The 55,639-nt window shown below is 68.3% G+C and carries 56 protein-coding genes (1 of these 56 only partly in view); 14 read left to right on the top strand and 42 right to left on the bottom strand.

Annotation, left to right across the window (positions count from 1 at the left end; all coding sequences use genetic code 11):
* The 3 genes in view from VHC04_RS08040 to VHC04_RS08030 are tightly spaced (at most 24 nt apart) and all read left to right on the top strand, a layout consistent with a single transcriptional unit that may run on beyond the window.
* Positions 1–97, top strand: partial view of a class I SAM-dependent methyltransferase gene (locus VHC04_RS08040; RefSeq protein ID WP_325679849.1) — the 3' end only. It extends 629 nt beyond the left edge of the window; only the last 97 of its 726 coding nucleotides appear in the window; the start codon falls outside the window, past its left edge; it ends in the stop codon at positions 95–97.
* Positions 94–1,089: a glycosyltransferase family 2 protein gene (locus VHC04_RS08035; RefSeq protein ID WP_325679847.1), complete on the top strand. Its 996-nt coding sequence runs from the start codon at positions 94–96 to the stop codon at positions 1,087–1,089. Before VHC04_RS08040 ends, VHC04_RS08035 begins: the two co-directional genes overlap by 4 nt.
* Before the next feature lie 24 nt (positions 1,090–1,113).
* Positions 1,114–1,446: a DMT family transporter gene (locus VHC04_RS08030; protein WP_325679845.1), complete on the top strand. Its 333-nt coding sequence runs from the start codon at positions 1,114–1,116 to the stop codon at positions 1,444–1,446.
* A 131-nt stretch (positions 1,447–1,577) separates the two neighbouring features.
* Here the strand turns inward: VHC04_RS08030 and VHC04_RS08025 are convergent, their stop codons facing one another.
* Complete coding sequence (locus tag VHC04_RS08025; RefSeq protein WP_325679844.1) at positions 1,578–2,366, bottom strand: lytic transglycosylase domain-containing protein; 789 nt, start codon at positions 2,364–2,366, stop codon at positions 1,578–1,580.
* Between the two features lie 314 nt (positions 2,367–2,680).
* On the opposite strand from VHC04_RS08025, the gene VHC04_RS08020 reads away from it, so the two are divergent.
* The gene (locus VHC04_RS08020; protein ID WP_325679842.1) at positions 2,681–3,196 is read left to right on the top strand and encodes a sigma-70 family RNA polymerase sigma factor; all 516 of its coding nucleotides are present in this window, start codon (positions 2,681–2,683) and stop codon (positions 3,194–3,196) included.
* A gap of 181 nt (positions 3,197–3,377) precedes the next feature.
* Here the strand turns inward: VHC04_RS08020 and egtD are convergent, their stop codons facing one another.
* From egtD to bamA, 9 genes are all read right to left on the bottom strand, one after another.
* On the bottom strand, positions 3,378–4,385 hold the full coding sequence (egtD, locus tag VHC04_RS08015; protein WP_325679840.1) for an L-histidine N(alpha)-methyltransferase: 1,008 nt from the start codon (positions 4,383–4,385) through the stop codon (positions 3,378–3,380).
* 56 nt (positions 4,386–4,441) lie between these two features.
* Positions 4,442–5,635, bottom strand: a complete 1,194-nt coding sequence (gene egtB, locus VHC04_RS08010) for an ergothioneine biosynthesis protein EgtB (RefSeq protein WP_325679838.1) — start codon at positions 5,633–5,635, stop codon at positions 4,442–4,444.
* Positions 5,636–6,046: 411 nt separating this feature from the next.
* The gene (locus VHC04_RS08005; RefSeq protein ID WP_325679836.1) at positions 6,047–6,901 is read right to left on the bottom strand and encodes an FAS1-like dehydratase domain-containing protein; all 855 of its coding nucleotides are present in this window, start codon (positions 6,899–6,901) and stop codon (positions 6,047–6,049) included.
* Positions 6,898–8,271, bottom strand: a complete 1,374-nt coding sequence (locus VHC04_RS08000) for a class-II fumarase/aspartase family protein (RefSeq protein ID WP_325679834.1) — start codon at positions 8,269–8,271, stop codon at positions 6,898–6,900. The genes VHC04_RS08005 and VHC04_RS08000 overlap by 4 nt, the downstream gene beginning before the upstream one ends.
* Before the next feature lie 94 nt (positions 8,272–8,365).
* Positions 8,366–9,190: an acyl-ACP--UDP-N-acetylglucosamine O-acyltransferase gene (lpxA, locus tag VHC04_RS07995; RefSeq protein ID WP_325679832.1), complete on the bottom strand. Its 825-nt coding sequence runs from the start codon at positions 9,188–9,190 to the stop codon at positions 8,366–8,368.
* Positions 9,191–9,524: 334 nt separating this feature from the next.
* Positions 9,525–10,016, bottom strand: coding sequence for a 3-hydroxyacyl-ACP dehydratase FabZ (fabZ, locus tag VHC04_RS07990; RefSeq protein ID WP_325679830.1), 492 nt, complete (start codon positions 10,014–10,016; stop codon positions 9,525–9,527).
* 5 nt (positions 10,017–10,021) lie between these two features.
* Entirely contained in the window at positions 10,022–11,176 is a 1,155-nt protein-coding gene (gene lpxD / locus VHC04_RS07985; RefSeq protein WP_325679828.1) for a UDP-3-O-(3-hydroxymyristoyl)glucosamine N-acyltransferase, read from the bottom strand.
* A 2-nt stretch (positions 11,177–11,178) separates the two neighbouring features.
* On the bottom strand, positions 11,179–12,111 hold the full coding sequence (locus VHC04_RS07980) for an OmpH family outer membrane protein (RefSeq protein ID WP_325679825.1): 933 nt from the start codon (positions 12,109–12,111) through the stop codon (positions 11,179–11,181).
* A complete protein-coding gene (gene bamA, locus VHC04_RS07975; protein WP_325679823.1) occupies positions 12,111–14,483 on the bottom strand; it encodes an outer membrane protein assembly factor BamA in 2,373 nt (790 codons plus the stop codon). Before bamA ends, VHC04_RS07980 begins: the two co-directional genes overlap by 1 nt.
* Before the next feature lie 356 nt (positions 14,484–14,839).
* Between bamA and VHC04_RS07970 the strand changes: the two genes are divergently transcribed.
* Entirely contained in the window at positions 14,840–15,877 is a 1,038-nt protein-coding gene (locus VHC04_RS07970; RefSeq protein ID WP_325679821.1) for an acyl-CoA dehydrogenase family protein, read from the top strand.
* Between the two features lie 20 nt (positions 15,878–15,897).
* On the opposite strand, the gene rseP is transcribed toward VHC04_RS07970, so the two are convergent.
* The 8 genes from rseP to rpsB form a co-directional block, all read right to left on the bottom strand.
* Positions 15,898–17,007 (bottom strand): RIP metalloprotease RseP, encoded by a 1,110-nt coding sequence (gene rseP / locus VHC04_RS07965; RefSeq protein WP_325679906.1) that lies wholly within the window; start codon positions 17,005–17,007, stop codon positions 15,898–15,900.
* A 29-nt stretch (positions 17,008–17,036) separates the two neighbouring features.
* Complete coding sequence (dxr, locus tag VHC04_RS07960; RefSeq protein WP_325679819.1) at positions 17,037–18,233, bottom strand: 1-deoxy-D-xylulose-5-phosphate reductoisomerase; 1,197 nt, start codon at positions 18,231–18,233, stop codon at positions 17,037–17,039.
* Positions 18,233–19,018, bottom strand: a complete 786-nt coding sequence (locus tag VHC04_RS07955) for a phosphatidate cytidylyltransferase (protein WP_325679817.1) — start codon at positions 19,016–19,018, stop codon at positions 18,233–18,235. The genes dxr and VHC04_RS07955 overlap by 1 nt, the downstream gene beginning before the upstream one ends.
* Before the next feature lie 72 nt (positions 19,019–19,090).
* Positions 19,091–19,873 carry a polyprenyl diphosphate synthase gene (uppS, locus tag VHC04_RS07950; protein ID WP_325679815.1) on the bottom strand — a complete coding sequence of 261 codons (783 nt, stop codon included), beginning with the start codon at positions 19,871–19,873 and terminating at the stop codon, positions 19,091–19,093.
* Between the two features lie 22 nt (positions 19,874–19,895).
* The gene (frr, locus tag VHC04_RS07945; RefSeq protein ID WP_325679813.1) at positions 19,896–20,468 is read right to left on the bottom strand and encodes a ribosome recycling factor; all 573 of its coding nucleotides are present in this window, start codon (positions 20,466–20,468) and stop codon (positions 19,896–19,898) included.
* Positions 20,469–20,479: 11 nt separating this feature from the next.
* Positions 20,480–21,208: a UMP kinase gene (pyrH, locus tag VHC04_RS07940; RefSeq protein ID WP_325679811.1), complete on the bottom strand. Its 729-nt coding sequence runs from the start codon at positions 21,206–21,208 to the stop codon at positions 20,480–20,482.
* Between the two features lie 205 nt (positions 21,209–21,413).
* Positions 21,414–22,322 (bottom strand): translation elongation factor Ts, encoded by a 909-nt coding sequence (tsf, locus tag VHC04_RS07935; RefSeq protein WP_325679809.1) that lies wholly within the window; start codon positions 22,320–22,322, stop codon positions 21,414–21,416.
* A 30-nt stretch (positions 22,323–22,352) separates the two neighbouring features.
* Positions 22,353–23,129 carry a 30S ribosomal protein S2 gene (gene rpsB, locus VHC04_RS07930; RefSeq protein ID WP_325679807.1) on the bottom strand — a complete coding sequence of 259 codons (777 nt, stop codon included), beginning with the start codon at positions 23,127–23,129 and terminating at the stop codon, positions 22,353–22,355.
* A gap of 325 nt (positions 23,130–23,454) precedes the next feature.
* Here rpsB and VHC04_RS07925 point away from each other — a divergent pair, with 325 nt between their 5' ends.
* From VHC04_RS07925 to VHC04_RS07900, 6 genes are all read left to right on the top strand, one after another.
* Complete coding sequence (locus VHC04_RS07925) at positions 23,455–23,922, top strand: GFA family protein (protein WP_325679805.1); 468 nt, start codon at positions 23,455–23,457, stop codon at positions 23,920–23,922.
* Between the two features lie 32 nt (positions 23,923–23,954).
* Complete coding sequence (locus VHC04_RS07920) at positions 23,955–24,257, top strand: 4a-hydroxytetrahydrobiopterin dehydratase (RefSeq protein WP_325679803.1); 303 nt, start codon at positions 23,955–23,957, stop codon at positions 24,255–24,257.
* Positions 24,257–24,751 carry an MmcB family DNA repair protein gene (locus VHC04_RS07915; RefSeq protein WP_325679801.1) on the top strand — a complete coding sequence of 165 codons (495 nt, stop codon included), beginning with the start codon at positions 24,257–24,259 and terminating at the stop codon, positions 24,749–24,751. Before VHC04_RS07920 ends, VHC04_RS07915 begins: the two co-directional genes overlap by 1 nt.
* A gap of 200 nt (positions 24,752–24,951) precedes the next feature.
* Complete coding sequence (locus tag VHC04_RS07910; RefSeq protein WP_325679799.1) at positions 24,952–25,785, top strand: tetratricopeptide repeat protein; 834 nt, start codon at positions 24,952–24,954, stop codon at positions 25,783–25,785.
* Between the two features lie 95 nt (positions 25,786–25,880).
* Positions 25,881–27,026, top strand: coding sequence for an acyl-CoA dehydrogenase family protein (locus VHC04_RS07905; RefSeq protein WP_325679797.1), 1,146 nt, complete (start codon positions 25,881–25,883; stop codon positions 27,024–27,026).
* Between the two features lie 43 nt (positions 27,027–27,069).
* On the top strand, positions 27,070–27,870 hold the full coding sequence (locus VHC04_RS07900) for a crotonase/enoyl-CoA hydratase family protein (protein ID WP_325679795.1): 801 nt from the start codon (positions 27,070–27,072) through the stop codon (positions 27,868–27,870).
* A 90-nt stretch (positions 27,871–27,960) separates the two neighbouring features.
* Here the strand turns inward: VHC04_RS07900 and VHC04_RS07895 are convergent, their stop codons facing one another.
* Genes VHC04_RS07895 through VHC04_RS07885 form a run of 3 tightly spaced genes read right to left on the bottom strand, consistent with a single transcriptional unit; the run spans position 27,961 to position 30,959 of the window.
* Positions 27,961–28,974 (bottom strand): ABC transporter substrate-binding protein, encoded by a 1,014-nt coding sequence (locus tag VHC04_RS07895; protein ID WP_325679793.1) that lies wholly within the window; start codon positions 28,972–28,974, stop codon positions 27,961–27,963.
* Positions 28,971–29,969, bottom strand: a complete 999-nt coding sequence (locus VHC04_RS07890; protein WP_325679791.1) for an aldo/keto reductase — start codon at positions 29,967–29,969, stop codon at positions 28,971–28,973. Before VHC04_RS07890 ends, VHC04_RS07895 begins: the two co-directional genes overlap by 4 nt.
* A 12-nt stretch (positions 29,970–29,981) precedes the next feature.
* Positions 29,982–30,959 (bottom strand): ketopantoate reductase family protein, encoded by a 978-nt coding sequence (locus VHC04_RS07885; RefSeq protein WP_325679789.1) that lies wholly within the window; start codon positions 30,957–30,959, stop codon positions 29,982–29,984.
* A 139-nt stretch (positions 30,960–31,098) separates the two neighbouring features.
* Here VHC04_RS07885 and VHC04_RS07880 point away from each other — a divergent pair, with 139 nt between their 5' ends.
* Positions 31,099–31,449 carry a RidA family protein gene (locus tag VHC04_RS07880; RefSeq protein ID WP_325679787.1) on the top strand — a complete coding sequence of 117 codons (351 nt, stop codon included), beginning with the start codon at positions 31,099–31,101 and terminating at the stop codon, positions 31,447–31,449.
* A 196-nt stretch (positions 31,450–31,645) separates the two neighbouring features.
* On the opposite strand, the gene VHC04_RS07875 is transcribed toward VHC04_RS07880, so the two are convergent.
* The 18 genes from VHC04_RS07875 to VHC04_RS07790 all read right to left on the bottom strand — a co-directional run bounded on the left by VHC04_RS07875 (position 31,646) and on the right by VHC04_RS07790 (position 49,743).
* Positions 31,646–31,960 carry a hypothetical protein gene (locus VHC04_RS07875; RefSeq protein WP_325679785.1) on the bottom strand — a complete coding sequence of 105 codons (315 nt, stop codon included), beginning with the start codon at positions 31,958–31,960 and terminating at the stop codon, positions 31,646–31,648.
* Complete coding sequence (locus VHC04_RS07870; RefSeq protein ID WP_325679783.1) at positions 31,957–33,147, bottom strand: PepSY-associated TM helix domain-containing protein; 1,191 nt, start codon at positions 33,145–33,147, stop codon at positions 31,957–31,959. The genes VHC04_RS07875 and VHC04_RS07870 overlap by 4 nt, the downstream gene beginning before the upstream one ends.
* A gap of 11 nt (positions 33,148–33,158) precedes the next feature.
* A complete protein-coding gene (locus VHC04_RS07865; protein ID WP_325679781.1) occupies positions 33,159–35,474 on the bottom strand; it encodes a TonB-dependent receptor in 2,316 nt (771 codons plus the stop codon).
* Positions 35,475–35,783: 309 nt separating this feature from the next.
* Complete coding sequence (locus tag VHC04_RS07860) at positions 35,784–36,752, bottom strand: FecR family protein (RefSeq protein WP_325679779.1); 969 nt, start codon at positions 36,750–36,752, stop codon at positions 35,784–35,786.
* Positions 36,753–36,866: 114 nt separating this feature from the next.
* The gene (locus VHC04_RS07855) at positions 36,867–37,382 is read right to left on the bottom strand and encodes an RNA polymerase sigma factor (protein ID WP_325679777.1); all 516 of its coding nucleotides are present in this window, start codon (positions 37,380–37,382) and stop codon (positions 36,867–36,869) included.
* 159 nt (positions 37,383–37,541) lie between these two features.
* The gene (locus VHC04_RS07850) at positions 37,542–38,321 is read right to left on the bottom strand and encodes an SDR family NAD(P)-dependent oxidoreductase (RefSeq protein WP_325679775.1); all 780 of its coding nucleotides are present in this window, start codon (positions 38,319–38,321) and stop codon (positions 37,542–37,544) included.
* Between the two features lie 32 nt (positions 38,322–38,353).
* A complete protein-coding gene (locus VHC04_RS07845; protein ID WP_325679773.1) occupies positions 38,354–39,226 on the bottom strand; it encodes a sulfurtransferase in 873 nt (290 codons plus the stop codon).
* 31 nt (positions 39,227–39,257) lie between these two features.
* A complete protein-coding gene (locus VHC04_RS07840) occupies positions 39,258–39,665 on the bottom strand; it encodes a VOC family protein (RefSeq protein ID WP_325679771.1) in 408 nt (135 codons plus the stop codon).
* A 14-nt stretch (positions 39,666–39,679) separates the two neighbouring features.
* The gene (locus VHC04_RS07835) at positions 39,680–40,432 is read right to left on the bottom strand and encodes an SDR family NAD(P)-dependent oxidoreductase (protein WP_325679769.1); all 753 of its coding nucleotides are present in this window, start codon (positions 40,430–40,432) and stop codon (positions 39,680–39,682) included.
* A 226-nt stretch (positions 40,433–40,658) separates the two neighbouring features.
* Positions 40,659–42,314 carry an isocitrate lyase gene (locus tag VHC04_RS07830; protein ID WP_325679767.1) on the bottom strand — a complete coding sequence of 552 codons (1,656 nt, stop codon included), beginning with the start codon at positions 42,312–42,314 and terminating at the stop codon, positions 40,659–40,661.
* 159 nt (positions 42,315–42,473) lie between these two features.
* On the bottom strand, positions 42,474–43,109 hold the full coding sequence (locus VHC04_RS07825) for a LysE family translocator (RefSeq protein WP_325679765.1): 636 nt from the start codon (positions 43,107–43,109) through the stop codon (positions 42,474–42,476).
* A complete protein-coding gene (locus VHC04_RS07820) occupies positions 43,106–43,993 on the bottom strand; it encodes an MBL fold metallo-hydrolase (RefSeq protein ID WP_325679763.1) in 888 nt (295 codons plus the stop codon). Before VHC04_RS07820 ends, VHC04_RS07825 begins: the two co-directional genes overlap by 4 nt.
* Positions 43,994–44,010: 17 nt before the next feature.
* On the bottom strand, positions 44,011–44,754 hold the full coding sequence (locus tag VHC04_RS07815; protein ID WP_325679761.1) for an SDR family NAD(P)-dependent oxidoreductase: 744 nt from the start codon (positions 44,752–44,754) through the stop codon (positions 44,011–44,013).
* Positions 44,755–45,018: 264 nt separating this feature from the next.
* Positions 45,019–46,404 carry an MmgE/PrpD family protein gene (locus VHC04_RS07810; RefSeq protein ID WP_325679758.1) on the bottom strand — a complete coding sequence of 462 codons (1,386 nt, stop codon included), beginning with the start codon at positions 46,402–46,404 and terminating at the stop codon, positions 45,019–45,021.
* Positions 46,405–46,420: 16 nt separating this feature from the next.
* Entirely contained in the window at positions 46,421–47,209 is a 789-nt protein-coding gene (locus VHC04_RS07805; protein ID WP_325679757.1) for an enoyl-CoA hydratase/isomerase family protein, read from the bottom strand.
* Positions 47,206–48,321 (bottom strand): serine hydrolase domain-containing protein, encoded by a 1,116-nt coding sequence (locus VHC04_RS07800; RefSeq protein ID WP_325679755.1) that lies wholly within the window; start codon positions 48,319–48,321, stop codon positions 47,206–47,208. The genes VHC04_RS07805 and VHC04_RS07800 overlap by 4 nt, the downstream gene beginning before the upstream one ends.
* Before the next feature lie 126 nt (positions 48,322–48,447).
* Positions 48,448–49,008 (bottom strand): Uma2 family endonuclease, encoded by a 561-nt coding sequence (locus VHC04_RS07795; RefSeq protein ID WP_325679753.1) that lies wholly within the window; start codon positions 49,006–49,008, stop codon positions 48,448–48,450.
* A 261-nt stretch (positions 49,009–49,269) separates the two neighbouring features.
* Positions 49,270–49,743, bottom strand: a complete 474-nt coding sequence (locus tag VHC04_RS07790; protein ID WP_325679751.1) for a thioesterase family protein — start codon at positions 49,741–49,743, stop codon at positions 49,270–49,272.
* A gap of 48 nt (positions 49,744–49,791) precedes the next feature.
* Between VHC04_RS07790 and VHC04_RS07785 the strand changes: the two genes are divergently transcribed.
* Entirely contained in the window at positions 49,792–51,180 is a 1,389-nt protein-coding gene (locus VHC04_RS07785) for an MFS transporter (RefSeq protein WP_325679749.1), read from the top strand.
* A 44-nt stretch (positions 51,181–51,224) separates the two neighbouring features.
* On the opposite strand, the gene VHC04_RS07780 is transcribed toward VHC04_RS07785, so the two are convergent.
* Positions 51,225–52,025 carry a hypothetical protein gene (locus VHC04_RS07780; protein ID WP_325679747.1) on the bottom strand — a complete coding sequence of 267 codons (801 nt, stop codon included), beginning with the start codon at positions 52,023–52,025 and terminating at the stop codon, positions 51,225–51,227.
* A gap of 32 nt (positions 52,026–52,057) precedes the next feature.
* The gene (locus tag VHC04_RS07775; RefSeq protein ID WP_325679745.1) at positions 52,058–52,978 is read right to left on the bottom strand and encodes a VOC family protein; all 921 of its coding nucleotides are present in this window, start codon (positions 52,976–52,978) and stop codon (positions 52,058–52,060) included.
* 182 nt (positions 52,979–53,160) lie between these two features.
* On the opposite strand from VHC04_RS07775, the gene VHC04_RS07770 reads away from it, so the two are divergent.
* On the top strand, positions 53,161–54,411 hold the full coding sequence (locus tag VHC04_RS07770; RefSeq protein ID WP_325679743.1) for an MFS transporter: 1,251 nt from the start codon (positions 53,161–53,163) through the stop codon (positions 54,409–54,411).
* 40 nt (positions 54,412–54,451) lie between these two features.
* On the opposite strand, the gene VHC04_RS07765 is transcribed toward VHC04_RS07770, so the two are convergent.
* Positions 54,452–55,501, bottom strand: coding sequence for a methyltransferase domain-containing protein (locus VHC04_RS07765; RefSeq protein WP_325679741.1), 1,050 nt, complete (start codon positions 55,499–55,501; stop codon positions 54,452–54,454).
* Positions 55,502–55,639 lie beyond the last annotated feature (138 nt).

Below are 55,639 nucleotides of genomic sequence, written 5' to 3'. Positions count from 1 at the left end.
GCACGGCATGACGGAGCTGGAACGACGCCTGCAACGACGCCTGCCCTGGTCCCTGCCGGCGGGCGGGTCGGTGCTGGCCGTCGCGGAGAAACCATGAACGACACCGTTTCGCTCGCCTATGAGCATCCCGTCCGCCTCGGCAACGGCAAGGTCGGACTGTCGATCGTCGTGCCGGTCTACCGGGGCGCCGCCACGGTCGGCCGCCTGGTCGACGCGCTGTCCGAGCTGCGCCCGGAAGGCGGGCTGGAAATCGTCCTGGTCAATGACGGCAGCCCCGACAACTCGGCCGAGGTGATCCAGGCCCTGCTCCCCACCGCCCGCGTCCCGATCACCTATATCGAGCACGCTCGGAATTACGGGGAGCACAACGCGGTCATGACCGGGCTGCGGCACGCGCGCGGCGACTACGTCATCACCATGGATGACGACCTGCAGAACCCGCCCGAGGAGGTTGTGCGCCTGTACGACCATGCGCGGCTGGGCGGCTGGGACGCGGTCTATACCCGCTATGCGCTGAAGCAGCACGCCGGCTGGCGCAACCTGGGCAGCCGCTTCGCCAACGCGGTCGCCGACCGGCTGCTGGACAAGCCGCCCGGGCTCTATCTGTCGTCCTTCCGCTGCATGTCGGCCTTCGTGGTCCAGGCGGTCACCCGCTATGGCGGTCCCTACCCCTATGTGGACGGCCTGATCATGCAGGTCACCCAGCGCATCGACAGCATCGCGGTGCTGCACCTGCCGCGCATGGAAGGCCGGTCCAACTACACGCTGACCCGGCTGGTCCGGCTATGGCTCAACCTGGCCACCAGCTTCTCCCTGGCGCCGCTGCGGGTGGCGATCTTCGCCGGCCTGGCCATGTCGATCGCCGGCGCCATCGGCGCGGCGGCGACGATCGCCGAGGCGCTGTTCACCCATGGCACCCCGTCCGGCTGGGCCTCCACCATGACGGTGCTGCTGCTGGTCTCCGGCGTGCAGTCGATGATCCTGGGCGTGCTGGGCGAATATGTCGGCCGCACCTTCCTGTCGGCCAATGGCAAGCCGCAGGGCACGGTGCGCCTGACGCGCCGCGGCGGCCCGCCGGAGCAGGCATGACGGTGGCAGCATGAGGGTCGCGGCATGAGCCTGTACTGGAGCGCGCTGGCCGCCGCGATCGTCACCAGCATGGGCGGCCAGGCCCTGCTGAAGGCGGGTGCCGGGGCGTCGAGCTTCCTGGGCCAGCTGTTCGACCCGAGGACGCTGGTCGGGCTGGTGCTGTATGGCGGGGCGGCGCTGCTGTACATCGTCGCGCTACGGCGCATCCCGATGTCGGTGGCGCTGCCGTTCACCGCAGTATCCTACGTCGCCGCGCTGCTGATCGGCCATTACGCGTTCAATGAGGCGCTGGGCGCGATGCGGGTCGGCGCGGTGGGCCTGATCTGCGCCGGGGTGGTGGTGCTGGCCCTGTCCTGAAGCAGGATGGGGTCAGGCCGGCCTTATCATGCTTCGTCAACTCTTTGATTCAAGGGCGCGAGTCATGCCCTCTCACCGCCGGCTCCAGGCGCTCGCGCTTCAGGGCCGTCGCCGGGAACGGCGCCGCAAGGTCAGCGGTAGCCGCTGCCCGTGGTGAAGGCGCCATAGACGCGCTTGCTCTGTGAAAAAGCGCCATAGACATCGACGAAGGCCACGAAATCGCGATACTGCACCGCCGGTGGCGTCCGGTTCTTCAAGGTCGGGTTCTGCCAGCGCGCCAATACCTGCTGGCGATAGGGCTCCGCCAGCGACGGCGTCTCGGAATGGTAGGCTCCGGCGGCCTGGACCCAGTCCTTATAGGTGCCATACAGCGCGTTCAGGTACCGGGCCGCGTACAGCGCGTTCCGGCGCGGATCGAACGCTTCCTCCAGCGAGGCGAAGGCACGCGGGTGATACATCAGGTTCACCTGCATGCAGCCGACATCGATCGACTGCACGCCGCGCGCCTGCAGATCCTTCACCGCGGCGATCGCATCCTGGGCCGAGGCGAAGAACTGACCCTGCCCTTCGGCGTTGATGCTCCAGGGCCAGGGGCGGAACGTGCCGGTCTTCGGGTCCTTGCGGCCGGTTTCGGTCAATGCGATCGCGCCCAGCAGGCGGGGCGGCAGGCGGCCGGCGTCCTCGGCCGCGGCGACGGCGGACTCGCATTGCCCGGCCGGATCCAGGACCGGCGAGCGCGGCCCGCGGGAGCTGGCCGGACGCGGCTGGATCGGCCGGTCGGCCACCGGCCGGATCGTCGCCGGCCTCATCGTCGCCGGCCGGACCGGCGACGGGAACTGCATTGCCACCTGTTCCGGAAAGTCCTGCCCGGCCAAGGCCAATCCCGGCGCCAGAAGGAAAAAACACAGCAATGCGCGCATGCGGACGGTCTTACAGCAGCCGCAAACGGAAATGCGACAAGAAATGACCGCGCAGTCACGCCCCTACGTCGAGGTTCACGAAAGAAATACTATCTTTGGTAGTATGACTTCTCGCTCCTGCCCGTCGCCGCACGGTTCGCGAAACCTTGGCCCCCGCCAAGCCCCGCGGTTGCATCGATCCGCCGCGTTTTCGATCACCTGTGCGAGAGCCGTCGGACGGAGGCCGATCACCAACCCGTCAGGCCGGTTGCCCGTGCTCGTCTCGCGCCACAGGTGATGGGGGCACGCGACGCCTCGCTCATCAGGAGATTGCGATGACGGACGAATTCCACGAACAGCTCATTATCTTCATGCCGAAAATGCGGGTCTGGGCCCTGGCCCTGACGCGGGACCGGGCCGCAGCCGATGATTTGACCCAGGACGTCGCCACCAAGGCACTGGCCGCCCGCCACTGCTTCATCCCCGGCACCAATTTCGCCGCCTGGGTGCGGCGCATCATGATCAATCACTTCATCAGCTCTGTTCGCCGGAGGAAGATCTTCGCCGATATCGAAACCATTCCGGAACAGCCGGTCGCCGCGACGCATGAGGACCGGACGGCCCTGCGCGAGCTGGGCCACGCGCTGCAGGACCTGCCAAACGAGCAGCGCGAGGCGCTGTTCATGGTGGTGCTGCAGGAAAAATCCTACGAGGACGCGGCCGAGGAAACCGGCTGCGCCGTCGGCACGCTCAAGAGCCGGGTCCACCGAGCCCGCCTGCACCTGCGCGGCCTGCTGGTCGGCGAGTGCGAGGCCCCGTCCAGCCATCTGGCGGCCGCCACGCCCGTATAAGGGCGCCGGACGGCTTTCCCCTCCAGATTCCGGCGGCGAGCATCCCTCTCAGGCCAGGCCGCCCGGGTGCCGGCGGGGCCGCTTCGTCGTGGCGGGTACCCCCATGACGGCAGCCCCACGACGGGCAACCCGACATGAGGCGGGTGCGTGACCGGTTAAGCGCCGCGCCGGATGGTGCGGCTCAGGACCGGAACAGGAATACGCCGAACCAGCCGGCCGCGTCGGTCCAGCTGCGTTCCGCCTGCCATCCGGCGGAGCGCGCCAATGCCCGCAGCGCGGCGGGGGGATGCTTGTAGCTGTTCTCCGTGTGGATCGTTTCACCCTCGTGAAACCGGATCGTCCGGCCGGCAACCGGCACGGACTGCTCGGTCCTCGACACCAGGTGCATCTCGATCCGGCTGTCCCGGTCATTCCACACGGCTCGGTGCGCAAACGCCGCCAGGTCGAACCGGCCGTCCGCCTCCCGGTTCAAGCGGGTCAGCAGGTTCAGGTTGAAGGCCGCCGTCACGCCCGCCGCGTCGTCATAGGCCGGCAGCACGATCGCCGGGTCCTTGCGCAGATCCGCTCCCAGCAGCAGCCACGCCCCCTCACCCAGCGCCGCGCGAACCCGAACCAGGAAATCGGCCGCGTCCACCGGATTCAGGTTGCCGATCGTCGAGCCCGGGAAGTAGCCCATGACCGGTCCCGTCAGCCCGGGCAGCGCCAGCGGCCGCATGAAGTCGGCCACCACCGGCTTGACGCGCAGCGCCGGATGCGACCGCGCCAGCCGGGCACGCATCGCCATCAGTTCCGCCTGGGCAACATCGACCGGCACGAACGTATCGAACACCGGCGTGCCCGCCGCGTCGCGCAGGTCCAGCAGGCGGCGTGCCTTGTGTTCGGTGCTGGCGCCGAATTCCACCAGGGTGGCATGCCGCATCGTGTCCGGCACCATCTCCGCGACATGGGCGGCCAGGACGGAGTCCTCGGTGCGGGTCAGGTAATATTCCGGCAGCCGCGTGATCTCGTAGAACAGGCGGCAGCCTTCCGGGTCGTAGAACAGCCAGGGCGGCAAGGTCTTCGGCGTCGCCGTCAGCCCCGCCAGCGCCGCCCGCGCAACGTCGTCGCGCGGCGGGCCGCCCGTCTGCCCGTTCCGCTCTGCGTCGCCGTCCTTCCGGGCGGGCGGCCAAAGTCCGGTATCGTTCGGCACGTTTCGCTCCTGCTGCAGGTCGCCCTTGTTACAGATCCCCGGTCACAGATCTCTGGTCACAGATCCCTGGCCAGGCGCAGCCCACTGAACTGCCAGCGCTTATCGGGATGGAAGAAGTTCCGGTACGTCGGCCTGGTGTGTCCCTCCGGCGTCGCGGCCGACCCGCCGCGCAGCACCATCTGGTTGACCATGAACTTGCCGTTGTATTCACCGATCGCGCCCGGTGCCGGGCGGTATCCGGGATAGGGCCGATAGGCGCTTTCCGTCCATTGCCAGACATGGCCGGTCTGCTCCGCCATCTCCGGCAGCGTGGCGGCGGCTTCCCATTCCGCTTCGGTCGGCAGCCGAGCACCCGCCCAGCGAGCGAAGGCGTCGGCTTCATACCAGCTGACATGGCGCACCGGCGCGTCGGGCATCAGTGGCTGCAATCCCCCGGGCCCGAACTGGAACCAGGCACCATCATCCTGCCGCCAGTGCAGCGGCGCCTGCCAGTCCTCCGCCCGGGCCGCCGCCCAGCCGTCGGACATCCACAGCGACACGGTCCGGTAGCCCCCGTCCGCGATGAAGTCCGCCCAGTCACTGTTGCGCACCAGCCTCGACGCAATGGCGAACCCCGGCAGCCACACGCGGTGCAGCGGCGTTTCGTTGTCGAAGCAGAACCCGTCGCCGGAAAATCCGATCTCGTAATGGCCCTCGCCCGCCGTCAGGAAGGTCGTCGGCTCGGCATCGCCCTCCGGTTCGGGCCACCACGGCATCGCCGCCGGCGTCAGCGGGTTCATCGAGAACAAATGCAGGATATCCGTCACCAGCAGCTCCTGGTGCTGCTGCTCGTGCTGCAGCCCCAGCTCCACGATCGGCAGCGCCGCGTCCGGCAGCGCCGCCCGTTGCATCGCCGCATCGACATGGCGGCGATAGGCGCTGATCTGCTCCGCCGGCGGACGGGTCAGCAGGCCGCGCGCCGGCCGCGGGTGCCGGGCCCCCACCGCCTCGTAGTAGGAGTTGAACAGGTAGCCGAAGCCCGGATCGAACACGCGGTAGCCCGGCTGGAACGGCACCAGCACGAACTGCTCGAAGAACCAGGTCGTGTGGGCGCGATGCCATTTCACCGGGCTGGCATCCGGCATCGACTGGACGCACTGGTCCTCGGCGCTCAGCCCGCGGGCCAGCATGTCGGTGTGGTCCCGCACGCCGCGGTACCGGTCCAGCAGCCGCGTCCATGGCGACGCCCGATGCGCCAGAATGTCGTCCATAGCCTCTCCTGTGCGCATCCCTCGTTACGTCCCCTCCGGGCGCCCCCTTTGGACGCCGCCCAGGGGTGCCTGTCGGGTGCATGCTGGTGGCGCGGCTTCGCCCGGCCGCCGGCCCGCTGCAAGAGCCGGCACTTAAGAGCACTCGCTGCAGAACCACAAACCCTCGGCGCGGCACAGAGTTCCGCCCACGGCCGGGCTCACCGGCACCCGCCATCGGGCGGGGCGGCCTTGGAGACCGCCTGTCATCCGGCCAGATGGTGACATATCGGATCCTTGCAACCGACGCCGGATACCGGCCGCTCTCGACATTTTGACCGGCGTCGCCGAAGCGGTCGCCGCGACAGCCGGTGACCGCCGCGCGGCGCCACGCCCGCGGCGCTGCCCGCGGACCGTCCGGGCCGTTCCGGCCACTCAGGCGGCAAAGCGGGCCTCGGCGTCCATCGCCAGATGGCCTTGCGCATTGCACGCCCACAGCGCGGCCCCGCCGTCGCCGTCACGCGCCCCATGCACCGAGAACGGCGCGATATCGAACAACGGGCTGACGGCCCTGAACCGGAACGATGCCGCCGGCACCTCGCTGTTCCGGCGCAGCAGGTCCATCAGCAGGGTCGCGATCAGCGGGCCATGCACGATCAGGCCGGGATAACCTTCCGTCTCCGTCACATAGCGGCGGTCGTAATGGATGCGATGGCTGTTGAAGGTCAGCGCCGAATACCGGAACAGCATCGTATCGTCCGGCCGGATGTCCCGCCGCCACACGCCATCGGCGCGCGCCGCCTTCGGTGCCGGCGGCGGTTCGTTCGGCGCGGGCATGCCGCGATAGACAATATCGTGCTCCTCGGTCACCGCCTTGCCGTTCTCGCCGCTGATCTCATGCCGGACCAGCACGAAGCACAGCGCGCCGGCGCGGCCCTGCTTCACCGTGACATCCGCGACGGTGGAGGTGCGGGTGATCGCCTCCTCCACCCGCAATGGCTGGTGGAAGTTCAGCCGCCCGCCGGCCCACATGCGCCGTGGCAGCGGCACCGGCGGCAGGAAGCCGCCGCGCGCCGGATGCCCGTCCGGCCCCAGGGCGGACTGCCGAGCGGTGGGGAGGAAATAGAGCCAGTGCCAGAGCGGCGGGAGCGGGTCGCCAGGTCTCGGCGCCGGGTCGTCGCGATCCAGCGTGGCCGACAGCGCGGCGATCGGGAACCGCGTGACCCGGTCCTCCAGCGTCTCCTGCCTGCCGATCCAGGACCGCAGGTGCTCGACGTCCAGTTCGCTCACGCTTCCACCTCCCTTGCCCCCAGCGCGATCGCCATGGCGCGTGCCTTGGCGGCGCCCTCCCGCGCCATGGTGGCACATAGGCCGGTATACGCGGTCGGGTCCAGCAGCGCGCGGATCTGTTCCGGCCTCATATGGGCCGTCACGCGGGGATCGGCCGCCAGCAGGTCACCGAACGCCTTGCCTTCCACGAAGGCCGCCTGCGCCGCGTCGTACACGGCGTCATGCGCGTGCTGCCGGCCGATCGCCGCGCCCAGGTCCAGCATCACCGCCTCCGCCATGATCAGCCCGTTGCCCAGATCCAGGTTCGCCCGCATCCGCGCCGGGTCCAGCCGCAGGCCGCGGATCACCTCCAGCAGCCGGCTCAGCATGTCGCCGGTGGCGATGCAGGCGCGCTGCTCCGCCGTATCCATCATCAGGCTGGTGGTGCGGTCGGCCTCGTGCTCCGTCATCATCGCCTCCAGCGCCAGGGGCACCTGCACGCGGATCTCCGCCGCGGCGGCAATGATGTCCTGGCACAGCTTCGGATTGCGCTTCTGCGGCATGGTGGAGGACCCGACGGTGCCCGGCGGCACCGGCTCCTCCACCTCGCCGAACTCGGTCTTCATCAGCGTGTAGATTTCCCGCCCGATCTTGCCGCAGGTGGCGGCCAGCAGGCCCAGCAGGCAGACATTCTCGGCCAGGTGGTCGCCCAGCGCGCGGGATGGCACGGCCATGGTGCCGAAGCCAAGCTGCTTGCCGATGCCGGCCTGCACCGGCGGTCCGTTCCGGCCCAGGGAGGCGAAGGTGCCGGCGCCGCCACCCAGCATGGCGACGAACAGGCGCGGCGCGGCCTGGCGCAGCCGCTCGACATGGCGGGTGAGTTCGTCGATCCAGACGGCAACCTTGTAGCCGAAGGTGGCCGGCACGGCGTGCTGGCCATGCGTGCGGCCGGGGATGGCCATGTCGGCCGACCGCTCCGCCAGGTCCGCCATCGCGGCCAGGATGTCGCCGATCAGGCGCAGGAAGATGCGATGCGCCTGCCGCAGCACCAGCAGATCGCCGGTCTGGGTGATGTTCTGCGTGGTGGCGCCCCAGTGCACCCAGCCGCCGTGCGGGTCGCCGACGACGCGCCCCAGCTCCCACACCAGAGGCACGATGGTGTGGCCGGTGCGGGCGAAGCCCTCATCGATGCGGGCGCGGTCCAGCTTCTCCAGCCTGGCGGCGGCGGCGATCGCCTCGGCGGCCGCGGCGGGGATGATGCCCAGCTCCGCCTGCGCGCGGGCCAGCGCCACCTCGACGTCCAGCCAGGCCTGCCAGCGGTTTTCCAGCCGGTACAGGGCGCGGATGCCGGGGTCGGCGACGCGGGTGGCGGTGGGCAGTGTGTCGCTCATGACGGAATTCTCCTGGCCGGTTTCCCGGCGGGAGGATCGCAGTCAGGGCACCGGCGGGCAAGCTGGGGCCGAGCCGGCGTTCCGCCGCCGCCGGTTATTCCGCCCGGATCAGCCCACGGTGGCTGTGGCCGTCGATGAAGGCCAGGACCTCCTCGGCCAGTTCGTCGCCGGCATATTTCAGCCGCGCGGCGGCCAGGCGGTTGGCGAACACGCCCTCATGGCGGAACAGGTCGCGGAAGAAGCTGTGCAGCCGGTTGATCTGCTGCTTGTTGAAACCGCGCCGCTTCAGCCCGATCACATTCAAACCGGCCAGCCGCGCGCGGTTGCCGATGACGCTGCCGAACGGGATCACATCGCCCTCGACGCCGGAGACACCGCCGATCATCGCCGCCCGCCCGATGCGCACGAACTGGTGGATCGCCGCGCTGCCGCCGATCACCGCGTGGTCGGCGATGCTGACATGCCCGCCCATGACCGCGTTGTTGGCGATGATCACGTGATCGCCGACCTGGCAGTCATGCGCCACGTGCACCACCGCCATCAGCATGCAGTCGGTGCCGACCCGGGTGGTGCCGGTGCCGGTGGCGGTGCCGCGATGGATCGTGCAGTGCTCGCGGATCTGGGTGCGGGCGCCGATCTCGCAGCGGGTGGGCTCACCCTTGTATTTCAGGTCCTGCGGCGGCAGGCCGACCGTGCAGAACGGATACAGCTCGGCCTTTTCGCCGATGCGGGTATGGCCTTCCACCACGACATGCGACACCAGCCTGGCGCCGGCCTCGATGACCACGTCGGGTCCCACCGTGCAGAACGGGCCGATCTGCACACCCGGCCCCAGCTCCGCCCCGTGGGCGACGATGGCGCTTGGATGAATCGTCACACGGTCAGGCACGTTCACCCGCACACCTGTCATTGTATCCATCAATCATGGTCCCCGACGCGCGGCCCGCTCGCCGCATTGCAACCGTATGGGGGCGCCCCGCATCGACCAACTCAATCATTGTTGCCCGATGTTTCGAGCACGCGCCCGTAAAGTTCTGTTTCACATAAGATTTTGGCGTGAGTAGGGCAACCGGATGCCATAACGGAGCGGAAACGGCCTCGGCGCGATCAATTCCGGCACCCGGACGGCGTCCGACATGCCGTTTATGTCCCGCCGACGGTCACCACCCCCGATCCGGTCGCGCGGGCATGCCGGCCGTCCCCCCGACCCGCGGGAGGCGGTCGGAGCCGGGGGCGGTCGGAGCCAGGGGCGGTCAGATCGGTGCCGCGCGGTCCATGATCATCGCGGCATAGGTCGCCTCGGCCACCGACACGCCGTCGACCCGCGCCACCGCGCTGAACTTCCAGACATTGCCGCGATTGCGGTCCTTGGTGACGTGTATCCGCAACTGGTCGCCGGGCGTCACCGGGCGGCGGAACTTCGCGCCCTCGATCGACATGAAGTAGACCACCTTGCCGGCGGCCTCCGGCCCCAGCGTCTCCACCACCAGCACGGCGGCGGTCTGCGCCATGCTTTCGATGATCAGCACGCCGGGCATGACGGGATGGTTGGGAAAATGGCCGGCAAAGAACGGTTCGTTTACCGAAACGTTCTTGATCCCGACCGCGGACTGGTTCCGCACCAGATCGACCACGCGATCCAGCAGCAGGAATGGATAGCGGTGCGGGATGTCGCGCATGATCTGCTGAATCGCGACGACATCCAGCGTCTTGCCGGGCGCGGCCTGGCTAACAGCCTCATCCATTGTGATCAGTCCACGTCTTCACTGGTTTTCCCGTTGTCTGCGTGCCGGGCGGCGGCAGGATCATCGCCGTGCCTCTTGGCGGCATCATGGTCTCGCCGCTCCGCGGTGGGGTCCGGCCTGGCGCCGGCGCGTACCCATTTGCGGATCATCGCCACCTCCCGGAAGAATGCCTTCACCGGCTGTGCCGGCGCGCCCAGATAGTCGCCGCGCCGGGTGATATCCGTCATCACGCCGGCCTTGGCGCCGATCCGGGCACCCTTGGCGATCCTGACATGGCCGGCGATCCCGGCCTGCCCCCCCAGCACGACGTAATCCTCCAGAATCACCGATCCGGCCAGTCCCACCTGGCCGGTCAGCACGCAGCCACGCCCTATGCGGCAATTATGGGCGATTTGCACGAGGTTATCGATGCGCGTGCCTGCACCGATCACCGTATCCTCCAGCGTGCCCCGGTCGACCGTGGTATTGGAGCCGATCTCCACATCATCCTCGATGATCACCCGCCCGACCTGCGGCACGCTCAGGAAGCCGTTGGCGGTGAAGGCGAAGCCGAAGCCGTCCTGGCCGATCCGCGCGCCGGGATACAGGAAGACCCGCTGGCCCAGCAGCGCGTGCGACACCGAGACATGGGCGCCGATGCGGGTATCCGCGCCGATCGCCACCCCGTCCCCAATCACCGCCTGCGCGCCGACCCGGACCCCGGGTCCGATCACGGCGTGTTCGCCGACGATCACCATCGGCCCCAGCTCGGCCGACGGATCGATCCGCGCGCTTGCCGCGACGATGGCCGACGGATGGATGCCCGGCGTCACCGGCGGCGGTGGATGGAACAGCGCGGCCACCCTGGCCCAGGCGGCGGTGGGATCGTCGGCGACGATCGCCACGGCCGTATCGGGAACCATGCCGGCCATGTCGGGATGCACGATGACGGCGGCGGCGCCGGTGGCCCTCAGCGCCGCCTCGTGCTTCCGGTTGAGGACGCAGAACGTCACGTCGCGGCCGGTCGCCGCGCCCAGCGGCGCCAGGCCGTGCAGCATCAGCCGGCGCGGGGGCGCCTCGGCCTCGGCCGCGTCGACGACCGCCGCCAGGGTGTGGGGACCGGTGCGCCTGAAGAATCGGGCATCACCCGGCAGCGGCGCCATCCCCGCACCCGCGGCCATGACTACGGCTTCTTCGCCGGCTTGGCTGACTCCTTGGTCGCCGGGTGAGCCGCCTGGGACGGCGCCGCCGTGGTTCCCGACGTGGTCGCCGCACCCGGGGCGGCGGCCGGCGTCGCGGCCGGCTTCTCCTCGGGCTTCGGCGGCGTCATCGACATCACCGATACCCCGTCCGGCGGCACGACGACCGACGGCAGCACCTTGTTCAGCACTTCGGCGACCGCCGGGGTCAGGTCGAAATCGGCGGTCGTCCCCAGGATCTGCGCGCGGTTCAGCACCAGGTTCACGCCGCGGGACAGCGCTACCTGCTGGGCCACCTGCTCCATGGTCCGGTTGATCTGCGCCATCACGTACTGACCGGCTTCCTGGATGATCCGGTTCCGCTCCCCGAACTTGCGTTGTGCCTCGGTCGCCCGGTCCTGGATCTCGCGTTCCTTGGCCCGGATCTGCTCCGGGCTCAGCTTGGCGCGTTCGTTGGCGAAGGCCTGGCCCATGTCGCGCAGCGTGGCCTGTTCCTTCTGCGCGTCCTCATTCAGCTTCTGGGCGCGGCTGTTCAGCTCCTTGTAGGCATTCTGATAGGCGGTGGAGACGCGCAGCACGTCCGGTACCGACAGGATGCCGACGATGGCCGCCGGGGTCGGCGAGCCCTTGGCCATCGGCGGCACGTCCGGCGCCGGCGGCAGTTGCATCTGCAGTTGCTGCGGTGTCAGTCCCTGCTCGCCGCCCTCGCCGGCCAGGGGCAGCGTTCCCTGGGCCTGCGCCGGGGCGACGTGCTGGGCCGGCCGCGGCGTGGCCTGCTGGCGCGGAGCCGCCGCCGGCGGCTTGGGCTGGTTCGGGACGAACCAGCCGCCACCCTGCTGTGCCAGAGCGGCGGGGGATTGCGCCAGAAGCGCGACCACCGCGGCCGCGCCCACGCCATGAACGAATTTGGAAATCACTAGAACCTCGTACCGAAACCAAAGCGGAAGACCTGGGTCTGATCGCCCGGTTGCTTATAGACAAACGGCGTCAGGTCAACGTTGATCAGACCGAACGCGGTCTTCCAGGAGATGCCGAAACCGGCACCGACGCGGGGCGTGCCGGATTGCAGGATCACGCAATTCTGCGTGCTGCTGACCACGCACCCGCCATTGTTGCGGAAACCCGCCTGGGTCAGCCCGCCGACATCGACGAAGACCCGGCCGGTCAACCCCAGATCCGGCGACACCGGCAGCGGATAGCGCAACTCGGTCGACTGCGTCCAGATGAAGCGGCCGCCTACCGGATCGCCGGAAATCTCGTCATGCGGGCCGGCGCCGCCGGTCTGGAAGCCGCGCAGATTGTCACCGCCCAGGAAGAAGCGGTCGATGATCATCTCACGCCCGCCGGGCAGCAGGTCCAGATAGCCGACGCTGCCGCTGACCTTCAGCACCCAGTCCGGATTGCCGAGGTATTTTTCCAGCGGAAAGTAATAGGCACCGTTCATGTTGCCGCGCAGGAAGTTCACGTCGCCGCCCAGGCCGGCGAAATCCGCGCCCGCCTCGACGATGTAGCCCTTGTGCGGGTCGACGCGGCTGTCGCGGTAATCCAGCGTCAGCACCTGGCTGAGCTGCGACAGCAACGTGGTCCCGGCCTCATTGGTGATGAACGGGCTGGCATAGTCCGACACGTCGAACACGGTTCGATTGACCAGCGAATAGCTCCAGACCTGGCGCAGATGGTCGTTGAACGCATAGCCGATGCGCGGTGAGAAGCCCTGCCGCCGCTCGTCATACGGTTCGGTGCCCAGATAGTTCGTCTGGATGAAGAAGACGTCCAGGCCGGCGACCAGGTTGCGATCCAGGAAATACGGGTCGGTGATCGACCCCTGGATGGAGCTGCGCTTCTGCGCCAGCGTGCCGTTGATGCTGGCGGCGATGCCGGTGCCGACGATGTTGCGTTCCGACAGGCCGATATCCAGCAGCGCGCCGGCGTCGGTCGAGTAGCCGCCGCCGAAGGTCAGCTCGCCGGTCGACTTCTCGGCCACCGTGGTGGTCACGATCGCCTTGTCGGGCGCCGATCCCGGGCTGGTCTGGATGTCGACGTTCTGGAAGTAGCCCAGGTCTGTCAGCCGGGTCTTGGTGCGGCGGATCGCGTCGGCGTTATAGGCGTCGCCTTCCGCCAGCTGGAACTCGCGCCGGATCACCTTGTCCTTGGTGCGGGTGTTGCCGACGATGTCGATGCGCTCGACATAGACGCGCGGGCCTTCGCCGACGTCGAAGGTCAGGTTGATGATATGGTTCTTGGTGTCGCGCTCGACCCGCGGCTGTACTTCCACGAAGGCATAGCCGCGATTGTGCACTTCCTGCTCGATCAGGTCGGCGGTGCGGCCGACGGCGTCGCCGTCATACCAATCCCCTTCCTGCATCTGCAGGACATCCCGAAGCTGGTCGCCCGCCAGGTTGCGCAGCTGCGAGTTGATGGTGACCTTGCCGATCCGGTAGCGCTCACCCTCATTGATCGTGAACGACAGGAAGAAGCTCTTGCGGTCCGGCGACAGCTCGGCCGTCGCCGAGGTGATCTGCACGTCCGCATAGCCCTGCTTCAGGTAGAAGCGGCGCAGCAGCTCCTTGTCGTAGGCCAGCTTTTCCGGCGCGTATTCGTCCGAGCTGGACAGGAAACGCCACCAGCGCTGCTCGCGGCTGTTGATGACCTCGCTCAACCGGCTTTCGCTGAAAGCCTTGTTGCCGGTGAAGACGATCTTGGAGATCAGGGTGGCGGAGCCGTCGGTGATCTGGAAGACCACGTTCACACGGTTGTCCGGCAGGCGGATGATCTTCGGCTCGACCGTGGCGTCGTAGTATCCGGCCTTGGCATACAGGTCCAGGATGTGCTGCCGGTCGGCCTCGGCCCGGGCCGGGGTGAACACCGCGCGCGAACGCAGCTGCAGGTCGGGCCTCAGCTGTTCGTCGGTCAGCTTGTGGTTCCCCTCGAACGCGATCTGGTTGACGATCGGGTTCTCGACCACCTTCACCAGCAGCGTATTGCCGCTGCGGTTCAGCTGGACGTCCTGGAACAGGCCGGTGGCGTACAGGGTCTTCAGGCTGCGGTCCAGCCGGTCGCGGTCGAACGCGTCGCCGGGCTGCACCAGCAGGTAGGACAGGATGGTGCCCGTCTCGATCCGCTGATTGCCTTCCACCCGGATGTCCTGGATCGTTCCCGATGGCGGCGCCGGCCGGGCAGCCTGCCGCGGAACGTCGGTCCGGCGCGGCGGCGAGGTCTGTGCGGTGGCGGCATTATGAACCAGCATCGGCAGCAGGCACGCGGCCACCAGCCGCGCGGCACGTGTCATCAACAAGAGGCTGGTCCCCCCAACAGGCAGGTATGCGCCGAGAAATCCAAACGTCCGAATCGAGCGGCCGAGCTGATATGCACCATAACCAAGCCGCGCGGGAGTGCTAGTACCAGGGTTCCCGCGCGATCGTATAGGGGGTGCGTGTAACGTGATGAGGGAAAAGCGGAAACACCGCCGGTACCATATGCCCGCCTGCGCCGCGGCGGGGGCGCGGGGGTGCCGACTCCGTATGCCGGGCGACGCGGTGCATTGCCGGACCGGCCGAACCGGAGCAGACCATGCGGCGGCCCCCGCCGCGCGATGACCAACGGACCGGCGCGGCCGATTGACCGTAACCAGGAAGGCGCCAAGGCATGAATCCGTCCCCGCCGGACATCGCGGCTCGCGTCGACGCCTGGTTCGCCGCCTGCCCGGACCCCGCCACGGATCCGCTGCCGGGCATGGCGGAAGCCGGGCTGCTGGACCCGCCGCCCAGCTACGCCGCCATCGCGCGGATCAAGGCCGCGCTGGTCGAGCGGACCGGTCTGCCGGGCGTGTCCAGCGTCTGGGGCGGCCGGCACCTGGTGTACCGGCATTTCCTGGCGGCCGGGACCGAGGCGCAGCGCGCCGCGTGGCGCGGCAAGGCGCTGGCCGTGGCGATCTCGGAACCCAAGGTCGGTGCCCACCCGAAACTGCTGACGACGCGGGCGGAGCCGGTTGCCGCCGGCATCCGCATCACCGGCCAGAAGGCCTGGGTGACCAACGGGCCGTCGGCCGAGGCGATCATCGTGGTCGCCATCACCGCCGAGGAAGCCGGGCGCAAGCGCTATGGCGCCTTCATCGTCCCGCGCGGCACTCCCGGCCTGTCCACCCGGGACATGCCGGGGTTCCATGCCCTGCGCCCGTCACGCCATTGCCTGCTGACCCTGGATGGCTGCGTCGTCCCGGCCGATGCCGCGGTGGGCGATCCCGGTTCGGCGTATGAGCGCCTGGCCCTGCCGTTCCGCGACGTGGAAGACGCGGTGGGCACCTTCGCCACGCTGGGCGCGCTGCGCTACGCCGTCGCCCAGCTGCGGGGGACGCCGCTGGCGGAACAGGCCGAGGCGCTGGGGGGCATTGCCGGCCTGACGCATGTCTTCGCGGCGGGGGCCGAGGCGCTGGTCGCGCGCCTGGACGCCGGCACGCTGCGCACCGGCGATGCCACGCTGGTGGGGCTGCGGGTGCTGGCGGCGGACCTGCTGGACCGGCTGCGGACGCTGGCCGCCCTGCTGGCCCCGGAAACCCCGGCGGCGATCCGGCTGGGCGCGATCCTGGCGGACCTGGACGCCACGCTGTCGATCGCCCGCGGCCCGCGGCAGCAACGCCAGGTCGCGCTGGGCGAGGCTGCGCTGCGGCTGCAGGTGGCGTCGTAAAGGCGGGGGCCGCCAGCCTTCTATCCCATCAGGCCCGCCACCCAGCGGAACAGGCCGATATGCGACAGGTCGTTCCAGGTGGCGAACACGAACAGCCCGGCCAGCACCGCGAGGCCGGAGCGGAACGCGTATTCTTGCGCGCGCGGCGACAGCGGGCGGCCCAGGACGGCCTCCACCGCGTAGAACACCAGATGGCCGCCATCCAGCACCGGGATCGGGAACAGGTTGATCAGCCCCAGGTTCACCGACAGCACGGCGATGAAGGAGATCAGGCTGGCGATGCCCAGCTGCGCCACCTCGCCCGACATCTGCGCGATGCGCAGCGGGCCGCCCAGCTCCTCGGTGCCGCGCGAGCCGCTCAACATCTGCGCCACGCCCGCCAGGGTATCCCGCGTGATCATCCAGGTCTGGGTCACGCCGCCCCACAGGGAGGCCCCGACGCCGATCTTCTCGAAGGTCACGGCGCCGCCCTTGATGCCCAGCAGGCCGACCTTGTGGCCGTCCGCCTCATGCGAGCCGATCGTCACCGGCAGCACGCGGTCGGTGTCGCCGCGGACGATGGTCATCCGCAGCGTATCGCCGGGATGGGTGGAGACGATCTTCTGCAGATCCCCGAATGTCTGGATCGGCTTGCCGTCGATCGCCATGATCCGGTCGTTCGGCAGCATCCCGGCCTGGGCGGCGGCGCTGGCGGGCAGCACCTCGGCCACCACCGGCAAGGTCACCGGCCGGCCGGCGAACAGGAACAGGCCGGCGAACACCACCACCGCCAGCAGGAAATTCGCGAACGGACCAGCCGCCACCACGATGGCGCGCGACGCCACCGACTTGCCCTGGAACGTCTCGCCCGCGATCCAGCTGTCCCGCACCTCCTGTGGCACATCCTCGGGCCGCTCCTGCCCGTGCATCTTCACGTAGCCGCCGAGCGGCAGCCAGGCGAGCTTCCAGACCGTGCCGTGCCGGTCGGTCCAGGAGGTGAGCGCCTGGCCGAAGCCGATCGAAAACACCTCCACCCGGATGCCGCGCCAGCGCGCCGCCAGGTAGTGCCCCAGCTCATGCACGAAGACCAGGACGCCGAGGACGACGACGAAAGCGAGGATGCTGCGGACAACATCCGGGATAGCGGTCAACACGGTCCGGCCTTTCCGGTCACAAGAGGTTACGCGGCGGCAGCCCCCACATACTGCAGCGCCGCCTGCCGGCCCGCGGTATCGAGGTCCATCACATCCTCCAGCGACGCCGCGGGAGGCGTGCCGAGCCGTTGCAGGACCCGGTCCACCGTGGCGACAATATCGAGAAAGCCGATCCGGCGCTTCAGAAAAGCATCGACCGCGACCTCGTTCGCCGCGTTCAGAATGGTGGGTGTTCCACCGCCCGCCTGCAATGCCTCGCGCGCCAGACGCAGGGCGGGAAAGCGGACCGTGTCGGGGGCGAAGAACTCCAGCCGTGCGACCTGGGCGAGGTCCAGCCTGGGTGAGGCGGTGGCGATGCGCCGCGGCCAGGCCAGGCAATGCGCGATCGGCACCCGCATGTCGGGCGAGCCGAGCTGCGCGAGGACGGAGCCGTCCTGGTAGTGCACCATGCCGTGGATGACCGATTGCGGGTGCACCAGGACCTCGATGGCGGCGTCGGACAGGCTGAACAGCCGCGCCGCCTCGATCACCTCCAGGCCCTTGTTCATCATCGTCGCGGAATCGATGCTGATCTTGGCGCCCATCGACCAGATCGGGTGGCGCAGCGCCATCTCCACCGTGGCGGCGGCCATCTCCTCCAGGCTGGCGGTGCGGAACGGGCCGCCGGACGCGGTCAGCACGATCTTCTCCACCGCGCCGCGGTTGCCGTCGGCCAGCGATTGGAAGATCGCATTGTGCTCGGAATCGACCGGCAGCAGGGTCGCGCCAGCATCCCGGACCGCGCGCAGCATGACGTCGCCGGCGCAGACCAGGGCTTCCTTGTTGGCCAGGCCGATATAGGCACCGCGCTGGATCGCCGCGAGGGTGGAGGCCAGGCCGGCGGCGCCGGTGATCGCCGCCATGGTCCAGTCCGCCGGCAGGGCGGCGGCGTTGACGACGGCATGGGCGCCGGCCGCCGCCTCGATCCCGGTGCCGGCCAGCGCGGCGCGCAGCGCCGGATAGGCCCGCTCATCCGCCACCACGGCATATTCGGCTTGCAGGGCGATGGCCTGCCTGGCCAGCAGCTCCGCGTTGCGGCCAGCGACCAGTGCGCGAACGGCGAACCGTTCCCGGTCGGCAAGCAACAGGTCGACGGTCTGCGTTCCGACGCTGCCAGTACTACCCAGGACCGAAACGAAACGCGGGAAGGCCGACTCGGCGGAAGCGGTTGTCTCGGCTGTCATCACCAATGGATTACACCACGTTCCAGGACCAAGGCTAGTATAGCCGCCAATGGCGCCGCGGTCAGGACGGCATCGAGCCGGTCCAGCAGGCCGCCATGGCCCGGAATCAGCGCGCTGGAGTCCTTGACGGCGAAGCGCCGCTTCAAGCCGCTTTCCAGCAGATCGCCCGCCTGCCCGACGCAACCGACCAGACCGGCCAGCAGCGCGGCGTGGCCGATGCGGTCGCCGGCGCCGATCCAGGGCGCCGCCAGCGCACCGATCGCCATCGACGCGGCCAGGCCGCCCACAGCGCCCGACCACGTCTTGCCGGGCGAGATCCGGGGCGCCAGCTTCGGGCCGCCGGCCACCCGGCCGACCAGATAGGCACCGATATCGCTGGCCCAGATCACCAGCAGCAGCGTGACCAGCAGCGCGAACCCGTCCGGCGGCCCGATGCGCAGCCAGGTCAGCGCGATCGCCCCCAGGCCCAGATAGGGCAGGCCCAGCGGCAGCAGCCGGTCATGCGCCGCAGGTTGCGGGCGCAGGAAGGCAGCCAGCGTGACAGCCAGCAGCAGCAGGATTGAGAGGCCGACATGGCCCGTCGCGGCAACCATGATCGCCAGCGGCAGCGCCGCGAACATCAGCACGGTCGGCGGCGCGAATGCCGCCCGGCACATGCGGACCCATTCCCAGGCCATGCCGATGCCGACCAGCGCCACCAGCACGGTGAACACCGCCCCGCCGAGGGCGATGGCGCCGATCGCCACCGGGATCATCACCGTGGCGGACAGGATCCTGACCCGCAAGTCGCCCCACCGCCCGGAGGCTTGCATCCGTGGTCCCGGTCCCGTGGACGGCTGGCCCATGCGGGCCGGAGCTCAGGCGGAGCGGGCGCCGAAGCGCCGCTCGCGCCGCCCGAACTCGGCGAGCGCCGCGGTGAAATGGCTGTCGTTGAAGTCCGGCCACAGCACGTCCAGGAAGATCAGCTCCGCATACGCCGCCTGCCATAGCAGGAAGTTGGACAGCCGCTTTTCCCCCGAGGTGCGGATGATCAGGTCGGGATCGGGGGTGCCGGCGGTGTGCAGGAAGCCTTCGAACACGTCCTCGACCAGCGCGGCGGGATCGAGCTGGCCGGCCTTCACCGCCGCCGCCGCCGCCCGAGCCGCCGCGGCGATCTCGGCGCGGGCACCATAGGAGAGGGCGATGGTCAGGTTCAGGCGCTTGTTGCCTTGCGTTTCCCGCTCGGCCTTCGCCAGGTCGGCCTGGATATCCGGGTCGAAGCGCTGCCGGTCGCCGATGAAGCGCAGCCGCACGCCGTTCTTGTCCAGCTCCCGGATTTCGGATTTCAGGTAGCGCCGCAGCAGGCCGGTCAGGTCGACGATCTCACTGTGCGGACGGCGCCAGTTCTCGCTGCTGAAGGCGTAGATGGTCAGCCAGCCGACGCCGTTGCGGATCGCGGACTCCACCGTGCGGCGCACCGCCTGCGCCCCCTCCCGGTGGCCGGCGACCCGGGGCAGCCCGCGTGAGGCGGCCCAGCGTCCATTGCCATCCATGATGATCGCGACATGAGCCGGAACGGGGGTGGAAACCGAGGCCGCGACGGGCCGTCGGGATTCAACGGCGTCGGTAACCGCGACAGCCGGCTGGGCAATCACAGGCATGCTGGTGGGGCGCTCGCTCTCTCTAGACCTGCCGGATGTCCTTTTCCTTTTCGGCGAGCGCTTCGTCCACCTTTTTAATGAACTGGTCGGTGAGCTTCTGCACGTCGTCGGACCAGTTCTTCGCCAGATCCTCGCCGATCTCGTGCTTCTTTTCGTACCCCTTGATCTGCTCCATGCCGTCGCGGCGGACGCCTCGGACCGCGACCTTGGCGCCTTCGGCGTATTTATGCGCCATCTTCGCCAGCTCATTGCGGCGCTCGGTGGTCAGTTGCGGGATCGGCACCCGCACCAGCATGCCATCGGCCGCCGGGTTGAGGCCCAGCCCGGCGTCGCGAATCGCCTTTTCGACCGCCGAGACCATCGACTTGTCCCAGACCTGCACGGTCAGCATGCGCGGTTCGGGACTGCCGACGGTGCCGACCTGGTTCAGCGGCATCTCGCTGCCATAGGCGACGACGCGCACCGGCTCCAGCAGCGCCGGATGCGCCCGTCCGGTGCGCAGGCCGGCGAATTCCCGGCGCAGCGTCTCCAGCGCGCCATCCATGCGGCGCGACAAATCCTGCTTCAGACTGTTCAGGTCCGGTGCGGCGGCCATTGTTGCCTCCCCTACAGCTCTGCTTCGACGATGCGGGTGAACGCCCCCTCGCCACGCATCACCTGGGCGAAGGCGCCGGGAGCATGGATGTTGAAGACGATGATCGGCAGGTGATTCTCGCGCGCCAGGCTGATCGCGGCGGCATCCATCACCGCCAGGTCGTTCGCCAGCACGTCCAGATAGGTCAGTTTCTCATAGCGGGTGGCGTCGGCGACCTTGCGCGGATCGGCGGAATAGACGCCGTCGACCTGGGTGCCCTTCAGCAAGGCGTCGCAGTGCATCTCGGCGGCGCGCAGGGCGGCGGCGGTGTCGGTGGTGAAGAACGGGTTGCCGGTGCCGGCGGCGAAGATCACCACCCGCCCCTTCTCCATGTGCCGCTCCGCCCGGCGGCGGATATAGGGCTCGCAGACCGAGGACATCGGAATGGCCGACTGCACCCGGGTGGGCACGTTGCGGCGTTCCAGCGCCGTCTGCATCGCCAGCGCGTTCATCACCGTCGCCAGCATGCCCATGTAATCAGCCTGCGCCCGGTCCATGCCGGAGGCCGCGCCGGACACGCCGCGGAAGATGTTGCCGCCGCCGATCACGACGCAGACCTGCACGCCCATGGCCACGACATCGCGGATGTCATTGGCGATGGCGCCGACCATTTCGGTATCCAGCCCGTAGTCCCGCCGGCCCATCAACGCTTCCCCGGACAGCTTCAACAGAACACGCTGATAAATCGCCGGCTGTGTCATGCGGGTCCCATGGGAAAAAAGGTCGGCGCGAAAAAGATCGGCGGAGAAAACGCGGGCGGCACCTCATATCGCGCATCGCCGGGGCGCGATACGTCGTTTTTGCTGAACCTATCCGATTGACGCAGAGAAGCGCGGCCACCGCTGGACCGCGCTTCTCCATGACCGGATAGTAACGGCACCGCGCGGCCGGAACAAGTCGCGCGTGCTACGCGCCGGCCGTGGCGGCGACCTCGGCGGCGAAGTCCTCCTTCGGCTTCTCGATGCCCTCGCCCAGCTGGAAGCGGACGAAACCGGCCAGGGTGACGCCGGCCTTCTTCACCACGGCGCGGACACGGCTCTCGCCGTCATGCACCCAGATCTGCTCCAGCAGCACCACTTCCTCGTAGTATTTCTTGATGCGGCCATCGACCATCTTCTCGATGATCGCTTCCGGCTTGCCGGAGGCGCGGGCCTGCTCCATCAGCACCGCCCGCTCACGCTCCAGCGCCGCCGGGTCGACCACGTCGATGTCCAGCGCCTCGGGGCGGGCGGCGGCGATGTGCATGCCGACCTGGCGGCCCAGCGTCTCCAGCGTGGCCAGCTCACCGGGGCCTTCCACCGCGGCCAGCACGCCGATCTTGCCGACACCCGGACGCAGCGCGTTGTGCATGTAGGTCGCGACGACGCCCTGTTTCACGGTCAGCACCTTGGCGCGGCGCAGGTTCATGTTCTCGCCGATCGTGGCGATCATGTGCGTCAGCTCGTCCGCCACGCTGCGGCCGGTGCCGGGGAACGGCGCGGCCTTGATCGTCTCGATGTCGTCACCGACATCCAGGGCGATCTTCGCCACCGTCTCGACGAAGGTCTGGAACGCCTCGTTGCGGGCGACGAAGTCGGTCTCCGCGTTCACCTCGACCACGGCGGCCTTGTTCGGCGCCGAGGCCACCGCGACCAGGCCTTCCGCGGCGACGCGGCCGGACTTCTTGGCGGCGGCCGACAGGCCTTTCTTGCGCAGCCAGTCCACCGCGTCATCCAGGACGCCGGCGGACTCGGTCAGCGCCTTCTTGCAGTCCATCATGCCCGCGCCGGTCTTCTCGCGCAGTTCCTTGACCAGGGCGGCGGTAATCTCTGCCATGTCTGTTCTCCTTTGGACCAGATCCCGGGATCAGGCGCTTGCCGGCTCGCCCTCGGCCTCGGCCAGAGCTTCCGCCGGCAGTTCCTCCTGCGCGCCGATATCCGCGCCCGACGCGGCGAGCTCGGCGCTGATGCCATCCAGCACCGCGCCGGCGACCAGGTCGCAATACAGCGCGATGGCGCGGATCGCGTCGTCATTGCCCGGGATCGGGTAGGTCACGCCGGCGGGATCGGAGTTGCTGTCGAGCACCGCGACGACCGGGATGTGCAGCTTGTTGGCCTCCTCGATCGCCAGCTTCTCCTTGTTCGTGTCGATGACGAACAGGATGTCCGGCAGGCCGCCCATGTCCTTGATGCCGCCCAGCGCCCGCTCCAGCTTGTCGCGGTCGCGGGTGATGTCCAGCACTTCCTTCTTGGTCAGGCCCTCGGTGTTGCCGGCCACCAGATCCTCGATCTGGCGCAGGCGCTTGATCGAGCCGGTGATGGTCTTCCAGTTGGTCAGCGTGCCGCCGAGCCAGCGATGGTTGATGTAGTACTGGCCGCAGCGCTTCGCCGCCTCGGCCACCTGTTCGGCCGCGGCGCGCTTGGTGCCGACGAACAGCACGCGGCCGCCGGCGGCGGTCACGTCGCGGATGGCGCGCAGCGCGCGGTCCAGCATCGGCACGGTCTGCTGCAGGTCGATGATATGGACCTGGTTGCGGGTGCCATACAGGAACGGCGCCATGCGCGGGTTCCAGCGGCGGGTGTGGTGGCCGAAATGAACGCCGGCTTCCAAAAGCTGGCGCATGGTGAAATCGGGCATCGCCATTGGCGTGCTCCTTTCCTGTCGTCCGGTTGATGCCTCCGCGGGGACTGCCTTCGGATTGGAAGCCCTCGGGCACCGGACCCGGACCGTGCGCGGCCGGGAAAGGTTCCCCGCGTGTGAATTGCCGGCAGCAGGAGGTCCCGCTGCCGGCGCCGGGGATATGGCGGAAACGCCGCGAAATTGCAAGCGGCGGGTGGATGGAGACCAGGCGATACGCCGGCCCACCGCCCATGCCCGGGCCGTCCCCCCGGCTTCGGCAGGCCGATTTTTCGATTGCGCCGCACCCTCCATACGATAGGATGTGAGAGAACAAACGGGGGACATGGCCATGGCCCAACCATACGCCGGCGGGTGCGCCTGCGGTGAGGTCCGCTATCGGATGCAGGTGGAGCCGCTGATCGTGCATTGCTGCCACTGCAAGGACTGCCAGCGCCAGACCGGCACCGCCTTCGTGCTGAACGCCCTGGTCGAGACCGCCCAGGTGCGGCGCGAAAGCGGCACGATCCGGCTGGTCGGCATGCCCACCGACAGCGGCCTGCCGCACAACGTCGCCCGCTGCACCGGCTGCGGCACCGCGCTATGGAGCCATTACGGCGGCCGCGAATTCCTGAGCTTCATCCGCGTCGGCACCCTCGATGATCCCGCCGCCTTGCCGCCGGGCGTCCATATCTACACCCGCTCCAAGCTGCCATGGATCGCCTTGCCGCCGGACGTGCCGGCGTTCGAGGCCTATTATGATTCGCGCACGGTCTGGTCCGAGGCCAGCCTCGCCCGGCGCCAGGCCCTGTTCGGCTGACCACCCCAACGCCGATCCATGGAGACCAGAGCATGGCAACAGCGTTATCAGCGGCGGACAGGGCGAACCTGGCGGCCCTGGCGCCGCATTGGGCGCCGGCGACGGATCGCGACGCCATCCGGCGCGAATTCCTCTTCAGGGATTTCAGCGAGGCCTGGGGTTTCATGACCCGCGTGGCCCTGTTGGCCGAGAAGCTGGACCATCATCCGGACTGGTCGAATGTCTGGAACAAGGTGACGGTCGAGCTGACCACCCATGATGCCGGCGGCCTGTCCGACCGGGACCTGCGGCTGGCGCGGGCGATCAACGCGCTGCTCGGCGAGCCCGGCGGCTGATGGACGCTCCGACGGCCGCCACGGCCGCGCTCATCTCCTTTCCGGAACGCGCCGCCCTCATCCGCCGCGCCGCCGCACGGCTGTGCCTGCGGCTGGGCTGGGCGCCGCTGCACGAGGTGCGGCTGGCGAATGGCCGCAGGGCGGACATCCTGGCGCTGCAGCCGGGCGGCGGTTTCGTGTGCATCGAGGTCAAGTCAGGGCTGCGCGACTTCATGACCGACGGCAAATGGTTCGAATACCAGCCATTCTGCGACCAGTTCTTCTTCGCCGTCGACTGCGACTTCCCCCAGGCCGTGCTGCCGCCCGAAACGGGGCTGATCGTCACCGCCGGGCTGGACGCCGAGGCGCTGCGCGAACCGGCGACGGAGCGGCTGCCCGCCGCCCGGCGCAAGGCCCTGACCGAACGGTTCGCCTGGCTGGCCGCCGGCCGGCTGGCGATGCGGGAGGATCCCGCCGGCGTCACCGGCCTGATGGCAGCGCTCAGCGAGGATTGATGCCTGCCCCCGTCCGCCCCCCCTGTCCGCCAGGTCTCTTGTCCGCCAGGTTTTCTGTCCGCCGGGTCCGGTGTCCGCCAGGTCCCCCTGTCATCGGGTCCTCTGCCCGCCGGGTCCTCTGGCCGCCGGGTCCGGCACCGCGCGGCCGGCGCGGCCTGTGGAAAACTTCCCCGTTCCGGCCGCCTGGGTTAACATTCGTCATGGCCAAGATCCGAGTCGCACTCATTTGCGGCGCCCTCCCCCTGGCCGGCATCGCCGGCGCGGCGGGATGGTGGGTCTGGTCGGCGAACCAGCCCGGCATCGTGGCCGATGACGACCTGCCGGTCCCCCCGTTCCCGCCGCGCATCGCGGAGGGCGATACCTATGAATCCTGCCTCGCCTCGCTGGCCAGCGACCCGCAGGGCGCCATCGCCATCGCCGATTCCTGGCAGGCGACCGGCGGCGGCGATGGCGCGGCGCATTGCCGCGGCCTGGCATTGATCGCGCTTGGCCATCCCGAGGATGGCGCCACCGTTCTGGAACAGCTCGCCGCCAGGACCAGCGCCCCCGCCCTCGGCAAGGCCTCCCTGCTCTACCAGGCCGCCCAGGCTCGGCTCATGGTCGACCAGGCGGAGCAGGCGCGCGACGACGCCACCGCGGCGCTGCGCATGGCCGCGGACGATGTCGACCTGATGATCACCCGCGCCAGCGCCGAAGCCGATCTGGGCGCGATCCCGGAGGCCATCCGCGACCTGACCGACGCGCTGCTGCGCGACTCAACCCGGTCGGAGGCGCTGATCGCGCGGGCCACGCTGTATCGGAAGCTGGGGCGGATCGACCTGGCGCAAGCCGATATCGACAAGGCGCTGACCATGGACCCGGACAGCCCCGACGCGTTGCTGGAGCGGGGAATCCTGCGCCAGCGCACCGGCGACCTGACCGGCGCGCGCGAGGACTGGGAGCACGCGCGCGGCGCCGATCCGGACAGCACCACGGCGGACCTGGCCGATCAGAACCTGTCGCTGCTGGACGCCGGTCCGGCGAAGCAGCAATAGCGCCGCCGCCGGCTTGACCGGCCTGCCCCGCGCGGCTACCGCCTGATCCAGCACCCGGCGGGGGACCCACCGACCGGGCCGAGAGGAGCCGTCCGGTGAACGCCTTCACATTTCCGCCGCCCCCGCCGTCTCCGGAAGCCGAGGCGCTGCGCGCCGAGGTGCGAGACTTCCTGCGCACCGAGATGGCGGGCCGCAAGGCTGTGGAAAAAGCCGAGTCCTGGACCGGCATGGACGCCGGCTTCTCCCGCAAGATGGGCCAGCGCGGCTGGATCGGCATGACCTGGCCGAAACAGCATGGCGGACACGAACGCTCGTCCCTGGAACGCTACGTGGTGCTGGAGGAGATGCTGGCCGCCGGCGCCCCGGTGGCGCTGCACTGGATCGCCGACCGCCAGTCCGGCCCGCTGATCCTGCGCGTCGGCACCGACGAACAGAAGCAGGTGCTGCCCCGCATTGCCGCCGGCGAAGCGTTCTTCTGCATCGGCATGAGCGAGCCGGATGTCGGTTCCGACCTCGCCTCGGTCCGCACGCGGGCGGCCAAGGTGCAGGGCGGCTACCTGGTCAACGGCACCAAGGTATGGACCAGCTTCGCGCATCTGTCGCACTACATGATCCTGTTCTGCCGCACCGGCTCGTCGGAGGACCGGCATGGCGGCGTCAGCCAGTTCCTGGTCGACCTGAAGAACACGCCGGGCATCACCATCCGCCCGATCCTGGCCCTGACCGGGGAGCATCATTTCAATGAGGTGGTGTTCGAGGACGCGTTCCTGCCCGAGGGTGCGCTGCTGGGCAAGGAAGGCGACGGCTGGAACCAGGTGACCAGCGAGCTGGCGTTCGAGCGCAGCGGCCCGGAACGCTTCCTGTCTTCCTTCCAGCTGTTCGTCGAGCTGATCCGGGCGCTGGGGCCGGAGCCGAGCGATGCCGGCGCGGTGGCGATCGGCCGGCTGACCTCGCATTTCATGACCCTGCGCCGGTTGTCCCGTTCCGTCGCCGGGATGCTGCAGGCGGGTGAGAACCCGGCGCTGCAGGCTGCGCTGGTGAAGGACCTGGGCGCGCTGGTGGAGCAGGAGATTCCCGAGATCGCGCGGCAGCTGGTCGATGCGGAACCGGATGAGCGCTCCACCCGCGATTTCGCCGCGGTGCTGGCGCACACCATGATGCACGCCCCCTCCTTCTCCCTGCGCGGCGGCGCGCGGGAGATCCTGCGCGGCATCATCGCCCGCGGCCTGGGCCTGCGCTGACCGCTTCCGCCGCGACACCGATTTTTCCATGAGGGAAACGAACATGACCGATAAGGTGCTTTACCAGCAGGACGGCCCGATCGTGACGCTGACGCTGAACGATCCGGCGATGCGCAACCCGATTTCCGAGGCGGCGATGGTGGATGCGATCGTCGACTCGCTGGACCGGCTGAACCAGGACGGGTCGGTGCGCGTCGCCATCCTGACCGGCGCGGGCAGCGCCTTCTCCTCGGGTGGCGACCTGCGGGCGATGCAGAAGAACTTCGAGCAGCGGTCGGAAAAGCCGGCGCTGACGCCGCGCTATTACAAGTTCGGCATCCAGCGCATCCCGCTGGCGTTCGAGAAGCTGGACGTGCCGATCATCGCCGCCGTCAACGGGCCGGCGATCGGCGCCGGGCTGGACCTGGCCTGCATGTGCGACATGCGGATCGCGTCGGAAACGGCAAAGTTCGCGGAAAGCTTCGTGAAGGTCGGCATCGTTCCCGGTGACGGCGGCGCCTGGCTGCTGCCGCGCGTCGTCGGCTACTCCAAGGCCTGCGAGATGGCGTTCACCGGCGACATGCTGGACGCGCGGGAAGCGCTGGCCTGCGGCCTGGTGTCCCGCGTGGTGCCGGAGGCGGAGCTGCTGGAGACGGCGAAGGCGCTGGCGAACCGCATCGCGGTGAACCCGCCGCATGCGGTTCGCATGGCCAAGCGGCTGCTGATCGAGGGACGGCACACGCGGCTGGACACGCTGCTGGAACTCTCCGCCAGCCTGCAGGCGCTGACCCACGCGACGGCGGATCACCGGGAAGCGGTGAACGCGTTCCTGGAGAAGCGCCGGCCGGACTTCAAGGGCGACTGATCGCGGCGACACGATGGGCCACCGTCCTGGCCGGGAGGCGCGGCATGGGGCACCCATGCCCCGCCCGGCCGGCAGCCCGGCCGGCAGCCCTCAGGACCCGTTCAACCCATACGCCTCCGGAAAGAAGTAGTCCTTCCAGGAACCCGGCTTGACCTTGATCGTGCCGATCTCCTGCATGAACGCGGCCACCTTCTCCGTCCCTTCCGGCGTCATCGTCCAGCGGGTGCCGGGCGCCGTGGCGATCGACTTCACGAAATCGACGGACAGTTTCGAATCGCCGTCCTCGATCCAGTAGCGCGCGGCCGTCGCGGGATCCGCGTTCACCCTGTCCGTCGCCTCCTGCAACGCCGCGAAGATCGCCTTGAACAGCACCGGATTCCGGGTGCGGAACCGCGACGACATGTAGACGACCGTGAAGGTGTTCGGACCATCCCACACGTCAAACGAATTCAGGACGGGATGGATCTTCGGATCCTGCAATTGCTGTTGCAGATAGGGCGGCACGGCAAAGTTGCAGCCGATATCACCGGTGCCGCCCAGCAGCGCCACGGTGCTGTCCGGCGGCGACATCGATACGGTCTGGCTGTCGAAACGGTTGAACGCCTTCACCCCCCACTGCTTCGCCGCCGCCATCTGCAGGCTGACCGCCTGCGCCGAGACCTTCACGGACGGCACCGCGATCTTGCCGCAGCGCGTGATGTCCTCGACCGTCTTGATCGTCGGATCATTCGTCGTCAGCACGTAAGGCAGCGTCGCCAACGCGTTCAGCGCCCGGATCTCATTGCTGGTGCCGCGCGTCCGGCTCCAGATCGTCAGCAGCCCCTGCGGACTGCCCGATACGATATCGATACTATCCGACAGCAGCGCGTCATTCATCGCCGCCGGGCCGTTGAACTTGAAGGTGCTGACCTTGACCTGCGGAATCCCCATGGCCGCGGCGTGTTTCTGGATCAGCTTTTCATGGTCCAGCACATTGAGCTGCAGGTAGCCCATCGAGAACTGGCGGGCGACCCGGACCTCGGGGATGTCGTCCGCCCGCGCGGGTGCAAGCAAGGCCGGCGCCGCGGCGCAGAGCAGACCCAGCAGAAAAGCCAGCCGCTTCATCGGGCTTCTCCCACGAAACCGGTCCGCAAGGCCGCCAGGCGTTGCAGGGCCTCGGCGGGCAGCGGGCCCTTGCGCACCGCCGCCAGGCTGGCCTCGAATTCCGCGATCGTCGCCATGCCGACCAGGATCGTGCCCATCGCGGGATGGCCGATCGCGAAGCGCGTCGCCGCTTCCGCCAGGGAGTCGGCATAGCCTTCGGTGACCAGCGGCATCAGCCGCATGCCCCGCCGCAGATCCGTTTCGTACGCGTGCGCCGACCCGATCGGCGGCGGCGGCGGACTGGCGGTGGGATGGCGATCGGCGGTCCCCGTCAGCGCCCCGCCGGCGAGCACGCGGATGCCGACCACGCCGACACCGGCCTGCCGGGTATGGTCGAACAACCTGCCGTAATCCTGCGCCGGATAGCCGGGCGGCAAGGCCTCCGCCGCCGAGGGGTTCAGCATGTTGTAGCTGACCTGCGCACTGTTGAACGCGCCCAGATCGATGACCTGCCGCACCGCCGCGGTATCGCCGACCGCGGTGATCCCGATGAAGCGCGTCTTGCCGGCCTGGCGCAGCTTTTCGAAAGCCGGCAGCACGCTGTCGCGCACCTGGGTGACGCTCAGCGTTTCATTGCCGCCGGTCAGCGTGATGGGATTGTGCAGGTGGAAGATGTCGACCCGCTCCCTCTGCAGCCGTTGCAGGCTGGCATCCAGGGATTCGGTCACCACCGCCTCGATCTCGTGCGCCCGGGCCGAGGGCACGCGCACCTTGGTGCCGATCACGGCGTCGCCGGGCTTCCTGGCCTTCATGATACGGCCCAGGTTGCGTTCGGACTCGCCATCACCATATTGCACAGCCGTATCGAAATAGTTGATGCCGGCATCCAGGGCCTTGCCGATCGCGGTGTCCTGGTCGGCGTGTGAGCCGCGGACCATCAGCCCACCGACCGCGCCGCAGCCAAACCCCAGGATCGACAATGACAGGCCGGTACGGCCGAACGCGCGCTTCTCCATTCGTTTGCTCCCCTATCGATACAATTCGGCCGAGCGGGCTCTGCCCTTGCACAGCGCGACCAGCAGTTCCAGCGTGGGTACGGCGACGCCGGCCATCCGCGCCAGGGCCAGCGGCGCGTCGAACATGCCGTCGATCTCCATCGGCCGTCCGAGCTCCAGGTCCTGCAGGATGGACGGCTTGTGATCCATGCGGCGCTGGTTCCCGAGACGGACCTCATGATCGGTGCTCGGATCCGCCCCCAGGGCCTGGGCGATCGCCGTCGCCTCCTGCATCACGCGCAGCGCGGCCGCCTGGACCGCCGGTTCCTGATAGGCATGTTTCGGCGCGCTGCCGGTCAGCACGGCCAGCGTGCCGCCGGCCAGGTTGCTGATCAGCTTGTTCCAGATCTCGGTGCGGATGGCGGGCGTCGCCTCGCCGCTGACGCCGCCCGCGGTGATGAGCCCGGCCAGTGCCTTCACCCGCTCCGACAGGGTGCCGTCCGGCTCGCCCAGGATGAAGCGGCTTTTCGGCTGCTCCACCTCGACGATGGCGGGCGCGGTGACAGCGCTGGCCGAGTAGACCACGCCGCCGATCGCCCGGCCGGGTCCCAGGGCGCGCTTCAGCGCGTCGTCGGGGTCGATGCGCGGCAGCGACCGGCCTTCCAGCGGACCGGCCAGGTGGTGGAAATACCACCAGGGGATGCCGTTCATCACGAACGCGACCGGTGTGTCCGGCCCCAGCAGCCTGCCGATTCCGGCGGCGACGGCAGGCAGCGCCGGGGCCTTCACCGTAACGAACACGGCATCCTGCGGGCCGAGCGAGGCTGGATCGTCGGTGGCCTGGACGCGCGCCCGGTGCGTGCCGTCGACCGCATGCACCGTCAGCCCCTCGGCCTGGATCGCCGCCAGATGCGGGCCACGGGCGATGACGGAAACCCGCGCGCCACCACGGTGCAGCCGCACGGCCAGGTGGCCGCCGATCGCACCGGCGCCATAGACACAGATCTTCATGGTCACCCCGCGCCGTACTACCGGTATCAGGCGGTATCGGGCGCCAGGCCGCGCGGCCGGTCAAGTGCCGGCATGGTCTCTGGCCTGGGCCGGCGGGATGGCCTAGAACCGGGCATTCCATGCAACCGGGAGCCGCCCAATGAGCAAGATCATCCGCACGCAGCCAGGCCCGATCCTGTCCAAGGCCGTCGAGTATCACGGGTTCGTCTACCTGCCGGGGATCACGGCGCGCGACACCAGCAAGGACATCAAGGGCCAGACCGCCGATGTGCTGGCACAGATCGATGAGATGCTGGAGCATCACGGCACCGACAAGACCCGCCTGCTGCAGGCGGTCATCTGGGTGAAGCACATCAAGGACCGCGTGGCGATGAACGAGGTATGGACCCCGTGGCTGCCGAAGGAGGGTGCCCCCGTGCGGGCCTGCGTCCAGGCCGAGATGGCCGCGCCGGAGGTCCTGGTGGAGATCATGGTCACCGCCTGCAAGTAACGACGTCCCGCGACCGTCGCCTGCCCATGGCGCGACCCGCCATGGGCAGGCCGCCGGAAGCTGCGCCACGACACCGGCATCCGGCTGGACGTCCTTCCATCGGGCCGTCCCTTTCGCCCCCGCCGCCCCTTTGGCCGCCCCCTTTTTTGCCCCCCCTTTGGCCGCATGCCGCCGATACACTTGGACCGGCGCCGCCTCAGCCGCCTTCGATACCGATCCGTGACGATGAGCCACCGGCCGGCGGCAAGCTGCTCCCTCGCCTCCTGCCCTTGCCGCCTTCGACCTTGCGCCCCCTGCCCCTGTGTCCCGCCCGCCGCCGCCGGGCCAGCCTGCCCGCGCGGGCGACGGCGGCGACCACCACGATCGGCGGCAGCACCAGCAAACCCCAGGACATCCACAACCACGCGGCGTGCTGGCCCAGCAACGCCCCGAGAAGACCCAGCATGGTCGCGGCGGCGAGCAATCCCGGCCAGCGCCATGGCGACGGTGCCCATTCGTTTCGGCCGGTCATTCCGCCGCCTGATGGCCGGGCGCCGCCGTCTCGCCAGGCGCGGCCGCGGCATTGGATGGCCGCACGCCAGCCCGGGGGCCGCGTGACAGCCATAGATACAGGCCGCTGACCAGCAGCAGGATGGTCAGCCCGTCCAGCGCGGCCCAGATCAGCCTCAACGGCCACCCGCCATAATCGCCGAAATGCAGCGGGCGGGACACCTCCAGCGCCCGCAGATACCAGGGCATCCGCACGACCGCCGTCAGCGCGCCGGTTCGCGCGTCGATCAGCGCGGGACTGAACAGTCGGCTGGTCAGCGGCGTGTCACCCTTGGCCCAGGCCATGACATGGAACGGCGATCCGATCCGCCCGCCCGGATAGACCAGGCTGATGACCCGCATTTCCGGCATCGCCTCGTGGGCAGTGCGCAAGGCCGTGTCCGGTGAAATCACCTCGGCATGCGACGGCGCCGCCTGTCCCCGCCAGGGCGCCACGATCGCCTGGACGTCGCCGCGCTGCCACAGCGCGAAAAGCGGCGTGCTGATTTCGTTCAAGGCGCCGGTGAACCCGACGACCGCCATCCAGGCCAGCGCGACCGCGCCGATCAGGGTGTGTAGGTCCAGCCATGGCAGCCGCGGCGACCAGCCGATTCGTATCGTGCCGAAGCGCAGCCGGCGCATGAACGGGGCGTACAGCACGGTCCCGGACACCAGGGCGGCGAGAAAGACCAGCCCCATCGCGCCCAGGAACAGCGCGCCCCACAGGCCGGCGAACAGATCCTCATGCAGGCGCAGCATGAACGGGATGAAGCCCGACCGCGAACCGCCGCCCGGCCCCGGGTCCTGCCGCAAGGCTCCGGTATGGGCGTCGAATGCCAGCCAGTGCCGGCTGCGGGGCGCATCCATGAACGCGTCCCAGGATGGCGCCATGGACACCAGGACCCGCGGCTCATCATCGTCGATGAAGACGGAGATGACCGTTTCCGCCGGATACCGGTCCTGGGCCTGGGCCACCATGGGCGCCAGCGGAGCCGGCGCCGCGTCGGGGCCCGCCTCTGCGTAGGGCGGATCGTCATTCAGCCAGCCATCGATCTCCTCGTGGAAGATCAGCGGCAGGCCGGTGACGCACAGCATCAGCAGGAACAGCGTGCAGACCAGGCTCGTCCACTTGTGAGTCCATGCCCAGAGCCGGATCGCCCGCGCCGACATCAAGTCCTCCCTCAGAACTGGATGCTGGTCGACAGCAGGAATGTCCGCGGCATCCCCAGCGACAGGCCATAGGTCGGGTTGGCCGCCGCCCAGTATCCGGCATTGGCGACGTTGATGATGTTGCCGCGAATGGTGATCGGCTGGCCGCGGACATCGAATGTATAGCGCGCGCCCAGGTCGAAACGAACCCAGCCCGGAATCTGCTGCGTGTTCGCGTTGTCGTAGTATTGCCGGCTGGTGTAGATCACCCGGCCGGTCAGCGTCAGGCCGGGCACGAACGGCGTGTCCCACTCGCCGCCGACGTTCAACTGAACATTCGGCACGCCCGGCGCGGTATGGCCATTATTGGCGCCGCCCGAGGTGCTGACCAGTTCCCCCTGCAGGAAGGTCACGCCGCCCAGGATGCGCACCTGGTCCGTCAACTGGCCGTAATTGTTCAACTCGATCCCGCGATTGCGCTGTTCGCCATCGGCCGTATAGACATTCGTCGCCGTATCGACGGACCCGCCGGCCTGAGTGATCTGGAACAGCGCCAGGGTCGAGGTCACCGTGCCCCAATCCACCTTGGCGCCGACTTCATACTGCTTGGACACGAAGGGCGGCAGCACCTGTCCCGCGTTGGCATACGCGATGCCGACGATCCCGCCCTGCTGCAGGCCCTGGATATAGCTGGTATACAGCGACACATTCCGCCACGGCTTGACCACCAGGCCGACCGACGGGGTCAGGGCGCCCTTGTCGTATTTGGAGGTCAGGGCGCCGGTGCTGGAACTGTAGTTCCGCGATGCGATCTCCTGCTGGCGCAGTCCCCAGATCAGGCTGACCCGCTGATCCAGGATCGACATGACATCGGCGGCGCCCACGCTGGTCAGCGTGTTGGCCGTCGTGATCGGCGCGGTCAGGTTCGGATAGAGCGGCTCCGGAATGAAGGTCGGCGTATACAGGTTGGACGCGATGGTGGCGACGACCGGGAACAGGCTGCCATAGGCATCGTGCACGCGGTCCGCCGTCAGTGACACCTCGTGGCGCACCGGCCCGGTCTCGAAGCGGCCGCGAATGCCACCCTGCTGCGAGTCGGTGTTGTGGACGACAGGGAAGTTATACGGCGCTTCCGTCAGGTTGCCGTTCACGTTGTTGATGGTGGCGAAGCCGCTGAGCAGATAGCTGTTGTCCTGCCGGCCCCCCACCGCGGCAAACACCGTCCAATTGTCGGTGATGTCGTATTCCGCCCGCAACGCGCCATACCAGTCCTGGGCATGCGCATAGGTCCAGGGCTGGAACCAGTTGGAGCCGGCGGACGGCGCGCGCGGGATCGCGACACCCGCCGCCACATAGGTGGGACGCAGCGGCGACTGCACCTCCAGGTTCTGGTAGCCGAGGTCGAGCGAAACGCGGAGATGGTCGCCGCGGTAATCCGTCGCCAGCGCGACGGATTCCAGGCTCTGCGACTGGTTGTGGGTCGACGTGTTGCCGTCGCGATACGTCGCGTTGAGGCGCACGCCCCATTCCTTGTTGTCCCCGAAGCGGCGACCGATATCGATCTGTCCGCCGAACTGGCTGTTCGTGGCATAGGTCGCGGTCAGCCGGGTGATCGGATCATCCTCGGCACGCTTGGGTACCAGGTTGACCGAACCGCCGATGCTGCCCAGCGGCGGCATCCCGTTCAGCAGCGCGCTTGGCCCGTTCAGCACCTCCACCCGCTCGATCGAACCCGCGTCGAAGGCCAGGCCCGGCACCACGCCGTACTGGCCGTTGAAGGAAAAATCCCAGGAGCTGACCGGAAATCCCCGGATCGTCAGGGCATTCGTATAGCTCTGGCTGCTCCACGTATCGCGCGCCGAGGGCTGGTTGAGCAGCGCGTCCATGACGGTGCGCGCCTGCTGATCGCGCAGCAAGGGCGCCGTATAGCTGGTCTGGCTGTATGGCGTGTCCATGACGCCGCGATTGCCCAGCAGGCCGACCTGCCCGCCGGTCGCGACCTGGCCGCCGGCATAGACCGGCGGCAGCGTGGCCAGGATGCCCTGACCGGCCCGGCCCTGCCCTTCGACCTCCACGGGCGGCAGCACCATGCCGGTCTCCCCGCCACTCGGTTCGGCGATCAGGGAGATGGCATGATCGCCCGTTTGCTGCGCCACCAGGCCGGTGCCGGACAGCAGGCGCTGCAACGCGGCCCACGGCGGCATCGAGCCGGTCGACCCTGCCGAGGCGCGGCCCGCCGTCAGGCCGCTGTCGTAGATCAGCTGGTAGCCGCTTTGCGACCCGAACGCGGCCAGCGCCTGGTCCAGCGGCCCGGCCGGAATCCGGAATGAAACCGCGCCGTCCGGCACCTTGGTAGACGGCAGGGCTGGGGTAGATGGCAGGGCTGGGGCGGATGGCAGGGCTGATGTCCGTGCCTGGCCCTGGGCGACGGCGACAGACGGGCCCGCCGCGCAAGCCAGGACGCATGCCTGCGCCAGCACGACACCGGGCCAGGATATACGGCCCGCCGCCGATCCTGTCCTTACGGTTGCAACGCGATCACCAGCCACCGGCATGAAACGGTCCCCACATGCACCGTCCGGCACCACCGACGCGGACGGCTCTCAAAGGAAGGGACGTTTTCAAAAGGCCCGGACTGCAACGCCGCGCCGATTTTTTTAACCGGTCCGGCGCAGCAGGATGATCCGGCCAGGCAACGACATCGCCTGCACGTGTCCGATCCGTTCGATCTGGGCAAGCACCTCATCCAACCGGTCGAGATGGAACACGCCGCTGACATGGCGTTCGGTCTCCACCCCCCCGATCAGCACGATCAGGCCGGGCCGGTATCGATTGAGCTCCGCCACCACCTCGCGCAGCGGCGCATCGCGAAACACCAGCACGCCGCGCCGCCATCCGTCGACCAGGTCGGGCGTCACGGTGACGATGTCGCCCAGCCCCTGGCTGGAGTAGGTGACCTGCTGGCCGGGCCACAGCTCCACATGTTGCAGGCGCTCGACCGCCACCCGTCCCGACAGGCAGGTGACCTGCACCGCCGCGTCGCCGATCCGGACGTCGAACACGGTGCCCAGGGCGCGGGTTTCCCCGCCGGCCGCGCTGACCACGAAGGGGCGCCCCGACTCCGGCCGGACCGTGAACAAGGCCTCGCCCTCCACCAGGTCGAGCCGGCGCTCCGCATCGCTGAAACGGGCCGTCAGGCTGGTGCGCGTGTTCATCTCGACGACGCTGCCATCCTCCAGGGTGACGCGGCGCTGCTCCCCGGTGCCGGTGCGGTATTGCGCCATCAAGGCGCCGAGGGATGGCACGCGTTGCAGTCGCTGCCCGCCAATGACCAGCGCCGCGCCGGCGGCGGCAGCCGCGGCGGCCGTGCCGATCAAGGCCCGCCGGCGCACCCGGCGGCCGCGCGCGGCGCGGTCCAGAAGCATCTGGCCATGGGCGACCGGGGCAAGCGCCCGCCACAGCCGCGTGGCATCGCGATAGGCCGCCTCATGGCGGGGACTCTGCTGGCGCCATACCCCAAACTGCCAGGCATCGGCATCGGTCGCCTCCCCCGAGGTCAGCCGCACCAGCCAGGCCCTTGCCTCGGAGCCCAGCCTGTCGTCATCGTCGCGACCGGCCTCAGCCACCGCGTGGTTTCCGCTGTCTCGGTGTCCATCGTCCGGCCATCGGACCGTCCCCCTTCGCCGCTGGCAGGGTTGTCCCTGTCAGGAAGACGATCACGGGTGGCCAGGACTGCAACCTCAAGGAGCGGCTTTTTCAAGCGACCGCGCGCAATGGTCAAGGGCCTGGCGGATTTCGTTGGCCACCGTGCGGACGGACACGCCCATGCGGTCGGCGATCTGGCGATGCGTCAGCTCCTCCACCCGCGCCGCCAGGAAGATGGCGCGCCGCCGCGTCGGCAATTGCCGCAGCGCCGCGTCCAGCAGCGCCAGCTCGTTCTGGCTTTCCACCCGCGCGGCCGGACCCGGCGTGTCGTCGGCGATTTCCAGCAGGCGGGCCACCTCGACATCCTCCAGGCGCTGGCGCGACCGGGCGCGCCGGCGGTCGGCCGCGATATTGGCGGATATACGGATGATGTAGGCTTGCGGATCATGGATGGCGGGGATCGTCTCCGCCTGGCCGATGCGCAGGTAGGCGTCCTGCAGGACGTCCGCCGCCTCGATCGAAGAGTCCATCCGCGATGCGAGCCGCCGCACGAGATCCTCGTAGCGCGCCACCAGATACCGGAGAAGAGCCGTGCGATCGTTCTCGCCCATCATCGAGTCCTGTGCCGTGATGCCACCCGGCCGGGCGAGCGCGGCCAGGAGGTCCCCAGGGAGAACGCGACGTTAGCTTAATTGAGAATGACTCGCAATTGCCTGGGTCACGAGATCATTCTCAAGCGGGCCTGCCCAGGAGAGATTGACTCACTGCGGTCAGGCCGTCGCGCCGCCATCCACCGGCAGGGCCACCCCGGTGACATAGGATGCCTCGTCCGAGATCAGGAACAGCGCCGCGTTGGCGATTTCCTCTGGCCGCGCCGGGCGGCCCATCGGCACCTGGCCGCCCCGCTTCTGCACCAGCGTTTCCGGGGTTTCGCCGGCCGGCAGCTGGCTGTCGGGCCTGGCAACGAAGACGCGCAGCATCGGCGTGTCGGTGGGACCCGGACAGACGGCGTTGACGCGGATCCTCTCCTTCGCGTAGCGCTTCGCGAGGCCCTTCACCAGCCCGACGATGCCGAACTTGGCGATATTGTAGATCGGGCTGAACTGCGAGCCTTGCAGGCCGGAGGTCGAGGCGGTGAACAGGATGCAACCGCCGCCACGGGCGCGCAGTTCCGGCAGCGCTTCCTCGGTCGTCACCAGCACGGTACGGACGTTCAGGTTCATCGCCATGTCGTAATCCTTCCAGTCCAACCCCTCGATCGAGGCCGGGCCAGGGGTGCCGACATGGTTCCAGACGAAATCGAGGCCGCCGAATGCCTTCACCGTCTGGCGCACGATGTCGCGGGCGAAATCATCGCTGGTCAGGTCGCCGGACAGGCCGATCGCCTTGCCGCCGGCATCGGTGATCTCCTTCACCACCGCGTCCACCGCGTCCTTGTTCAGGTCGACGACCGCGACCGACGCGCCCTCGGCGGCGAAGCGCACCGCGCCGGCGCGGCCCATCCCCGACCCGGCGGCGGTGACCAGGCCGATCTTGTTCTTCAGTCGCATTGGTTTCGTTTCCTCCGTCGTGCTTCGTTGGCTCAGCCCGTCTCCATCGGCAGGCTGGGATCCTTGGCCCATTCGGACAGCGAGGCATCGTAGATCTTGACGTTTGTATGGCCCAGCATGGTCAGGACCAGCGCATCGGCGCTGGCGGCGATGCCGCCGCCGCAATAGGCGATCACCGGCCGGTCCAGCGCGCCGACGGCGCCCAGGCGTTGGCGCAGCGCCTCGGGCGGCAGGAAGGTGTTGGTGTCCGGATCGATCAGGCTTGCCGCCGGCACGTTGACGCTGCCGGCGATGTGGCCCGGCCGCCCATAGCTGTTGCCGCCGCTGCCCTTGTGCTGGCTTTCCAGCAGCGCGTTCAGCGTGCAGATGCCGGAATCGCCGATCGCCGCCTTCACCGCGTCCTTGTCCACCATCAAGTCACGCACCCGCGTCACGGTGAAGCTGCCGGCGGCCCGCGGCTGACCAGGGCCGGTCTCGATCGGCCGGTTCTCCCGCACCCATTTCTGGTAGCCGCCGTTCAGCACCGCGGCGTTGTCGTGGCCGAATTCCCGCAGCAGCCACCAGACCCGCGTCGCCCACCAGACATTCGCGGTGCTGTAGGTGATCACGCGCGTGTCGTTGCCGATGCCGAAGCGGCGCATCGCGGCGGCGAAATCCTCGGGCGCCTGCCGCATGAAATTGAATTTCCGCGTGGTGTCGGACACGTCGCGGGAGACATCGCAGAACTGCGCGCCGGCGATGTGGCCTTTTTCGAAGTCCTCGCGCCCCGGCTTCACCGTGTAGGTGATCCTCGGATCGGGGATCAGGTGCGTCGTGCAGTCCAGCACGACCACTTTCGGATCCCGCAGGTGCCCGGCGAGCCAATCCGTCTCGACCAGGAATTCCGGATGGACGAACCCGTTCATGTGCCTGTATCCCGTATTAACGTGTCCCGTATCAATGTCCGGCGGGAAGTTCCGCCAGCTCGATCACGCAGTTGCCGGTGGCCTTCGGGTCCAGGAAGATGATCTTCGACCCGCCATGCCCGGTGCGCCAGGTCTCGCTTTGCAGCGCCACGTCCTTGGCCTTCAGCTCGGCGATGGCTTCCTCGATATCCTCCACCTCGAAGCAGATATGGAACAGGCCGGTGCCCTTCTCGTTGATCCACCGCGTCACGCCGGACTCCGGCCCGTGGCCCTGCAGCAGCTCGATATAGGTCTCGCCCACCGGCAGCATCGCCAGGCTGGTCTGGCCCAGCCGTTCCTCATATTCCAGCTCCAGGCCGAACGTGTCGCGCATCAGGCCCAGGGATTGCTGAATGGAATCGACCGCGATGGCGATATGCTCGACGCGCTTGATCTTCATCGTTCCGCCTCCGTTCAGGAAATGATGAGGCCGCTATCCACCGGGTACACCTGCCCGGTGATCCTGGCGGATTCGTCGCAGGCGAGGAACAGCGCCATGTTGGCGATGTCCGCGGGCTCGATCAGGCCCAGCAGGTGCGATGACGCCATCTTGTCCAGCGCGGCGTTGCCCTCCACCAGCTTGCGCACCCGGTCGGTGACGGTGACCGACGGGCCGATGGCGTTCACCCGCACCGCGGGGGCGAATTCCACCGCCATCGACCGCGTCATCGAGGCGATGCCGCCCTTCGCCGCCGTGTAGCAGTCGCGGCCGGGAATCCCCATCAGCGCGACGGTGGACGACATGTTGATCACCGACCCGCCGCCCGATCTGGTGATCGCCGGGATGCCGAAGCGGCAACCCAGGAAGGTGCCGAAAAGGTCCAGCTTGATGACGCGCCAGAACTCCTCGATCGGCGCCTGCGTCACGTCGGCATCCCGTGACGTCGACCCGCCGGCATTGTTGTGCAGCACATGCAGCGCGCCGTAATGCGCCACCGCCTTGCCGATGGCGGCCTGGATGCTGTCCGGCTCCGTCACGTCCGTCTTGATGGCGATCGCGTCGCCGCCGGCCTGCGCGATCAGCTGCGCGGTCTGTTCGCCGGACTCGGCGTTCAGCTCCGCCACCACCATCTTCGCACCCTCCCGAGCGAACAGCGTCGCCGTTGCTCTGCCGATGCCGGTGCCCGCGCCGGTGATCAACGCCACCTTGCCGTCGAGACGTGCCATGTGCGCTTCCTCTCATCCTCGGCCGGCATGGTTGCCGGTGTGGCGCGGGGGATCAAGGGGGCCTGCCACGGGGGCCTGCCACGGGGGGCTGCCACGGGCACTGCCACGCGGCAGGCGTAGCCACCGCACGGAAAAGGCCTGGCGCCGAGGCGGCCAGGCCGAGCGGATCGGGAAACCATCGCACCGGGCGGGACGCCGACAGCCGTCAGCGTCCACGCCGATCTTGTTACGAGAACTGGTTCATCGTGTTGTGCACGCCGCCCGCCTTCAGCGCGGCCTCGCCGGAGAAATACTCCTTGTGGTCGTCGCCGATGTCGGAGCCCGCCATGTTCTGGTGTCGCACGCAGGCGATGCCCTGGCGGATTTCCTCGCGCTGCACCTGCTTCACGTAGCCCAGCATGCCCTGATCGCCGAAATACTGCTTCGACAGGTTGTCCACCGACAGCGCGGTCGTGTGGTAGGTCGGCAGCGTGATCAGGTGGTGGAAGATGCCGGCCCGTTTCGCCGCGTCCGCCTGGAAGGTGCGAATCCGGTTGTCCGCCTCGGCGGCCAGCGGCGTCTGGTCATACTCCACGCTCATGAGCTTCGCGCGGTCATAGGCCGACACGTCCTGGCCCTCCTGCTTCCAGGCGTCGTAGACCTGCTGGCGGAAGCTCAGCGTCCAGTTGAAGGATGGCGAGTTGTTGTACGCCAGCTTCGCCTTCGGATACACCGCGCGGATGCGGTCCATCATGCCGGCGATCTGCTCGACATGGGGCTTCTCGGTCTCGATCCACAGCAGGTCGGCGCCGTTCTTCATCGAGGTGATGCAGTCCAGCACGACGCGGTCCGCGCCGGTGCCCGGGCGGAACTGGAACAGGTTGCTGGGCAGGCGCTTCGGCCGCATCAGCTTGCCGTCGCGGGTGATCAGCACGTCGCCGCTGGCGACCTGGTCCGGCGTCACCTCCTCGCAGTCCAGGAAGCTGTTGTACTGGTCACCCTCATCGCCCTTCTGGCGGCTGACGGCGATCTGCTTGGTCAGGCCGGCGCCCAGGCTGTCGGTGCGGGTGACGATCACGCCGTCCTCCACGCCCAGCTCCATGAACGCATAGCGCACGGCGCGGATCTTGGCGACGAAGTCGTCATGCGGCACGGTCACCTTGCCGTCCTGATGGCCGCACTGCTTTTCATCGGACACCTGGTTTTCGATCTGCAGCGCGCAGGCGCCCGCCTCGATCATCTTCTTCGCCAGCAGATAGGTCGCCTCGGCATTGCCGAAGCCGGCATCGATGTCGGCGATGATCGGCACGACATGGCTTTCGTACGTGTCGACACGCGTCACCAGCTCCTGCTCCCGCGCCGTGTCGCCGGCCTTGCGGGCGGCGTCGATATCGCGGAACAGCATGCCCAGCTCACGCGCGTCGGCCTGCTTCAGGAAGGTGTAGATCTCGCGGATCAGGTCGGGCACCGTGGTCTTCTCGTGCATCGACTGGTCCGGCAGCGGACCGAACTCCGACCGCAGGGCGGCGACCATCCAGCCGGACAGGTAGATGTAGCGGCGCTTCACGCTGCCGAAATGCTTGCGGACCGAAATCATCTCCTGCTGCGCGACGAAGCCGTGCCAGGCGCCCAGGGACTGGGTGTACTGTGACGGGTCGGCGTCATAGGCCGCCATGTCGCGGCGCATCGTGTTGGCGGTGTAGCGCGCGATGTCCAGACCGGTCTGGAACCGGTTCTGCAGGCGCATCCGGACGACGGATTCGGCATTGATCCCGCCCCAGGTCTCCCTGGCGCCAATCAGGTCGGCGACGCGGGCGATCTGCTCATGGTAGGAGGAGCCACGGCCGGACGGGCCAGGAATGCCGCCGGACATGCCGTCGGGGGCGTAGGTCGGTGAGGTCATGGTCAGGGTCTCTCGCAGTGAGCGCCACGACGGGCGTAGCGCGCCATGTATGGTGCACTGCGGGAGGTGTCACGACGGAAACGGCGCCGTGCGCGTGAAAGAAGTTGCTGGATTTACCGGCCGGAACCGCGGTTTGTAAAAGCTGTAAAGCCCCGCGGTCTACAGCCGCCGCGCCAGTCCCGGCGCCGCCGAGGCGATCGCGTGGACGCCGAAGCCCAGGAAGATCAAGCCGGAGGCACGCGTGACCCAGAGCGCATGGCGACGGTAGAAACGGCGGATCACCCCGGCGCCGATGACCAGGATCAGCACCAGATCGGCCAGGACGAAGCCCATGCAGGCAGCGGCCAGCAATGGGGCGAAGGCGGTCCAGTCCAGGACCGAGGCGTATCGCGCCAGCAACGCGGTGAACATCGCCACCGCCACCGGATAGGCTTTCGGGTTGGACAGGCCGAACATCAGCCCGCGCAGCAGCGGCCGGCGCGGATCGGTGGTCAGCCCGCCATCGGCGGAGCGCCGCACGGTCGTCGCCTTGAAGCCAAGCCAGCAGAGATACAGGCCGCAGAGCAGGCCGAGGATGTCGAAGAACAGCGTGCCGATGGTGCGCGCGCCGATCACCGCCGTCAGCGACAGCGAGGCCCACAGGATATCCCCGGCGAAATGGCCGCACAGGAACAGCGCACCGGCCTTGCGCCCGCGGCTGGCGCCGATGCCCAGCAACGCCAGGAAGGCGGGCCCCGGCGCCAGGGTGTAGGCGGCCCCGGACAGGGCCGAGGCCGCCAGCAGCCCGAAGGTCACGCGCCGAACGCCTGGTCCCAGGGTTCCGGCACCATCAGGTAGTTCTCACCCTGCCTCACCAGATGCGCGAAGCCGGGGAAGTGGACATGCATGCCGGCGATGAGCTGCCGGTCGGTCGCCACCATGTCGAACACCCGCCGGCGCGTGGCGGCGGCGGCATGCGGATCGGTATCGAAGGCCATGGTGACCTCGGGGCGCGGCACCTGCACTTCCGGCACATGGATGATGTCGCCCCAGATCAGCAACGACTTGCCGCCCGACTGGATCATGTACCCGGAATGACCCGGCGTATGGCCATGCATCGGGATCGATGTCACGCCCGGGAAGACCTCCACCGACTTGTTAAATGGCCGCATCTGGTTGTGATACGGCGCCATCTGTTCCCGAGCCGCCTGGAAGTACAGTTTTCGTGCCCGTTCGTCTGCCCGGCTCATCGCGCCGTCGTCGCCCCAGTGCTTCGGTTCGTTCTCATGAACGATCAGCTCGGCGTTGGGGAAATACCTCTCGCCGGTTGCCATGTTCGTCAGGCCGGCGGAATGATCCGGGTGCATATGCGTCAGGATCACCGCCTCGATGTCGGCGGGATTGACGCCCGCCGCCTTCAGATTCTCCTGCAGCTTGCCGGCGGTCGGCAGCAGGTAGTTGCCCGATCCGGTCTCGATCAGCGCCAGCCGCCCGGCGGAATAGACCAGGTAGCAGTTGACCGATGTGCGGCGGCCGGGACGGAACCGGTCCGTCAGCATCCGTTCGGCATCGGCCGGGGCGATGTTCTGCATCACCTCCACCGTGCCGTCCAGATAGCCGTCGGACAGGGCGGTGACGACGATGTCGCCGATCCTGCGGTGATAGACGCCAGGGATCTGCGCGCTGGGGATCTGAACCATGCCGAATGTTCTCCTGACTATTGCGCGATATAGCCGCCGTCGACGACCAATTCCGTTCCCGTCACGAAAGAGGCCTCGTCGGAGGCGAGGAACAGCACGCCATACGCGACCTCGATCGGTTCGCCCAGGCGGCGCAGCGGGGTCTGCGCGATCTTCGATGCCCGGCCCGCCGCGTTGGTGGCGTTCAGCATCGGCGGCATGTAGCCGGGATGGACCGAGTTCACACGGATGCCGTGCGGCCCGTATTTCGCCGCCGCCGCCTTGGTGTAGAGCCGCACCGCGCCCTTGGACGCCGCATAGGCCGGGTGGCTGTCGGCACTGCCGACAAACCCCATGATGGAGGAGATGTTGACGATCGAGCCGCGCCCGTTCGGGATCATTGCCGCGGCCGCCAGCTTGGTGCCCAGGAACACGCCGCGGGCATTGATCGCCATCAGCTTGTCCCAGCCTTCCACCGCATCGACGTCGCCGACCGAGCTGCCGCTGATGCCGGCATTGTTCACCAGGATGTCCAGCTTGCCATAGGCCGAGATCGTTTCGGTAATCACCCGCTGCCAGTCGGTTTCGGATGTCACGTCGCAGCGGGCGAACAGGGCGCGGCCTTGCAGGGCGTTGATTTCCGCGGCAACCGCCTCACCTTCCGGCGACAGGACGTCGGCAATGACCACCGCGGCGCCTTCCTTGGCGAACAGCCGGGCTTCCGCTTCGCCCATGCCATGGGCGCCGCCGCTGACGATGGCGACTTTGTCTTTCAGGCGCATTGGTTTCCTCCTGGGATGGCGTTTCTGGGGATGACGTTTCTGGGGATGACGTTTGTGGGGATGACGTTTGTGGTGTTACCGGTGTCCCGATCCGGGGGGCGGCGCAGGTGCTCCGCCGTCATGGCCGGCGACGGCGGCCATGACGCCCTGCCGCCCTGTCTCCCCGTCTCGGCCGGCGCGCCCCCGTCTCGGCCAGCGCCCATTGCCCAAGGCCATGGGCGGCCGGCCGTCGCGGCCATGGCGAAAAGCCTAAGCCCTGCAAAGCTAAGCCCCGCACAGCGCCATCAGCCCGCGCAGATCCGGCAACGTCTCCAGCCGCCCGATCTCCACGATCAGCCTCGCCGCCTTGTCGGCGCCCAGCACCGGATCGACCAGGGCCGCGAATTTCTGCTCCAGCCGCTTGCCCTGCGCCACGGCGTCCGTCGCCGGCTTGCCGGAGTCATGCTCGGCCGACACCGCGGAGCCGTTGCGCATCCGCAGCGTGATCGCAGAGAATGTATTGGGGATTCCGGTGCGGAAATCGAACGATACCTTGTCGCGCAGCCCCACCAGCTCGGGGTCGGCGGCAACCGCCTCGGAATAGGTCGCCAGCCGGCTGGTATCGACGCCGGCCAGACCCATCGCCGTGGTCAGGCGCAGGGAGAATTTCGCCTCAAGCCCGGTGCGCGGCTGCGGAATGTTGCAGATGCGGTCACAGGCCTCCTCCACCTGCACCTCGATCGCCTCGATTTCCGCGGGCACGATGCCGTGCTGCTCCCGCAATTTCCGCGCGGCCTCGATCGGCGCATGGGTCATGTAGCAGGAGGCATGGTACTTGAAGAGGTTGTTGCAGACGTACCAGCCGTTCGGCGGCGCATCAAAGGCGCGATCCGGATTGAAGTCCGGGCTGTGGGTCCGGGCGAAACCCTGGCCGCATTCCAGGACGTCGGTGCGGCTGGTGAAGCCGCGCGCCGCCAGCTTGGCCGCCATGTAGCCGTGATAGGAGGCCTTGCCGGCATGCAGCGGCTTGCACATCGTGCCGAACATCGACTTCAGCCCCGCCGCCTGGGTGCCCGCGATCCCCAGCGCCGTGGCGAATGTCTCGGCGTCCAGGCCCATCAGATGCGCACACGCCGCGGCGGCGCCGAAGCTGCCGATCGTGGCGGTGGCATGGAAGCCCAGCCCGTCATAGTGACCGGGTGCGACGACCTTGCCGACGCGGCATTGCAGCTCATAGCCGGCGACGAAGGCGGTCAGCACCGCGGCGCCCGAGGCGCCCCGCTCCTCGGCCAGCGCCAGCAAGGCCGGCAGGATGGCGACCGAGGGATGACCCGGCATCGCCAGGTTCACATCGTCGAAATCCAGCGCGTGCGAGGCCGCGCCATTGACGATCGCGGCCGACGGCGCCGGCAGCTTCCCGGCATGCCCGATCACCGTCGCCCGCTCCGCGCCGCCCTGCTCCCGCATCTCGGCCAGCAGGATGTCCACCAGCGCGTCCGACGCGCCGGCAATGGTGCAGCCGATCGCATCCAGCACGCATTGCCGCGCCCAGAGACGTGCCTCGGCGGAAATGTCCTCGAAACGCAACGTCCGTGCCTGCTCCGCCAGCGCGCGCGTCAGGCCCTTGCCGGCCTGGATCTCGCCGGCCTGGATGTCGTTGATCGCGTTCATGACCGTCCCTCCTGCTTCACCGGCCCTTATACACCGGCTTGCGCTTTTCGTTGAAGGCGCGGATGCCTTCGTGCCGGTCCTCGGTCGGGACCATCCGGTTATAGGCCTCGATCTCGAACATCATGCCGGTCGGCAGGTCGCAGTTCAGCCCCATGTTCACGGACTGCTTGATCTGCCGGGTGGAGATCGGCGCGTTGCCGGCGATGACCGCCGCCGTCTCCATCGCTTCCGCCAGCAGCGAGTCCGGCGGGCAGACGCGGTTGACCATGCCCCAGTCAAACGCCTGCTGTACGGTGAATGGCCGACCCGTCAGCAAAATCTCCTTCGCCCGCCTGGCACCGACGGCACGCGGCAGATTCTGGGTGCCGCCGGCGCCGGGCATGATGCCCAGGGTCACCTCGGTCAAGGCGAAGCGCGCCGTTTCCGAGGCGTAAATGAAATCGCAGCACAGCGCGATCTCCATGCCGCCGGCATAGGCGGCGCCGTTGACGGCGGCGATCACCGGCACCGGGCAGCCGATGATGGCGCGCACCATCCTCTCAAAGATCAGGTGCTGGTCCTGCCACTGCTCATCGGTCATGCCGTTGCGCTGCTTCAGGTCGCCGCCGGCACAGAAGGCCTTGGCGCCGGCGCCGGTGACGACGATGCAGCGCTGCCTGTTCGGCGCGGCGCAGAACCCGTCAAAGGCGGCCAGCAGGTCCAGCCCCATCTGGGTGTTCATCGCGTTGGCCACCTCCGGCCGGTTCAGGGTCACCAGCACGGTGTGTTCCTGCGGCTGGGTGACGGTGATCGTTTCGTAGCTCATTGTTCCAGTGCCTGCATGATGAAACGGATGAATGTGTCGATCGCGGTCGGATCCTCCCACCGCAGCACCGCGACGATCTCCTGGGTCGGTGCGACCCAGGTCAGGTTGCCGCCCGCGCCCACGGCGAAGAAGCTGTCCTCCGGCGCATGGGGATAGCGGCCATGGCCGGTGTTCAGCCACCACAGCAGTCCATACACCTTGTTCAGGGCGCAGGGCGTCAGCGACTCCCCGATCCAGCGCTCCGGCAGGATGCGCCTGCCGGCCCACTCTCCGCGCCGCTGCATCAGCAACCCGATGCGCGCCTGGTCCTCGGCGTGGATCAGCATCCCGCCGCCCCAATGCGTGCCGCCCGAGACGCTTTCGATCATGCGCCCGTCGACCGCGACCATCGAGGTGCTGTAGCCATGCCAGGACCAGTCCGACGACGCACCGATCGGCCGCATGATGCGTTCGGCGAAAACCTCGGGCAGCGGGCGGCGGAAGCGGCGCAGCAACGCCAGGCTGAGGCGGTTGACGCGGACGTCATTGTATTCCCAGTAGGTGCCGGGCGGGTGCAGCGGCCGTGGCTCACCCTTTCGGCCCTGCCCTTCCACCGCCAGGTTGCGGCCGCGATCGATGACGTCCGACTTGCCGAACAGCGTGCCTTCCCATTCCGAGGTGTTCTGCAGCAACTGGCGCCAGGTGATCGGGCGGTTCTGCGCGCTGTCGAAGCCGCCATCGTCGACGCTGTCGCGCACCGGCGCATCCAGGTCGGGGATCAGCCCGTCCATCACGGCGATGCCGGCCAGCAGGCTCAGATAGCTCTTGGCCTGGGAGAAGGTGAAATCGACCTGGTCGGTCTCGCCCCAGGCGGCAATCTTGTAGCCGCGCCGCAGCACCAGCCCGTTGGCCGGGCCGCGCGGACGGATCGGTCCCAGGACCTCGTTGTGCGGCGGCTTGTCGAAATAGCCGCTTTCCAGGTGCAGGCGCAGGTCGATGGGCCAGGCGATCTCATTCTCGGCGGCGAAGCGGGCAGCCTCCTCCAGCCACATCCAGTTCATGCCGGCTTCGTCGGCCATGGCCTCGGGCCAGGGGGTGCCGTGCGGCGGCGGTACGATCGCGGGCAATTGCATAAGGACGCTCTTTCCTTTCCCGTCCGCGGGGACAGCGGCCGAAGCTGGATAGAACGGGCCCGTCACGCTGCATAGCCCGCGGCCATGTCGGCATCCGCGGGGCGGGGACGGAATTGATGAAGCGTATCAGCGCGGCGGCAGAAAGAGGCCGGTCACGGTGATGCCCGGCGGGTCCAGGTGCAAGGTGCCGTCGTTGATGATGCGGGTCAGGATGGTGGTCTCGGGCGGGGTCCGGGCATGGTGGATGATGGCGCCATCGCCCGGACGCACGATCACGTAATGGCGCAAGCTCGGCAAACGAAAGTAGTCGATCAATTTGCCTCGCATGTCTCGCCCCCGGGTGGAAGGGGAAAGGACCTCCACGATCACCACAGGATCCGATAGCCGTACCGTATCCGGCGGCACGCGCGGGCCGCAGCGGATCACCACGTCCGGCTCGTAGACTGTCGCATCGTCCACGACGACGGCCATGCCGTCCGGATACACGTCGCAGTCGCGCCCGGCCGCCTCGACCGTCTCGGCCAGCCGGCGCCAGACATGCGCCTTGGTCAGCGCGTGGCCACTGCATTCCGGCGCCATCGCGATGACTTCGCCGTCGCACAGCTCGAAATGCTGGCCCTCCGGCTGCTCCTGCGCCCAGGCCAGGAATGCATCGGCGGTCATGCGGCGAGAGGCGGTGTCCGACATGCTCGATCCTGCGCCACGCCCCAGATTTGCGCACCCACCCGCGGCACTGCAAGCACCGCCGGCCCAATGGCGGCCGATCAGCCCGCCGGGTTCCTGTGTCCGATCAAGACGGGCCTGTTCCTCCGTCCCGACCTGCCATCGCAATGCCGGCGCGCAGCCGCCGTCAAGGCTGGCCAGAGGCCACCGGCGCAGCCGGCTCGGCCTTGACGGCGGCGAGCACGACGGCGCCCTGGACGCAGGCCAGGCCGGACAAACCGTCTGTTACCCCGGCAAGGCGATCCGCCGCCCCGCCCCTTTCGGCAACGCCTTCGGCGCGTACTCCGCGACCGCCCGCCGCAACGCCTCGAACCGGTCCGGGGGGAACGGCGCGACCCGGCGGACCCGCATGTCGATGTGCAACGCCATCAGCTCCTGCACCGCCGAGCGCTCGCCGCTGCCGACATGGAACATCTCGTGGAAATAGTGCAGCCGCTTGGCATCCGACCCCAGCAGCCAGCATTTCACCAGCAGCCTGTCGCCCAGATGCACCTCGCGCTCATACAGCGTGTGCGTCTCGGCGGTGAAGCAGGAGAAACCGGTCTCCTCCCGATACGCATCGCCGATGTCCAGCGCCTTGTACAAGGCGTCCGTCGCATGGTCGAAGATCACCACATAATAAGCCAGGTTCAGGTGCCCGTTGGAGTCGATCCACTCCGGCCGGACGACCGATTCGATTTCGATGACGGGTCTGCTCATGATCGGCGGCACCTTGTTGCGGTGGCGCCTGTCGGTCAAGTTGTCGGGATGACAACGATAACGCTCCGGCAGGAGGAAACGGACGGCCTGCCTCCCGCCGCGCGCCGCTCGGCCATGCTCACCATCACCATCGCGATCGCCGTTTCAGTGCTGGCGAGCATCATCGCCAACATCGCCCTGCCGTCGATGACGCATGAACTGCGGGTGACGCCGGCGGACTCGATCTGGGTGGTGAACGCTTACCAGCTGGCGGTGGTCGTGTCGCTGCTGCCGCTGTCGGCGCTGGGCGATATCGCCGGCTACAAGCGGGTTTACATGGGCGGCCTGGCACTGTTCACCGTGGCCTCGCTGGCCTGCGGCTTCGCGGAATCGCTGTCCGCGCTGATCACCGCCCGCGTGCTGCAAGGCCTCGGCTCCGCCGGCATCATGAGCGTGAATACCGCGCTGGTGCGCTTCATCGTGCCGCGCGACCAGCTGGGCCGCGGGGTGGCGAGCGTGGCGCTGGTGGTAGCGACCTCCTCGGCGGCGGGACCCACCATCGCGGCGGCGATCCTGTCGCTCGCCTCCTGGCACTGGCTGTTCCTCTTCAACGTGCCGTTCGGGGTGCTGGCCTTCTGGCTGGCGGTGCGGGCGCTGCCGATGACGCCGCTATCCGGCCACCGCTTCGACTGGACCAGCGCCGTCCTGAACGCGGCGGCCTTCGGGCTGTTGCTGATCGGGCTGGACGGCATCGGCCATCACGACCGGCCAACGCTGCTGGCGACGGAGCTCGTCCTGGGTGCCATCGCGGCGGTGCTGCTGGTGCGGCGGCAGGGACGCCTGCCGGCGCCGATGCTGCCGGTGGATCTGTTCCGGTCGGCGCTGTTCTCACTGTCGGTGGTCACCAGCATCTGCTCCTATGCGGCGCAGACCATGATGTATCTGGCGATGCCGTTCTACTTCGCCGTCGCCGGCGGCATGTCGCAGACCCATATCGGCCTGCTGATCACACCGTGGCCGGCCGTGGTGATGATCATCGCCCCGATCGCCGGACGCCTGTCCGATCGTCATCCGGCCGGATTGCTGGGCGGCATCGGGCTCGCGGTGCTGTGCGCCGGGCTGCTGAGCATGCTGTCCCTGCCGCCCGATCCGCCGGTCCTGGACGTGGTCTGGCGGATGCTGCTGTCCGGCGCCGGGTTCGGCTTCTTCCAGTCGCCGAACAACCGAGCGCTGATCGCCGGCGCACCTCGGTCGCGCAGCGGGGCGGCGTCGGGCGTCATTTCAACCGCGCGCCTGACCGGCCAGACGCTGGGCGGAGTCGTGGTGGCGATCATCTTCGACGTGCTGGCCGGCGACGTGGCCGCCAGCGCCCATACCGCGCTGATGGCCGGCGCCGCCTTCGCCGGCATCGCCTGCGTGGTCAGCTTCCTGCGGCTGACGGCACCGAAACCGCTGTAGGAATGAACCGCCGCAGGGGCGACCCTCTGGAGGGACGGCCGCCGCTACGCCGCCTCGGCCAGCTGGCGCGGCCGATAGATGGCGATATGCAACGCCTGGATGACCGGCCTGGTCTCATTGGCAACCACCATGCAGTCCATCTCGACCCATTTATGGCCTTTGTGCTCATAGTTCCTCGTCACCTTCGCGCGCACCGTCAGCGAGTCGCCGATGCGCGCCAGGCCCAGGTTGCGGACGGTGCTGCCCATGTGAATCCAGGCCGGAAGCACCACGTTCTGCGTCAGCACCCAGTTGCAGCAGCGCAGAATGGAGCCGGGATGCACCAGCCCCTCCCGCGCGTATAGCGGATCCGTCTCCCGCGTGTCCGCGAGGTTCTGCGCCTGCCATTCCGGCGTCACGGGGATCGGCGCCATGCCCAGCCATTCGCCCACCGGGATCGTCTGCTCATTCGCGTCGGAGCGTTCGGCGCGCGGCGCCACCGCCTTGTAGTCCGCCAGGGCGGGAGCCGGCGGCAGGTTGGACGGCAGCGCGGCGCGGCCCGTGGCGCACAGCACGCCCAGGCTGTGCACCGACAGAGCCATGCCGTCCGCGTCCTCGACACCGGTGACCTCGGCGATTTCGCCGTCATAGACCGGCTTGCCGAAGCGGGCCTCGCCGGTGCCGCGTTCCAGCCATTCCCGGCCCCAGCGGCGCACCGGCAGGTGCGCCATATAGGCATAGATGTTCACCCCGCCGACGAAGCCGCCCTTGAAGCCGAAGCGTTGCGCAGTGGCATCGTCGTGGATCTTGTTCTCGGACGCGGTGGCGCTGTTGTAGGCGGAGACCTGGTAGGGAGCGAGGGACATCGGACGTTTCCTGTCTGGTAATGATGGCGGGGTCAGTTCAGCGCCCACAGCCCGACTTCGTATCCCGGAACGAAATTGCGGTTGTTCATGTCGGGATTGCGGTTGACGAAGGTCCGGTTGAACATCGGATGGCGCATGCTGCGGGTTTCGTGCTCGATCCGGAACAGCGGCTTGTTGGTGTCGACGTCGACGATGTCCAGGAAGCGGTACTGGTGCTGGTCGCTTTCCTCGGTGATCAGCCCGCGCTCCCGCAGCTTCCGATGCGGGCCCGAAAAATCGGCCAGGGTGATCTGAATGTGGTGACCGTCATATTCGGGCAGCGGCGCCGTCGTTTCGCGGAACGTCACCTTCGATTCGGCGGAGCAGCTGGCCCAGGCATACGGTCCGCGCTCATCCGTCGCGACGCCGGCAATGCCGCCCAGGATGTCGGTGTAGAAGCGGGCGATGGCGGCGAGGTCGGTGCCGGCGGGCACGTCGAGCTCGACATACGGCATGCCAATCCGCATCGGCCCGAATTTCGCCGGATCGGGCGCATGGACGCGGATGCGGTTGCCCCAGGGGCAGGTTGTCTCGACGACGTCGCCGGCTTCCCGGAAGCTGAACCGCGTCCCCTCCAGATAGGTGCGCGCGCCGTCCAGCCGGCGCAGCAGCGCTTCCAGATCAGGGACGACGAGGGCGGTGGTGCCGCGCAGCACATCCGTGCCGCGGGTCGGCAGATGGAACTGCCCGCGCCCGACATTCACCCACATATTGTCGAGGCCGGCCATCAGGTACGGGTCGCGCGTCAGGCCCAGGCCCATGATGTAGAAGGCGACCGCCTTGCTCTGGTCAGGCACGCGGACGTTGACGTGGCCCAGCTCGACGATATTGCCCAGGTCTTCCTGCGTGCGGTCGAACGCCGGTGTCGCAGTCGAACGTGCGTGCGCCGGTGTCGCAACGGTGGAATCATTCATCTGGCACGGTCCCCCAAACTCGCGGCTTTCAAGGCAGGCCCGCATCCTAGTCCTGGCTCCGTGGCTGGTCCATCCTGAGCCGGCGTGCTTGAATCCCGCCGATACCGGTCAATCCCAATACGGATCAATCAAGGAAACGTCGTGCGGTCTTCGGTCCAGCCGGTCGGGGCATCCGCTCCGCCGTGACAGTCGCTGTCTCTCGCGGCGGTCTGCGTGCCCTGCTGTCATGCGATGCGTTCGTGCGGCTTTGGGCGATCGGCGGTTGCGTCAACACGATGCGCTGGTTCGAAACCCTGGCGGCCGCGCTGTTCACCTTCGATATGACCGGTTCCGGGCTGGATGTCGCCATCGTCTCCGCCGCACGCACCATGCCGATGTTCCTGCTGGGCGCGTTTTCCGGCGTGGTGACCGAGGCTCTGGATCGCAAGCGGGTCTTGCTGGCGGGCCAGATCATCACCTGCCTCGCCTCCGCTTCCATCGCCGCTCTCGCCTGGCTCCACCTCGCCCGGCCCTGGCACGTCGCGGTGGCGGCGTTCGCCGCCGGCATCGTCTGGTCGACCGAGATGGCGACCCGCCGGCGCATGGTGGGCGAGTCGGTCGAGGGCCCGCTGGTGTCGCGCGGGCTGGCGCTGGACACGATGTCGAACTCCTTCACCCGGCTGCTGGGGCCGGTCTTCGCCGGCACGATCTATCAGGGCCTGGGGCTGGGCGGCTGCTTCACCGCCTCGGCCAGCGTCTACGCGCTGGCGGCGATCCTGGCGATCGGCGTGCGCTACCACCAGACCCCGCGGCCGCTGGTGCTGGGCCATGTGCCGCGCGACCTCGCCGAGGGGGTTCGCTATGTCCGCCGCGACGTGGTGATCGGCGGCGTGCTGATGGTCACGATCGTGATGAACCTGCTGGGCTTCCCCTACTCGGCGCTGATCGCGCCGATCGGGCGGGACGTGTTCGACGTGTCGCCGACACTGGTCGGCGTGCTGGCCGCGGCGGAATCCTTCGGCGGGTTCCTGGGCGGCGCCTGGCTGACCAGCCGGGAGCCGCGGATCAACGGCCGCATCCTGATGGTGGGCGGATCGGCGATCTACATGGCCTGCGTCTTCGGCATGCCGCTGGCCCCCAGCTTCTGGGTGGCGTGCCTGCTGCTGACGGCGGGCGGGTTCGGATCGGCCGCCTTCGCCAACATGCAGACTTCGCTGATCGTGCTGCACACGCCGGCCACCATCCGGTCCCGCCTCATGGGGTTGCTGACGGTGTGCATCGGGATGGGTCCGCTGGGCATCCTGCTGGTGGGGACGATCGCGGATTTCTCGGGTCCGCTGCACGCGATCACGCTCACCGCCGGGATCGGCTTCACACTGGTGGTGCTGTGCGGGCTGGTGTGGCGGCGGCGGGAACGGCGGGCGGGACGCGAAAGCATGACAGGGTCGGGTTGACCCTGCCCTGGGCGGCCTGTCCGCCTCGGCCGGACGCGGTTCAGCCGGCGCGGGTCCTGCGCATCGTGGACGATAGCCAGCGCAACGGCGTCGTCAGCCTCCAGGAACGGGAGTCTCGCAAGGCGCCGACGTCCGCTTCCAGCGCGTGCACGGCCGCGGCAAGCCGTTCCACGGTGTCGAGAAGGGTGTCGCGTTCCGCCCGAAGGGCTCGAAACCGGTCCGACATCACGGCTTCCTCGTCCCTGCTCCGTCGCAACAACGTATCGCGCCTCCGACGATGGGCTTCCTCGTCATGAGCCACCGGCTCCGCCACGACCCGGAGATGCGCATGGAATTCGTGTTCGAAAGCCGTGATTTCGATGATGTCCAGCGGCAGCAAGTCCAGATGAATGCAGTCGGCGACGAGCATCTCAAAGGAAGATGGTGTCATTACGGAACAATGCACATCGAGGTAGCCTTCCCCCAGGCTCTCGGTCCAGGTCAGGAAATCGGCATAGGTCTGCTTCAGTTTCGCCTGGCCGACGACATTGTCGGGTGACCATGCGGACGGGAAACTGGCTCGCCGCTCACCGCCCTCCACATAGTCCGCGATATAGGCGAATTGATGGAATATCTGCGCCGGCGTGGGCCGCTCACGCTTGTCGAGATAGGCCAGGAGCCAGTCCGTGAGCGTCGTCAGCGGACGGAAATGATCGAAGCACATCCGGTGATCGGGAATCGCCATCGAGATGACACCGCCCGATTTCAGGACCCGCGAACACGCCTGCAGAAATCGGACCGGATTGGGCAGATGCTCGAAATTATGCGAAGATATGACGTAATCGAAACTGCCAAGCGGGTATTTGTCGCGGACCACCTGTTCGAGCTCGGTCGACGACCCGACAAGATCGACGTCCTCGATGTCGGTGAGGGGCGCCGTGATGTGCGGATCAGCGGCGGCTCTCTCACGCAAGGTCCGCGTGTCGAATACATCCATCGAAAGACAGTTGAAGCCGTCGCGTTTGGGGGCGATCGGGTTGAACCAGGGTCCGATCTCGATACCGGCCTGCTGTTTTGTGATGTATTGCCGCAGCAACGTCGCCCGATCCACGGATCGCCTGCCCCCGTTCCTATGTGACAACATGTCGCAGACCATAAGGTGGCGCGGAAGTCAAAAGATTGCCCGCGGCAGGGCGGCGGCGTCCCGAGAGGCCTGGCTTCGCGCCGCCGCACATGATCCTCAGGGGCA

Origin of the sequence: Rhodopila sp. (assembly GCF_035548095.1) — a bacterium.
Taxonomy (GTDB): domain Bacteria; phylum Pseudomonadota; class Alphaproteobacteria; order Acetobacterales; family Acetobacteraceae; genus Rhodopila.
This window is presented reverse-complemented; position numbering and strand designations above follow the sequence as displayed.

What these genes read in the sequence shown, in the direction of transcription:
- VHC04_RS08035 (WP_325679847.1), top strand. Translation starts at nt 94, where the DNA reads ATGAACGACACCGTTTCGCTCGCCTATGAGCATCCCGTCCGCCTCGGC.
- VHC04_RS08030 (WP_325679845.1), top strand. Translation starts at nt 1,114, where the DNA reads ATGAGCCTGTACTGGAGCGCGCTGGCCGCCGCGATCGTCACCAGCATG.
- VHC04_RS08025 (WP_325679844.1), bottom strand. Translation starts at nt 2,366, where the DNA reads ATGCGCGCATTGCTGTGTTTTTTCCTTCTGGCGCCGGGATTGGCCTTG.
- VHC04_RS08020 (WP_325679842.1), top strand. Translation starts at nt 2,681, where the DNA reads ATGACGGACGAATTCCACGAACAGCTCATTATCTTCATGCCGAAAATG.
- egtB (WP_325679838.1), bottom strand. Translation starts at nt 5,635, where the DNA reads ATGGACGACATTCTGGCGCATCGGGCGTCGCCATGGACGCGGCTGCTG.
- VHC04_RS08000 (WP_325679834.1), bottom strand. Translation starts at nt 8,271, where the DNA reads ATGAGCGACACACTGCCCACCGCCACCCGCGTCGCCGACCCCGGCATC.
- lpxA (WP_325679832.1), bottom strand. Translation starts at nt 9,190, where the DNA reads ATGGATACAATGACAGGTGTGCGGGTGAACGTGCCTGACCGTGTGACG.
- fabZ (WP_325679830.1), bottom strand. Translation starts at nt 10,016, where the DNA reads ATGGATGAGGCTGTTAGCCAGGCCGCGCCCGGCAAGACGCTGGATGTC.
- lpxD (WP_325679828.1), bottom strand. Translation starts at nt 11,176, where the DNA reads ATGGCCGCGGGTGCGGGGATGGCGCCGCTGCCGGGTGATGCCCGATTC.
- bamA (WP_325679823.1), bottom strand. Translation starts at nt 14,483, where the DNA reads ATGACACGTGCCGCGCGGCTGGTGGCCGCGTGCCTGCTGCCGATGCTG.
- VHC04_RS07970 (WP_325679821.1), top strand. Translation starts at nt 14,840, where the DNA reads ATGAATCCGTCCCCGCCGGACATCGCGGCTCGCGTCGACGCCTGGTTC.
- dxr (WP_325679819.1), bottom strand. Translation starts at nt 18,233, where the DNA reads ATGACAGCCGAGACAACCGCTTCCGCCGAGTCGGCCTTCCCGCGTTTC.
- uppS (WP_325679815.1), bottom strand. Translation starts at nt 19,873, where the DNA reads ATGCCTGTGATTGCCCAGCCGGCTGTCGCGGTTACCGACGCCGTTGAA.
- frr (WP_325679813.1), bottom strand. Translation starts at nt 20,468, where the DNA reads ATGGCCGCCGCACCGGACCTGAACAGTCTGAAGCAGGATTTGTCGCGC.
- pyrH (WP_325679811.1), bottom strand. Translation starts at nt 21,208, where the DNA reads ATGACACAGCCGGCGATTTATCAGCGTGTTCTGTTGAAGCTGTCCGGG.
- tsf (WP_325679809.1), bottom strand. Translation starts at nt 22,322, where the DNA reads ATGGCAGAGATTACCGCCGCCCTGGTCAAGGAACTGCGCGAGAAGACC.
- rpsB (WP_325679807.1), bottom strand. Translation starts at nt 23,129, where the DNA reads ATGGCGATGCCCGATTTCACCATGCGCCAGCTTTTGGAAGCCGGCGTT.
- VHC04_RS07925 (WP_325679805.1), top strand. Translation starts at nt 23,455, where the DNA reads ATGGCCCAACCATACGCCGGCGGGTGCGCCTGCGGTGAGGTCCGCTAT.
- VHC04_RS07920 (WP_325679803.1), top strand. Translation starts at nt 23,955, where the DNA reads ATGGCAACAGCGTTATCAGCGGCGGACAGGGCGAACCTGGCGGCCCTG.
- VHC04_RS07915 (WP_325679801.1), top strand. Translation starts at nt 24,257, where the DNA reads ATGGACGCTCCGACGGCCGCCACGGCCGCGCTCATCTCCTTTCCGGAA.
- VHC04_RS07910 (WP_325679799.1), top strand. Translation starts at nt 24,952, where the DNA reads ATGGCCAAGATCCGAGTCGCACTCATTTGCGGCGCCCTCCCCCTGGCC.
- VHC04_RS07900 (WP_325679795.1), top strand. Translation starts at nt 27,070, where the DNA reads ATGACCGATAAGGTGCTTTACCAGCAGGACGGCCCGATCGTGACGCTG.
- VHC04_RS07895 (WP_325679793.1), bottom strand. Translation starts at nt 28,974, where the DNA reads ATGAAGCGGCTGGCTTTTCTGCTGGGTCTGCTCTGCGCCGCGGCGCCG.
- VHC04_RS07890 (WP_325679791.1), bottom strand. Translation starts at nt 29,969, where the DNA reads ATGGAGAAGCGCGCGTTCGGCCGTACCGGCCTGTCATTGTCGATCCTG.
- VHC04_RS07885 (WP_325679789.1), bottom strand. Translation starts at nt 30,959, where the DNA reads ATGAAGATCTGTGTCTATGGCGCCGGTGCGATCGGCGGCCACCTGGCC.
- VHC04_RS07880 (WP_325679787.1), top strand. Translation starts at nt 31,099, where the DNA reads ATGAGCAAGATCATCCGCACGCAGCCAGGCCCGATCCTGTCCAAGGCC.
- VHC04_RS07875 (WP_325679785.1), bottom strand. Translation starts at nt 31,960, where the DNA reads ATGACCGGCCGAAACGAATGGGCACCGTCGCCATGGCGCTGGCCGGGA.
- VHC04_RS07870 (WP_325679783.1), bottom strand. Translation starts at nt 33,147, where the DNA reads ATGTCGGCGCGGGCGATCCGGCTCTGGGCATGGACTCACAAGTGGACG.
- VHC04_RS07855 (WP_325679777.1), bottom strand. Translation starts at nt 37,382, where the DNA reads ATGGGCGAGAACGATCGCACGGCTCTTCTCCGGTATCTGGTGGCGCGC.
- VHC04_RS07850 (WP_325679775.1), bottom strand. Translation starts at nt 38,321, where the DNA reads ATGCGACTGAAGAACAAGATCGGCCTGGTCACCGCCGCCGGGTCGGGG.
- VHC04_RS07845 (WP_325679773.1), bottom strand. Translation starts at nt 39,226, where the DNA reads ATGAACGGGTTCGTCCATCCGGAATTCCTGGTCGAGACGGATTGGCTC.
- VHC04_RS07840 (WP_325679771.1), bottom strand. Translation starts at nt 39,665, where the DNA reads ATGAAGATCAAGCGCGTCGAGCATATCGCCATCGCGGTCGATTCCATT.
- VHC04_RS07835 (WP_325679769.1), bottom strand. Translation starts at nt 40,432, where the DNA reads ATGGCACGTCTCGACGGCAAGGTGGCGTTGATCACCGGCGCGGGCACC.
- VHC04_RS07830 (WP_325679767.1), bottom strand. Translation starts at nt 42,314, where the DNA reads ATGACCTCACCGACCTACGCCCCCGACGGCATGTCCGGCGGCATTCCT.
- VHC04_RS07820 (WP_325679763.1), bottom strand. Translation starts at nt 43,993, where the DNA reads ATGGTTCAGATCCCCAGCGCGCAGATCCCTGGCGTCTATCACCGCAGG.
- VHC04_RS07815 (WP_325679761.1), bottom strand. Translation starts at nt 44,754, where the DNA reads ATGCGCCTGAAAGACAAAGTCGCCATCGTCAGCGGCGGCGCCCATGGC.
- VHC04_RS07810 (WP_325679758.1), bottom strand. Translation starts at nt 46,404, where the DNA reads ATGAACGCGATCAACGACATCCAGGCCGGCGAGATCCAGGCCGGCAAG.
- VHC04_RS07805 (WP_325679757.1), bottom strand. Translation starts at nt 47,209, where the DNA reads ATGAGCTACGAAACGATCACCGTCACCCAGCCGCAGGAACACACCGTG.
- VHC04_RS07800 (WP_325679755.1), bottom strand. Translation starts at nt 48,321, where the DNA reads ATGCAATTGCCCGCGATCGTACCGCCGCCGCACGGCACCCCCTGGCCC.
- VHC04_RS07795 (WP_325679753.1), bottom strand. Translation starts at nt 49,008, where the DNA reads ATGTCGGACACCGCCTCTCGCCGCATGACCGCCGATGCATTCCTGGCC.
- VHC04_RS07790 (WP_325679751.1), bottom strand. Translation starts at nt 49,743, where the DNA reads ATGAGCAGACCCGTCATCGAAATCGAATCGGTCGTCCGGCCGGAGTGG.
- VHC04_RS07785 (WP_325679749.1), top strand. Translation starts at nt 49,792, where the DNA reads ATGACAACGATAACGCTCCGGCAGGAGGAAACGGACGGCCTGCCTCCC.
- VHC04_RS07780 (WP_325679747.1), bottom strand. Translation starts at nt 52,025, where the DNA reads ATGTCCCTCGCTCCCTACCAGGTCTCCGCCTACAACAGCGCCACCGCG.
- VHC04_RS07775 (WP_325679745.1), bottom strand. Translation starts at nt 52,978, where the DNA reads ATGAATGATTCCACCGTTGCGACACCGGCGCACGCACGTTCGACTGCG.